This is a genomic window from Streptomyces sp. NPDC046303, assembly GCF_055588085.1.
This window is the reverse complement of sequence record NZ_JBVJFA010000005.1, coordinates 1-57671: the sequence shown is the minus strand read 5'-3', so window position 1 is coordinate 57671 and position 57671 is coordinate 1. Positions and strand designations below refer to the sequence as shown.

The window sequence follows — 57671 nt, the reverse complement described above, 5'->3', positions numbered from 1 at the left end:
AGGTCATGTACGCCTGGCGTTCCTTCGAGGCGTACCCGATCATCACGCAGATCTCGGGTGCGACCTCGGTGCAGGTGCCGCTGACCGACGGCGATGTGCACGACCTGGACGCGATGGCAGAGGCGATCACCGAGCGGACCCGGCTGATCTTCGTCTGCAACCCCAACAACCCCACCGGCACCGCCGTGCGCCGCGCCGAGCTGGAGCGCTTCCTGGACCGGGTGCCCTCGGACGTCCTGGTGGTGCTGGACGAGGCCTACCGCGAGTTCGTGCGCGACACCGACGTACCGGACGGCATCGAGCTGTACCGGGACCGCCCGAACGTCTGCGTGCTGCGGACGTTCTCCAAGGCGTACGGGCTCGCCGGCCTGCGCGTGGGCTTCGCGGTGGCGCACGAGCCGGTGGCCGCTGCACTGCGCAAGACGGCGGTGCCCTTCGGCGTCAGCCAGCTCGCCCAGGACGCGGCGGTGGCCTCGCTGCGCGCCGAGGACGAGCTGATGGGCCGCGTCGGGGCGCTGGTGTGCGAGCGCAAGCGGGTCCACGAGACGCTGCTGGCGCAGGGCTGGACCGTGCCGGACACGCAGGCGAATTTCGTGTGGATGCGGCTGGGGGAGCGGACCGCGGACTTCGCGGCGGCCTGCGAGAAGGCCGGTGTGGTGGTCCGGCCCTTCGCGGGCGAGGGCCTGCGGGTCACGATCGGTGAGACCGAGGCGAACGACCTCTTCCTGCACACGGCAGAGGCCTTCTTCAAAGAGCTGTAGGCCTGGTCAGGCCAGTTCCACGCGAATGGGATCGCCCTCGCGGATGGTCGACAGCAGGCGGGGGTCGCCGTCGAACGAGCCGAGCACGTTGCACGGGCTCGCCAGGCGGCTCTCGCCTGCGCGCGATATGGGAGTGGGGCCGTAGGGCAGGGCGAGCGCGTCGCCCTCGGTCCAGAAGGCGACCGTGCCGGGCTCGACGACCTGCTGGGCGTCGTGCTCGAGGGCCACGGAGACACCGGTGTCGAAGTAGACCTCCTCACCCCAGGTGTTCGCGGAGGCGGAGATCGGAAGGGCCTCGGTCAGCGCCTTGCTGGTCGGGGTCTCCTCGAGGGTGGCGGTGAGCTGGCCCGCAGGCCAGGAGATTCGAATCTTCATGCAACGCATTCAACAATCTGTTGAATTTCTTGGCTAGAGGGGACCCCGCCTGAAAGCTCCGATCGGCGGTGCGCGATAATGCTTGTGAATGTGAACGCGTTCACAAGCGTGTCCCGCTTCCTCCTGAATTGAGTGGGACACACCAGGCAGTGCGGCTGTGACCACGGCGACCCGAAGGAGACGACGACGTGGACCTAGCGTTGGCGCCAGAGACACTGGCGCGATGGCAGTTCGGTATCACCACCGTCTACCACTTCCTCTTTGTCCCGCTGACGATCTCGCTCGCCGCGCTCACGGCCGGCCTGCAGACCGCGTGGGTGCGCACCGAGAAGGAGAAGTACCTCAGGGCCACGAAGTTCTGGGGAAAGCTCTTCTTGATCAATATCGCGATGGGTGTCGTCACCGGCATCGTCCAGGAGTTCCAGTTCGGCATGAACTGGTCCGACTACTCGCGGTTCGTCGGTGACGTCTTCGGGGCGCCGCTCGCTTTCGAAGCGCTGATCGCCTTCTTCTTCGAGTCGACCTTCATCGGTCTGTGGATCTTCGGCTGGGACAAGCTGCCGAAGAAGATCCACCTGGCCTGCATCTGGATGGTGTCCATCGGCACCGTCCTGTCCGCCTACTTCATCCTCGCGGCCAACTCGTGGATGCAGCACCCGGTCGGATACCGCATCAACGAGGAGCGCGGCCGGGCCGAGCTCACCGATTTCTGGCTGGTGCTCACCCAGAACACGGCGCTCACCCAGTTCTTCCACACCATCACGGCCGCGTTCCTGGTCGGCGGCGCGTTCATGGTCGGCATCGCCGCCTTCCACCTGGCCCGCAAGAAGCACATTCCGGTGATGCGGACCTCGCTGCGGCTCGGCCTGGTCACGCTGATCATCGCCGGACTGGGCACCGCCATCAGCGGCGACCTGCTCGGCAAGGTCATGTTCAAGCAGCAGCCGATGAAGATGGCCGCTGCCGAGGCGCTCTGGGACGGCGAGGCGCCGGCACCCTTCTCGATCTTCGCCTACGGCGATGTCGACAAGGGCCACAACAAGGTCGCCATAGAGATTCCCGGCCTGCTGTCCTTCCTGGCCAATGACGACTTCACCTCCTTCGTCCCGGGCATCAACGACGTCAACAAGGCCGAGCAGGAGAAGTTCGGCCCCGGTGACTACCGGCCGAACATCCCCGTCGCCTACTGGGGCTTCCGCTGGATGATCGGCTTCGGCATGGCCTCGCTGAGCATCGGGGTGCTCGGTCTGTGGCTGACCCGCAGGAAGTTCATGCTGCCGCCGGGGCTGCGGACCTCGGAGGACGAGGTCCCCCACCTGGTCCTCTTCCGGCAGGCACTGAGCCCCAAGTGGGGACGGCTCTACTGGATCGTCGCGCTGTGGACCATGGGCTTCCCGCTCATCGCCAGCTCCTGGGGCTGGATCTTCACCGAGATGGGCCGCCAGCCCTGGGTGGTCTACGGAGTCCTGCGCACCCGGGACGCCGTCTCGCCGGGCGTTTCCCAGGGCGAGGTCCTCACGTCCATGATCGGCTTCACGCTCCTGTACGCGGTGCTCGCCGTGATCGAGGTCAAGCTGCTCGTGAAGTACGTGAAGCTCGGGCCCCCCGAGCTCACCGAGGCCGACCTCAACCCGCCCACCAAGATCGGCGGGGACGACAAGAACCCCGACCGGCCGATGGCCTTCTCGTACTGAGGCTGAGGAGACCACACGATGCAACTCCACGACGTCTGGTTCGTACTCATCGCCGTTCTGTGGATCGGCTACTTCTTCCTGGAGGGCTTCGACTTCGGAGTCGGCGTACTGACCAAGCTGCTCGCCCGCGACCGCACCGAGAAGCGGGTCCTGATCAATACGATCGGGCCCGTCTGGGACGGCAACGAGGTCTGGCTGCTCACCGCGGGCGGTGCGACCTTCGCCGCGTTCCCCGACTGGTACGCCACCCTCTTCTCCGGGTTCTACCTGCCGCTGCTGCTCATCCTGGTCTGCCTGATCATCCGGGGGGTGGCGTTCGAGTACCGGCACAAGCGCCCCGAGGACGCCTGGCAGACCAACTGGGAACACGCGATCTTCTGGACCTCGCTGATCCCCGCGTTCCTGTGGGGCGTGGCCTTCGCCAACATCGTCCGCGGTGTGAAGATCGATCAGAACAAGGAGTACGTCGGCACCTTCCTCGACCTCCTCAACGGCTACTCGCTCCTCGGCGGCCTGGTCACCCTCTCCCTGTTCACCTTCCACGGCGCGGTCTTCACCTCGCTCAAGACGGTCGGTGACATCCGCGACCGCTCCCGCAGGCTCGCGAACCGGCTGGGTGTGGCCACCACGGCACTGGCCCTGGTCTTCCTGACCTGGACCCAGTTCACGCGCGGCGACGCCAAGAGCCTCGTCGCCATGGCCGTCGCGGTGCTCGCACTGCTCGGGGCCCTCGGCTTCACCCGGGCGGGCCGCGAGGGCTGGGCCTTCGCCCTGTCCGGGGTCACCATCGCGGCGGCCGTCGCGATGCTCTTCCTGACGCTGTTCCCGAACGTCATGCCGTCCTCGCTCGACGATGCCTGGAGCCTCACGGTCACCAACGCCTCGTCCAGCCCGTACACCCTGAAGATCATGACCTGGTGCGCCGGAGTGGCCACGCCGCTGGTCCTGCTCTACCAGGGCTGGACGTACTGGGTGTTCCGCAAGCGGATCGGTACGCAGCACATCGTCGACGCGCACTGAGTCCGGACGCCGGCGGCCCCGCCGCCCTGACCCTCCTGCCTGACCGGCCGACCCTGCCTGGGGGATGTTTCACGTGAAACCGATCGACCCGCGCCTGCTTCGGTACGCCCGTTCCACCCGCCTGTTCCTGGGCGCGGTGGTGGCCCTGGGACTTGCCGGGGCAGGGCTGGTCGTCGGTCAGGCCATGCTGATCGCCGAGATCGTGGTCGGCGCCTTCGAGGAGGGGAGGGACGGGGCCGCGCTCCGGACGCCGCTGCTGCTGCTCGCGGCGGTGGCCCTGGGCCGCGGCCTGATCGCCTGGCTCACGGAACTGGCCGCCCACCGGGCCGGCGCGGCGGTCAAGTCGGAACTGCGCGGCCGGCTGCTGGACCGGGCCGCGGACCTGGGACCCGGCTGGCTGAACGGCCGGCGGACCGGGTCACTGGTCGCCCTGGCCACCCGGGGCGTGGACGCGCTCGACGACTACTTCTCCCGCTACCTGCCCCAGCTCGGCCTCGCGGTGGTGGTGCCGGTGGCGGTGCTGGCCCGGATCGTCACCGAGGACTGGGTCTCGGCGGCCATCATCGTCGTCACCCTGCCCCTGATCCCGCTGTTCATGGTCCTCATCGGCATGGCCACCCAGTCCCGGATGGACCGCCAGTGGCGGCTGCTGTCCCGCCTGTCGGGGCACTTCCTCGATGTGGTGGCCGGACTTCCGACCCTGAAGGTCTTCGGACGGGCCAAGGCCCAGGCCGAGTCGATCCGGAAGATCACCGACGACTACCGGCGCGCGACGATGCGGACCCTGCGCATCGCGTTCCTCTCCTCCTTCGCGCTGGAACTCCTGGCGACCCTGTCGGTGGCGCTGGTGGCGGTGACCATCGGAATGCGGCTTGTCCACGGTGAGCTCGACCTCTACACCGGGCTGGTCATCCTGATCCTGGCTCCCGAGGCGTACCTGCCGCTGCGGCAGGTCGGCGCGCAGTACCACGCGGCCGCCGAGGGGCTGGCGGCCGCCGAGGAGATCTTCGAAGTCCTCGAGACCCCTGCCGCGCGGCCGTCCGGCGGGGCCGCCCTGGCGAGCGGCACTCCCCTGCGCATCGAGATCGACGGAGTCGCCGTCCGCTACGAGGGCCGGGGCGAGGACTCGCCCGGGCCGGTCTCGCTGACCATCGAACCGGGGGAGTGCGTGGCCCTCACCGGCCCGAGCGGAGCCGGGAAGTCCACACTGCTCCAGGTGCTGCTGGGGTTCGTGGCCCCGACCGCGGGACAGGTGCGGATCGCCGGGGCGGACCTCGCCGAACTGTCGCCGGAACAGTGGCGGCAGCGAGTCGCGTGGGTGCCGCAGCGCCCGCACCTCTTCGCCGGGACCATCGGCGAGAACGTCCGGCTGGCCCGCCCCGAGGCCTGCGCTGCGGACGTGGTCCGGGCCCTGCGGGACGCGGGAGCCTGGGAGTTCGTGGCCGCGCTGCCCGGCGGGATCGAAACCACCCTCGGCGAGGGGGGCGTGGGACTGTCCGCCGGGCAGCGGCAGCGGCTGGCGCTCGCCCGGGCGTTCCTGGCGGACCGGCCCGTGCTGCTGCTCGACGAGCCGACCGCGGCGCTGGACGGCGAGACCGAGGCCGCGGTGGCGGACGCGGTCCGGCGGCTGGCCGTGGGCCGGACCGTCCTGCTGGTCGTGCACCGGCCCGCGCTGCTCGCCGTCGCCGACCGCGTGGTCCCCATCGCCACGGCGGGAGCGGCCGCCGCGCCGCTCCCCCGGCCTGCCGCCGCCCGGGCCGGAGCTCCCGGCCCGTCGGCACCCGACGCCGGGGAGTGGATCCTCGGCGCCGCGGCCGAACGGGCGCGCGCCGTCGGCGGGACCGACTCGGGCGGGAGTGATCCGCTGAGCCGCGTACGGGCCGTGGCCAGGGCGTGGCAGGGCCGTTTCCGGCTCGGCCTGCTGCTCGGAGCGCTGGCCGTGGGGTGCAGCGTGGGGCTGATGGCCGTGTCCGGCTGGCTGATCTCGCGGGCCTCCGAGCAGCCTCCCGTGCTCCATCTGATGGTGGCCGTGACCGCCACCCGGGCCTTCGGAATGGGCCGGGCCGTCTTCCGCTACGCCGAGCGGCTCGTTTCGCACGACGCCGTCCTGCGGATGCTCGCCGATCTGCGGGTCTCCGTGTACCGCAGGCTGGAACGCATCGCCCCCGCCGGACTGCGCGAGCACCGGCGCGGCGACCTGCTGACCCGCCTGGTCGCCGATGCGGACGCGCTCCAGGACTACTGGCTGCGCTGGCTGCTGCCGGTCGGAACCGCGGTGCTCGTCGGCACCGGCTCGGTCGCCTTCACCACCTGGCTGCTGCCGGAGGCGGGAGCCGCGCTCGCCGTCGGACTGCTCGCCGCCGGCATCGGCGTTCCGCTCGTCAGCGGGGCCTGCGCGCGGCGTGCGGAGCGCAGGCTCGCGCCCGCCCGGGGCGAACTCGCCACCCGGGTGGCCGATCTGCTCACGGGCACCGCGGAACTGACCGTCGCCGGGGCGCTGGAGGACCGCAAGGGCCGGGCGAGGGAGAGCGACGGCGTGCTGACGCGGATCGCCGCGCGCGGAGCGGCCGCGGCCGGGCTGGGCGGCGGGCTGTCCGCCCTCGTGTGCGGGCTGACCGTCGTGGCCGCTGCGGCCGCGGCCGCGAACGCGGTGCACGACGGACGGTTGTCGGCAGTGGCCATGGCCGTCGCCGTACTGACACCCCTCGCCGCCTTCGAAGCGGTCAACGGCCTTCCGCTCGCGGTCCAGTACCGCCAGCGGGTGCGCCGCAGCGCCGAGCGGGTCTACGAGGTCATCGACGCACCGGCGCCGGTCGCCGAGCCGCAGCAGGCCGCCGAGGCCCCCGGCTCGCCCTTCCCGCTGCGGCTGACGGGGCTCGCCGCCCGGCACCCCGGCCAGGAGCGGGACGCGCTGCGGGGCGTGGACCTGACCTTGGAAGCCGGTCGGCGCATCGCCGTCGTCGGCCCCTCGGGCTCCGGCAAGACCACGCTCGCGCAGGTCCTGCTGCGTTTCCTGGACCCGCGCGAAGGCACGTACACCGTGGGCGGGACCGACGTGTGCGCGCTCGACGGCGACGACGTCCGCGCATTCGTGGGGCTCTGCGCCCAGGACGCGCACCTCTTCGACAGCTCGGTACGGGAGAACCTGCGGCTGGCCCGTACCGGCGCGAGTGAGCAGGAGCTGCGGGAAGCGCTGGCCGCGGCGCGGCTCCTGGAGTGGGCCGACGGACTCCCGGACGGGCTCGACACGCTGGTCGGCGAGCACGGTGAGCGGATCTCCGGCGGCCAGCGCCAGCGCCTGGCCCTGGCCCGGGCGCTGCTCGCGGACTTCCCGGTACTGGTGCTGGACGAGCCGGCCGAGCATCTGGACCTGGTCACGGCGGACGCGCTGACCGCGGACCTGCTGGCGGCGACCGAGGGCCGTACCACCGTGCTGATCACACACCGGCTGGCCGGGCTGGAGGCGGTCGACGAGGTGCTGGTGCTCGACGGCGGAGAGGTCGTACAGCGCGGTCCGTACGCCGAGCTGGCCGCCGCCGAGGGGCCGCTGCGGCGCCTGCTGGACCGGGAACGGGAAGCCGACGGGACGGTGGCCGGGTGTGTCCGTGCCGACTTTCCCCACGCTGCGCTTTCCTCACCAATCGGGCCTAACTAGGCTCAAGGGCATGTCAGTGCAGGAGTCCCAGGAACCGCCGGAACCATCACCGGGAACGCCGGACCCTCTGGAGGCCGCGACCCAGGCCACCAGGAGTCTGCACGGCCTGTCCACCGAGCTCACGGCCCGCGTACCGCAGCTGCTGGAGGCCATGAGGTCGGTCGGTACCGGGCTCGAACTGCACTCCACGCTGGACCGGATCTGCGAGACCGCCGCCGAGCTCGCGGACGCCCGCTACGCGGCGATCGGCGTCGTCGACATGGAGGGCCGCGGACTTTCGGACTTCGTGACGTTCGGCATCAGCTCCGAGCTGGCCCGGAAGATCGGTCACCGGCCGGACGGGAAGCGGGGCCTGCTGGGAGCGCTGATCTCGCATCCCGACACGGTCCGGCTCGAGGATCTGACGCAGGATCCGCGCTCCGCGGGCTTCCCGTCCCACCACCCGACCATGAAGACGTTCCTCGGTGTCCCGATCCGGGTCCAGGGCGAGATCTTCGGCAATCTCTACCTTGCCGAGAAGAACGGCGGCGGCCCGTTCAACGACTACGACGTCCACATGGTCCGGGTACTGGCCACCGAGGCGGGCATCGCCATCGGCAACGCCCGGCTGTACGAGGCTGCCACCCAGCGAGAGCGCTGGATCGACGGCTCGGTGGCCGTCACCACGGCCCTGCTGTCCGGCGGGGACGCCGACGACGCCCTCGCCGTGGTGGCCGAGCAGGCCCGCCGCCTGGCCGACTCTTCCGCCGGGATCGTCATGCTGCCGGCCGAGGAGGGCGGGATGGAGATCGTCGCCGTCTCCGCAGAGAACCCGGCCACCTCGCTCGGCGTGGTGATTCCCGCCGAGAGCCCGGTCGTGCACAGGCTGCTCCAGGGCGAGCCGGTCTTCGTGGACGACGCGGCGTCCGACCCGCGCATGGTCAGCAAGATGACCAGCCAGTACGGGCCCTGCATGATGCTCCCCCTGCACAGCGGCGGCCGGGTGCTGGGGGCCCTGGTCACCCCGCGGGCCCGCGGCAAGCGTCCGTTCAGCGAGGCCGAGCGGACACTGGCCACGCAGTTCGCCTCACAGGCCGCGCTGGCGCTGATGATGGCGGAGGCGCAGCGCGACCGGGAACGGCTCGCCGTCTTCGAGGACCGCGACCGGATCGCCCGGGACCTGCACGACCTGGTCATCCAGCGGCTGTTCGCCACCGGGATGATGCTGGAGGGCGCCCAGCGCCGGTCCATCGTCCCGGAGGTCCGCGACGGGGTCGGCAAGGCCGTGGACGAGCTGGACGTGACGATCCAGGAGATCCGTACGGCGATCTTCGCCCTCCAGCAGGGCCCGGCCGAGGCTCCCTCGGGGCTGCGCACCCGGGTGCTCCGGGAGATCAACATGGCGGCGGTGCCGCTCGGCTTCAAGCCCGCGCACCGCTTCCTCGGCCCGATCGACGCGGTCGTCGGCGAACTGGTCGGCAAGAACCTGATCGCCGCGCTGCGCGAGGCCCTGTCCAACGCGTTCCGCCACGCCGACGCCTCCCGCATCGAGGTGGTCGTGGACTCCACGGTCACGCTGGCCGACGGACGCCCGGGCGTCCGGCTCGAGGTCGCCGACGACGGGGTGGGAATCCCCGCGGGCGGCCGGCGCAGCGGGCTGCGGAATCTGCGCCGGCGGGCCGAGTCCCTGGGTGGCACGAGCTCGTACGGCCCGGGTATCGGAGAGGAAGGCGGCGGGACCACCCTGGTGTGGGAGGCCCCGCTCTAGCACCCGTGCTGCGGGCCTCGGGGGGTGGAGTCCGTGTGCTGCCGCTGAGCGATCAGGTCGGCCACGATGCGCTCGATGACGACGGCGACCCCGTCGTCGTTGTTGGCGGTGGTACGGCCGGACGCGGCCGCGATCACGTCCGGGTGGGCGTTGCCCATGGCGTAGGAGGTGCCTGCCCAGCTGAGCATCTCCACGTCGTTCGGCATGTCTCCGAAGGCGACGACCTCGGCGGGGGAAATGCCCCGCTCGGCGCAGCACAGCGCCAGGGTGCTCGCCTTGGAGACGCCGTGTCCGCTGACCTCCAGGAGGGCGGTGGGGCTCGAGCGGGTGATGGAGGCGTACTCGCCGGCGGCCGAGCGGGCCAGGGCGAGGAACTCGTCGGGGGCCAGTTCGGCGTGGTGCGCGAGCAGCTTGAGTACGGGCGCGCTGCTCGCGTCCGCGTCCTCGGCGAGCAGTTTCTCGGCGATGGCCACGTGGGCGCCGGGGTCCTTGAAGAACGGCGGGTACGCCGGCTCGTAGTTGATGCCGGTGGTCAGCTCGACCGCGAAGGAGGTGCCGGGTGCCGCGCTGCGCAGGGCGTTCACGACCGCCAGGGCGGCAGCTCGGGGAAGCGCTCTGACCTGTACGAATTCCCGCCCGGCGTGCAGATCGACGACCGCCGCGCCGTTCGCGCAGATCGCGAGGCCGTGACCGTGGACGTGGTCGCTGACCACGTCCATCCAGCGGGCGGGCCGGCCGGTGACGAAGAAGACCTCGATCCCGGCCTCCTCGGCGGCGGCGAGAGCGGCGACGGTGCGCAGGGAGACGGACTTGTCGTCGCGCAGCAGAGTGCCGTCGAGGTCGGTGGCGATGAGGCGGGGGGTGGGGGTTGGCCCATCCGGGCGCTGGGGAGCCGAGGTCACCGCCCCATCTTCGCCCATCGCCCGCGACGGCCCTGACCACGGTGGGGCCGTCGCGCTCAGCCACCGCCGATGTTTCACGTGAAACATCGCTTCGGCGGCGTGTTTCACGTGAAACATCGGCACGGCCGTAGGCTCGAATGCATGAGTCTGCGTCTGAGCACGGTGATCCTTCCGGTACGTCGATGGCACGAAGGGGGGCGCGACCAGTGGCTCCGGGCCGAGCAGCTCGGCTTCCACACCGCGTACACCTACGACCACCTGTCCTGGCGGACCTTCCGCGACGGGCCCTGGTTCGGAGCGTTGCCCACCCTGACCGCGGCAGCCGGGGCCACCGAGCGGCTGCGCCTGGGCACGCTGGTCACCTCCCCGAATTTCCGCCACCCCGTGACCCTCGCCAAGGAGCTCATCACCCTGGACGACGTCTCCGGCGGGCGTCTCACCCTCGGTATCGGCGCGGGCGGCAATGGCTTCGACGCGACCGCACTGGGCCAGGAGCCGTGGAGCCCGCGCGAGCGGGCGGACCGGTTCGCGGAGTTCGTACCCCTGTTGGACACGCTGCTGACCGAGGGTGCGGTGAGCTCCCAGGGCGCCTTCTACTCCGCGGAGGAGGCCCGCAACTTCCCAGGCTGCGTGCAACGGCCGCGTCTGCCGTTCGCGGTTGCCGCCACGGGCCCGCGCGGTCTGCGGCTCGCCGCACGGCACGGGCAGGCGTGGGTGACCACGGGTGACCCGAAGCTCTTCGCGGACGGCACTCCGGAGCAGTCGGTGGAAGCCATCCGCGGCCAGATCGAGAAGCTCGGCAAGGCCTGCGCGGACATCGGGAGGGACTCCGCGGCGATGGAGAAGATCCTGCTGACCGGCTTCACGCCCGAAGCCAACACGGTGCTCGAGTCGGTGGACGCCTTCGTCGACTTCGCGGGCCGTCACCTCGAGCTGGGCTTCACCGAGCTGGTGATCCACGCGCCGATCCCGGACTCCGACTTCGCCGCGGACGAGTCCATCTTCGAAAAGATCGCCATGGAGGCGATGACCCAACTGAACGGCTGATCCTCCGCTCCCCGGTCGCCGCCGCCTCACCCGGCGGAAGGCGGTGACGACCGGCGGCGACGGCGGAGGCCGGCTCAGCCGGTCAGCTGCGTGAGCAGGCGCTCGGCCGAGGGCAGGAGCCAGTCGGGCACCGTGCTTTCGGGCAGCGCCTTCACCTCGTCGATCAGCGCGGCGACCCGTGAGGCCCCCGCGTCCGCCCGGCCCCGCTCGTGCTCGGTCCAGGCAGCGTTGTTCAGGCACTGGAACCGGTCCTGCACATGGTCCGGGCCGAGCTCCGCGTAGGCCGAGGCGGCCCGGTCCCAGAGGTCGATCTCCTCCAGCCGCAGCGCGTCGATCTCCGCCTCGTTCAGCGGCTCCAGCGCGTCCTCGCCCCCGTCCTCGGCCCCGTCTGCGTCCTCCTCTTCGTCTTCCTCTTCGTCGAATCGGTCCGTGGCCGCGCTGACGCGCCGGTCGAGGAGCTGGGCCAGCTGGTGCCAGGTCTGGGCCAGTTCGGACCGCAGGTGCGCAGCTCCGGGATCCGCCGCCAGGGCGGCCTCCAGCGCTCCGGCCGCCTCGTCCATCAAGGCCCTTCCCCGCTTCACGGCCGCGTCGGTCACCGCCTCGCGCAGCCCCAGCCAGGCCAGAGAGCGCAAGACCCGCGCCTCGGAGACCGGGGCCTCCCCCGTCAGACGGTGCAGCACCAGGGCCCGCTCGTAGGCCGCGACCGCCTCCGCGGTCAGCCCCGCGTCGGACAGGGTGTCGGCCGCCGACTGGGCGAGACCGGCCTGCGGCCGCGGATCCTCCCAGCCCCTGGCCGTCTCGGCCGCCAACAGGAACTGCTCCGCCGCCGGCCGGAGCTCGTTCAGCCGCCGCAGCAGATCCCCAAGGAACTCCCGGGCGGACACAGCCTGCTCCTCGCCGTGCTCCAGCAGATCCGGCAGGGCCGACTGGAGCACCTCCGCGGCCTCGGCGAGCCGCCCGTCCTGCGCGTACGCCCGGGCCAGAACCAGCCGGACCTGCGCCCCGCCGTCGGCGGTGAGACCGGCCTGGTCGAACCAGTGGGCTCCCGCCAGCGCGTGTCCCGCTGCCTGCGCCGCCTCGCCCCGCCGCAGCAGGATGTCCGCGAGGGTCAGCCGAACGACGCCCTGCGTCTCGGCATCGGTCACCTCGGCGGCATGTTCCAGCGCGGAACGCGCCGCCCGCTCCGCCTCCTCGGCCCGGTCCAGCTGCGTCAGTACCCCGGCCCGCAGCACCAGCGCGTCGACCGCCTGCCACGGCCGGCCCGCCGCGACCGCCCGTACCGCGGCAGCATCCAGCAGGGCCACGGCCCGCTCCGGGTCGCCCTGCGACAGCGCGACCCGCCCCAGCATCTCCTCGGCCTCCGCCGCGAGATCCGCCGCCGCGCCCTCGTAGGCGGCGACGAAAGCCGTCAGCTCGGCCGCCAGCTCCACATGGCCGTGCCCGTGCTCCTCGGCCCCGGTGGCCTCGACCGAGCGCAGGTAGGACTCCACCCGGATCGCCGCCAGTTCCGCGAGCGCGATCCGGCGGGTCCGCAGCGGCTCGGCGGCGTCCAGCGACTCCGCGGCCCGTACGGCCACCTCGAGCAGCCTCCTGATCTCGGCGGGCGCGGCCCCGGACTGCGCGGCCACGCTCGCCAGCCGCAGGTCGGCCAGCGCCGCCCGTTCCGCCCGCCCCAGCGCCCGGTAGCCGTCGCGCACCGCCGTCAGCAGCTCGGGCGCTTCCACGGCACCCCGCTTCGCCGCGGCCAGCGCCTCCTGGTCCGCCAGGTCGGCCGAGACCAGCGGATCGGGCTCCGGCTCCGCGTCCACCCGTACGGCCACCTCGGCCCACAGGGCGTCGGCGCCCGGATGGCCGAAGTCACGTGCCTGGCGGGCACGCTCCACCAGCTCGGCGAACCCGGCGGGAGCCTGAGCTGCCGGTGCGGACGCGGCGGGAGCGGCAGGGCCCTCGGGCTGTACGAGCGGCGCACTGCGCACCCCGAGCGGCAGGTGGCCGACGAGCGGCTCCCGTCCGATCCGCGCCAGGAACCGGTCGGAAACCCGGGTGGTGCCGTTGCGCAGGTCGAACTGCCGGGCGATGCCGAGCGCGCCGGCCCGCAACACCTCGTACAGCTCGGAGACGGTGTGCGGTGTGCCGCCGTAGGGGACGGCCGGGCTCTGCCCGTGCCCCAGCTCGCCCAGCCGGCGCAGCAGCACGAGGATGCCGCCGTGGAAGGCCAGCTGGTCGTCGGCATTGGCGAGCGGGCCGACGTGGGAGGCGTGCTCGGCCAGGATCTCCAGGCCGCGCGACTCGTTCCCGGTCAGCGCGCAGAACTCGATGTGCTTGGCGACCGACGGCAGCAGGCTGTCGTTGCCGCGGGCCAGGCGGTAGCCGCGCAGGTGGTTCGCACGGGCCTCGTCGGTCCGGCCGAGCCGCAGCAGCGGCAGCAGGGAGGTGGCCAGCACCCGGTGCGGCTCCTCGGCGCAGGTCCTCTCACCCGCCAGCACCGGCGCCCAGATCTCCAGGGCCTGGCCGTCGTGCCCGCGCAGGGCGGCGTACTGGCCCTGACCGCCCAGCTCACAGGCGCGGCAGTCGCTCATGTCGTCGCGCTCGGCCCCCAGCCAGCGCTCGAAGGCCCGCTCCGCCCGCCCGTCGTCGCCGATCGCGTCGGCGAGCCACAGCTCGGCCTCACGTACGGGACGCTCGCTGTAGCCCGCGATCCTGTATCGCCGCTCCATCTCGTCCAGCCAGCCGGTGGCCGACTCCAGGGGAACCCCGGGGGAGTCGGAGATGGCCGAGGCCACCCATTTGAACTGCCAGAACAGCGAGTGCGTGTCCCATCCCGAGAAGGCACCGGGATCCTTGTCGTACTCCTGGAGCAGCCGGGCGAAGGGCACCAGCAGCTTCGAGGACTCGGAGCTCCACACGTAGGCGTTGATCAGGTTGTCCAGGGCCTCCCGGAACAGCGGGCGGTCCCCGCTCGCCTCGGCGGCCGCGACCAAGGCCTCGGCGTGCGCGTTGCGGGCGGCGCCGCCCGGGGCCTCACGGTTCTCCGCCAGCCCCTGCTCGATCTCCTGACGGGTCGGCCTCGTCACTTCTGGTCCTCCTGGGCCTCGGTGGAGTGGGTCGCCCATTCCAGGAGCCCGAGGAAGGCCCGGTTGAGCAGGGTGGAGTCGGTGGGACGCAGCGGCCGCTGGGACATCAGCAGGGCCTGTCCGTAGAGCGATTCGACAGCGGTGCCGGTCAGCGCCTGGTCGGGGAGCGCGGAGATCCGGCGGATGAGCGGGTTGTTGTGGTTGAGGACCAGGCGGGCGCGGGGTGCGGAGCCGCGCAGCGAGCCCAGGATGCCGCTCCACAGGGAGTCGGCGCTCTCCAGTGCGGCGGTCCGGTCCCGTTCCTGCCGTGCCTGGCGGTCGTCGAGGTAGAGCGCGGGGACGGAGACGGGCTGGAAGGCGCGCAGCACGACGTCGCAGCCCTGCGGCTCCAGGCGGGTGCGTGCGGTGGAGAGGAAGGGGGCGAGCGCCAGTTCGGCGGAGGTGGGCACCGGGTCGAGGCGGTCGGTGACCGCTCCGGCGTCCAGCTCGCTGACCTTCAGCCCGGGCCGTACGGCAGGCAGCAGGGCCAGCAGGTCCGCGTCGTAGGTGTAGCCGGCGTTGATGACGCCGAGGCCGTGGGCCGCGGCGATCGGTGCGATCTGGCGGAACTCCTCGACGGTGCGGGTGAAGTGGAGTTCGGTGTGGGCGGCAGCGAACTGTTCGAGGCTCATCGGTCCGGCGCTGGTCTCGAACGGCAGCCAGGGCAGCATCAGGCCGAGCAGCTCGGGGTCGTGCCGGGCCATGGACTTCACCCCGAGGTGGTGGACGCCCAGGAAGGCGGCCAGCCGTTCCGGGTCGCTCGCGGCGAGCTCGGCGAGCCAGCCGCGGACGCGGGCGCCGAGTGCCTCCCGCACGGCGGCCAGGGTCTCGTCGTCGTACAGGTTCTCGCGGGAGGCGGTGGGCCGCAGCGTGTCCGTGTCGAGGACGGCGCGGACGAAGAAGGCCCACTCGGGCAGCAGGTTGTCGGCCCGGTCGGTCAGCAGCATGCCCTTGAGGTGGACGCGGTGTCCGGCCCGGTGGGCGGGGCTGGTCGGCTCGGGCAGGACGTAGGCGACCCCGCGTACTCCGGCGACCGGCAGGTCGAGGTCGATGCTGTCGAGCGGGGTGAAGCCGAAGAGCTCCGCGCAGTGCCCGGCGAGGGCCACGCGCCGGGCGGCGGGCGTGGGGAAGGGCCGGTCCCAGACGGCGGGACGGTCGGTGACCGAACGCGGCTCGCCGCCCGTGTCGTCGTCGAAGGTGATGTCGTGGGGCAGCAGGGAGCCGTAGTCGCGGGCCAGTTGCTCGACCTTGGCCGGGACGGTCCACTCCTCGGCGCCCGGGCGGGTCTCCAGGACGACGGTGGTACCGGGCTCCGCGCGTGCCTCGTGGGGCAGTTCGCGCACGGTGTACGAACCGTCGTCCGTGGCCAGCCATTCGACGGGCAGGGCCTGGAGGTCCCGGGCGGAGCGGGTGACGACGCGGATCTGGCGGGCCACGACGAAGCAGGCGAGCAGACCGATGCCGAACTGGCCGAGGAACTCCCGCCGCGCTGCTTCCAGTCCGTGGCGGCCGCCGCGCTTGGAACTGCGGCCGATGGTGGCGAGCAGGGAGTGGGCCTCGGCGGCGGTCAGGCCGATGCCGCTGTCCTCGATGGTCACGCGGCCGCCGGAGGCGGTCAGCCGGATACGGATCTCGGCCTGCGGGTCGAGGGCCTGACGGGCGGTGACGGCGTCCACGGCGTTCTGCAGGAGCTCGCGCACGTAGACGCGCGGGCTGGAGTAGAGGTGGTGGGAGAGCAGGTCGACCAGGCCGCGCAGATCGACTTGGAAGGTATGGGGTGTGGACGTCATGGGGCGTCACCTCGCGTACGTACAGGATGGTTCGGCGATCGCGAGGTCCCCCCCTCACGGATCCCGGAGTGGGCAACAGATTAGGGGGATGGTCCGACAATCTCTGCGTGAATTCCCGTCGGGAGGCGCGCCCGGTGCGCCCTACTGGAAGCGCAGGAACTGCGGTGGTACGGCGTCCACCAGCCACACCCCATTGGCGCTGATCCGGAAGACGTGCCCGGCGGAGCGCATCGCTCCCGCGTCCACGCTGAGCACCACGGGACGGCCGCGTCGTGCGCCGACCCGGGTCGCGGTCTCCCGGTCGGGAGACAGGTGCACGTGGTGCCGGGCCATCGGACGCAGGCCCTCGGCGCGGATCGCGTCCAGGGCGGCGGCGACGGTGCCGTGGAAGAGGTACGCGGGCGGTTCGGCTTCCGGGAGATCCAGGTCCACGGCCACCGTGTGGCCCTGACTGGCCCGGATCCGGGTGCCGTCGACGGCGAACCGCTGCTTGTCGTTGGCGGCCACCACGTGGTCGAGCTCGGCGCGGCTGAAGGCGAAACCGTGGGCGGCGGCCGCGCGCAGCAGGTCGTCGATCTCCACCCAGCCGTGCGGGTCGAGCACCAGTCCGATCCGTTCCGGCTGATGCCGCAGGTGTTTCGAGACGTATTTGGACACCTTCACGGTGCGTCTGTCGTCCATGGCACCAGCGTGCCCGGTCGGGCGGTCCTCCGGCAGGGATTTTCGGGGCGGCGGCGCTCGTGGACGCCCTCTATCGTTCTTCCAAGATACGGAATACATTTTCCGCTGCCACTTCCGTCCAGGGGGAGAAACCATGTCAGCCCATACCTCTCTGCCACGCCGTGCGGCTGCCGAACTGATCGGCACGGCCGGCCTGCTCGTGGTCGTGATCGGCTCCGGAATCCAGGCCGCCGAGCTGAGCCGCGACACCGGTGTCGCCCTCATCGCCAACTCGATCGCCTCCGCCATCGGACTGGGCCTGATCATCACGCTCTTCGGGCCGCTGTCCGGCGCCCACCTCAACCCGGTGGTCACCCTCACCTCCTGGTGGTCCCGGCGCTTCGGCCGGGAAGGCCTCACCGGCCGTGAGGCGCTGGCCTACGTCGCTGCCCAGACGGCCGGGGCGATCGGCGGGGCGGTCCTCGCGGAAGCCATGTTCGGCCGGACCCCCGGCACCTTCGCCACCCAGGTCCGCGACGGCGGGCACCTGCTCATCGGCGAGGTCGTCGCCACCGCCGGACTCGTCCTCGTCATCCAGGGCCTGGGCCGCATCGGGCGTCCGAGGCTCATCCCGGCCGCCGTCGCCGCCTACATCGCCGCGGCGATCTGGTTCACCTCCTCCGGCTCCTTCGCCAATCCGGCCGGCACCATCGGGCGCAGCTTCAGCGACTCCTTCACCGGCATTGCGCCGCAGTCGCTTCCCGGGTTCGTCGCGGCCCAGCTGGTCGGCGGGATCCTCGGCCTGACCCTGGCCGGCCTGCTGTACGGAACCTCCCGGTCCGCGAAGGCCCTGCCGGTGGAGACCCTGACAGAGCCTGGGCCGGTGGACGGGGCGACCCCCACCAAGGCCGCGTACGAGACCATCGGCTGAGCTCTCAGCCCTGTTGCCCACAGGAAAGCAGCACTTGTCCACAGCCGTTTGGGCGGGTTTTGACGGCAAACGCGTGATCCGCCCTGTGGACTACCGGCCGGGCTCGGCACGGCGCGCCAGATCGTTCATCGTCCGGGCCTGGAGCTCCCGCTCCGTCGCGGCCCGGACGAACTCCGCCACGTGCTCGGCGCCGACGAGATCCTGTACCGCCCGCACCGTCCCGGCCGGGAGCGCCACCGGAGCGGGACCCGACGGCTGGAGCGGCCCGCCCGCCCCCAGGTGCCGCTGCAGATGCCGGGTCGCGAACAGCCGCATCGCCCGCGCCAGCTCCGCGTCCACGGTCTGCTGGGCCAGCGGCCGCAGCCGCCGCACCATCGTCGCCGCCTCCGCCGCGTCCGTATCGGTCGGCGGCACCTGCCCGAGGTAGCGCGCGAAGACGTGCTCGGTGGTGAACTCCAGGAACCGCGAGGCGATGTGCTCCACCTGCCCGCGCAGTTCCCGCAGGTGACCGGTGATCGCCGACAGCGGCACGCCGGCCGCGTACAGCTCGGCGGCCACCGCCAGCTCCTGCGGCGAGGGCACCAGGAACTGGTCCGGGCGCCCGGGAATCCGCTCGAGCACTCCCAGTTCGCAGGCCTCGTCCACCGCCTCGTCGTCGGGCCTGCCGCCGAAGCGCTCGTCCAGCTCCGCACGGCTGATGCGGGCCGCCTCCTCGTCGGTCCACGGCCCGTGCACCTCGGCGACCAGACCGAGGACACCGCCCAGCCCGCGTCCGGCGTCCCAGGCCTCCAGCAGCTCCTTGATGGAGGCCAGGGTGTAGCCGCGGTCGAGCAGGTCCGCGATCTGGCGCAGCCGCGCCAGATGCGTGTCCCGGTAGACGTTGGACCGGCCCCGCCGCTCCGGCTTCGGCAGCAGACCCCGGTCCTGGTACGCGCGGATCGTGCGCACCGTCGCCCCGCTGTGGTGTGCCAGATCCTCGATCCGGTACTCGGCTACTGCCTGATCGGACAATCCCGGCTCCCTACGACATCGCGGCTCGGCCGACCGCGCCCGCCGCGGCCCGGGCGGCGGGTGACGCCGCGAGGCACTCGACCGCCCTGCGCGGCGAGGCCTCCTGCGAGGGATGGTACGACCGCAGGAAGGAGCGGGGTATGGCCGTGCCGAGCTCTCTGCGCGGGGGCAGCAGGCCCCTGGCGACGGCCCGGTTGGGCCCGCGGAGCGCCGCGGTCACAGCCTGGGCTCCAGTTTCGCCAGGCGCCGCAGGGTGCGCGGGGCGAAGCGGGACATCCACAGGGCACCCCTGGACTCGGGAGTCACCGGCACCACGGCCTCGTTGCGCACCACGGCCCGCAGGATCGCGTCGGCGACCTTCTCCGGCGGGAAGTTGCGCAGCCCGTACAGCCGTGAGGAGCGTTCCTGACGGCGCTTCTCCTCGGCCTCGTCCACGCCGGCGAAGCGCGAGGTGGCGGTGATGTTGGTGTTGACGATGCCCGGGCAGATGGCGGAGACGCCGATCGACTGCGAGGCCAGTTCCGCGCGCAGGCACTCCGACAGCATCAGTACCGCCGCCTTGGACGTGCTGTAGGCGGGCAGGGTCCTGGAGGGCAGGTAGGCGGCGGCGGAGGCGGTGTTGACGATGTGCCCGCCCTGGCCGCGCTCGGCCATCTGCTTTCCGAAGATCCGGCAACCGTGGATGACGCCCCACAGGTTGACGTCGAGGACCTTCTTCCAGTCTTCGGTGCTCGTGTCGAGGAAGGCCCCGGACAGGCCGATCCCGGCGTTGTTGACCAGGACGTCCACGATTCCGTACTCCTCGGCCACCTTCGCCGCGAGCTTCTCCATGGCCTGCTCGTCGCTGACGTCCGCGCACTCGCCCCAGGCCTCCGGGGCGCCGACCAGGCGGGCCATGTCCGCCGTACGCGCCGCACCCTCGGCATCCCGGTCCACGGCCACCACCCGCGCCCCGGCCTCGGCGAACGCGAAGGCGGTGGCCCGGCCGATGCCGCTGGCGGCGCCGGTGACCAGGACCAGCTGGCCGCTGAAGCGGTCGGCGTACTTCCCCGGAGCCTTCTGCTCCGGTGCCCGCGTGGCGGGCTCTTCCCGTGCCGTGACGAACTCGGTGATCCACGCGGCCAGCTGGTCGGGCCGGGTCCTCGGCACCCAGTGCTTGGCGGGCAGCGTGCGGCGCACCAGATCCGGGGCCCACCGCTCCAGGTCGTCGTAGAGCCGCTCGGACAGGAAGGCGTCGCCGGTCGGGGTGATCAGCTGCACCGGCGCGTGGGCGTACGCGTCCGGACGCGGACGGCGCAGCCGCGGGCGCACGTTGTCACGGTAGAGCCAGGCTCCGTGCGCCGCGTCCGAGGGCAGCGAGGCCGTCGGATACGAGCCGGCCGGTACCTTCTCCACCCGCTCGAGGATCGCCGGCCAGCGCCTGCCGAGCGGCCCGCGCCAGGCGAGCTCCGGCAGCACGGGCGTGTGCAGCATGTACACGTACCAGGACTTGGCGCCCTGGCCCAGCAGCTGCGCCGCCCGGCGCGGGGTGGGCCGGGTCATCCGCTTCTTGATCCAGTGCCCGAAGTGGTCGAGGGAGGGGCCCGACATAGAGGTGAAGGAGGCGATACGGCCCTCGGTACGGGAGACCGTGGCGAACTCCCAGCCCTGTACCGAGCCCCAGTCGTGGCCGATCAGGTGGACCGGCCGGTCCGGGCTGACCGCGTCGGCCACCGCGAGGAAGTCGTCGGTCAGCTTCTCCAGGGTGAAGCCGCCGCGCAGCGGTTGCGGCGCGGTCGAGCGCCCGTGGCCGCGTACGTCGTAGAGCACCACGTGGAAGCGGGCGGCCAGCCGCTCGGCGACCTCCGACCAGACCTCCTTGCTGTCCGGATACCCGTGCACCAGGATCACCGTGGGCTGGGCGGCGTCGCCGAGTTCGGCCACGCACAGCTCCACCCCGCCGGTGCTCACCCAGCGCTCGCGCGCGCCCGCCGGTCCTGCCGCAGCCGTCCCGTTCATCCCGCTCATGCCGCCTTCTCCTCAGCCCAGCGCCGCACGTGCGGCAGATCGTCGTCCAGCCAGAACGCGCTCTCCTCGGGGTCCCGGGAGTCGGTGACGACCAGGATCTCCTCGAACTTCGCACCGGTGCCCCGGAAGCCCAGGTGCGGCTCCACCGCCCACAGGCCGGGCTGCGGCGGGTGGTCGGAGAAACGGTACGGACTCCACAGCGGGGACCAGCCCTCACGGTGCCCGTGCAGGGCGTCGGACGCCAGCCCCTTCAGGGACTGGGTGCCGAACCCGAACGCCGTCGGCGACCAGCGCCGCTCCTTGACCCGGTCGATCTTGTGCGCGATCACACCGAAGGGGTAGGCGCGGTGCCGGTTGGCGTACCCCTGCCGGGTCATGAGCCGCTCGACGTTCTCGTAGATCTCTCGCAGGGAGCGGCGCTCCCGCACCTGCTCCAGGATCAGGGTGCGGTGGGCCTGCAGATCGGACATGAGCCGGTCCTGCACCGGATTGAGTCCGAGGCTGCCCGAGTAGCCGATGTCCGCCGCATAGCCCTTGTAGACCGGCGCCATGTCGAGGATGAACGGCATCCCCGGCTCCAGCTTCCGGTTCGTCGGGAAGAACTGCAGCGGGATGCGGAAGTTCGCGAAGGCGGTGCGGTCCCCGAACCAGGCGAAGGGGAGGTGGAACCAGTCGCGCACGCCGCGCTCGCGCAGCCACTCCCGCTGCATTCGCGCGGCCTCGCGCTCGGTCATCCCGGGCCGCAGTTGCGCGGCGACGGTCTCCGCGCACTCGTAGGAGAGGCGCTGCACTTCCCTGAACCCGCGAAAATCGTCCCCTGCCATGGTGAGCACCCGTCTCGGTCGCCGTACGTACCCGTAAGTTGACACTGATGAATGTGACAATGACCGGAGATCACGTCAAGGGCCGTGCACAGACTGTGGACAAAGTTGTCCGGTCCCCATCAGCCTCCCGTACGGGCATGTACGCCTGAAGGCTGAGACGGGAGCCAGCTCAAGGTCTGACGATTCGCGCGGGCTCCGCCACTAACGTCGAAGCCGTGACTGTCATCGCGACCGAAAGCCTGAGCAAGCGGTACCCCCGAGTGACCGCCCTCGACCGGCTCTCCCTGGACATCGGGCCTGGTGTGACCGGCCTCGTGGGTGCCAATGGAGCCGGCAAGTCCACGCTGATCAAAATCCTGCTGGGACTGTCCCCCGCCACCGAGGGCAGCGCCGCCGTGCTCGGCCTCGACGTCACCACGCATGGCAGCGCCATCCGTGAACGCGTCGGCTACATGCCCGAGCACGACTGTCTGCCACCCGACGTCTCGGCCACCGAGTTCGTCGTCCACATGGCCCGCATGTCCGGGCTCCCCCCGACCGCTGCCCGGGAGCGCACCGCCGACACCCTGCGTCACGTGGGGCTCTACGAGGAGCGCTACCGCCCCATCGGCGGCTACTCCACGGGCATGAAGCAGCGCGTCAAGCTGGCCCAGGCGCTCGTCCACGACCCCCAGCTGGTCCTCCTCGACGAGCCCACCAACGGGCTCGACCCGGTCGGCCGCGACGAGATGCTCGGCCTGATCCGCCGCGTCTACACCGACTTCGGCATCTCCGTCCTGGTCACCTCCCACCTCCTCGGCGAGCTGGAGCGGACCTGCGACCACGTCGTGGTCGTCGACGGCGGCAAACTGCTGCGCTCCAGCTCCACCAGCGACTTCACCCAGATCACCACGACCCTCGCGGTCGAGGTCACCGACTCCGACGCGCACCCGGACGGCACCGCCGCCCTGCGCAAGGCGCTCACCGAGGCGGGCCTCGGCCTGCACGCGGCCGAGGAGCAGGGCCTGCCCGGCGCCGGCCACATCCTCCTGGTCGAGGCCACGGGCGAGGACACGTACGACACCGTCCGCGACACCGTCGCCGACCTCGGCCTCGGCCTGGTCCGCATGGAGCAGCGCCGCCACCACATCGCGGAGGTCTTCCGCGACACCGAACAGCCCGCGCAGCCCATCCAGCAGAAGGGAGCCGGTTCCGATGGCGCCTGACACCTCGACCCAGATCCACAACATCGGCTACCGGTCCTACGACGGCCCCCGCCTCGGCCGCGGCTACGCCCGCACGTCGCTGTTCTCGCAGTCCCTGCGCGGCGCCTACGGACTCGGCCGCTCCGCCAAGTCCAAGGTGCTGCCGATGATCCTCTTCGCGGTGATGTGCGTCCCCGCGCTGATCATCGTCGCGGTGGCCATCAACATCCCCGGCTCCACCGAACTGCCGATCAAGTACACGACGTACGCCCTGACCACCCAGGTGGTCATCGGTCTCTACCTGGCCTCCCAGGCACCCCAGTCGGTTTCCCGGGACCTGCGCTTCAAGACCGTTCCGCTCTACTTCTCGCGGCCCATCGAGCGGGTCGACTACGTGGCGGGCAAGTTCGCGGCCATGGCCTCGGCCCTGTTCATCCTCACCGCCACCCCGCTGCTGATCATGTGGATCGGCTCGCTGCTGGCGAAGTTCGACTTCGCTGACCAGACCAAGGGATTCGGGCAGGGACTCGTGTCGGTACTGCTGCTGTCGCTGCTGTTCGCGGGCCTGGGCCTCGTCATGGCCGCCCTCACCCCCCGCCGCGGGTTCGGCGTCGCGGCCATCATCGCCGTGCTCCTGATCCCGTACGGCGCGGTGACCGCCGTCCAGGGGATCGCCCACAGCACCGGGAACACCGGAGCCATCGAGTGGATGGGCCTGTTCTCCCCCATCACCCTGATCGACGGGGTCCAGACGGCCTTCCTCGGCGCCACCACCGCCTTCCCCGGCGGTGAAGGCCCCTCGGCCGGCACCGGCATCGTCTACCTGCTCGTCATCCTCGGCCTCATCGCCGGCTCCTACGCCGCCCTGATGGCCCGCTACCGGAAGGCCGGGCTGTGACCATCATCGACATCGACCACACCTCCCGCTGGTTCGGGAACGTCGTCGCCGTCAACGACGTGACCATGCGCATCGGTCCCGGCGTCACCGGCCTCCTCGGCCCCAACGGCGCCGGCAAATCCACCCTCATCAACATGATGGGCGGCTTCCTGGCCCCCTCCACGGGCACCGTCACCCTCGACGGCACGCCGATCTGGTGCAACGAACAGGTCTACAAGCAGATCGGCGTCGTGCCCGAGCGCGAGGCCATGTACGACTTCCTCACAGGCCGCGAGTTCGTCGTCGCCAACGCCGAGCTGCACGGCCTCGGTGACGCCGACGCCCAGCGGGCGCTGGCCACGGTGGAGATGGAGTACGCCCAGGACCGGAAGATCTCCACGTACTCCAAGGGCATGCGCCAGCGCGTGAAGATGGCCTCCGCCCTGGTCCACGACCCGTCCGTACTGCTCCTCGACGAGCCGTTCAACGGCATGGACCCGCGCCAGCGCATGCAGCTGATGGACCTGCTGCGCCGCATGGGCGCCGACGGGCGCACCGTCCTGTTCTCCTCCCACATCCTGGAGGAGGTCGAGCAGCTCGCCTCCCACATCGAGGTGGTCGTCGCCGGCCGGCACGCCGCCTCGGGCGACTTCCGCAAGATCCGCCGCCTGATGACGGACCGCCCGCACCGCTACCTCGTCCGCTCCTCCGACGACCGGGCCCTCGCCGCGGCCCTGATCGCCGACCCGTCCACGGCCGGTATCGAGGTCGACCTGAAGGAAGGCGCCCTGCGCATCCAGGCCGTCGACTTCGGGCGCTTCACCGAGCTGCTGCCGCGGGTCGCCCGCGCGCACGGCATCCGGCTGCTGACGGTCTCGCCTTCCGACGAGTCCCTCGAGTCGGTCTTCTCCTACCTCGTCGCGGCCTGAAGGAGCTGGCACCCATGTACGACCCCACCGTCGCCCGGCTCACCTACCGGGCCCTGCTCGGCCGCCGCAGGGCACTGATCCTGTTCCTGCTGCCCGCCCTGCTGATCCTGATCGCGATCGCCGTCCGCGCCCTCACGGGTGTGGACGACAAGGTCGCCGCCGACCTGCTCGGCGGTTTCGCCCTCGCGACGATGGTCCCGCTGATCGGTGTCATCGCCGGCACGGGAGCCATCGGCCCCGAGATCGACGACGGATCGATCGTCTACCTGCTCTCCAAGCCGGTGAAGCGGCCGACGATCATCATGACCAAGCTGATCGTGGCGATCGCCGTCACCATGGCCTTCTCCGCGATCCCCACCTTGATCGCCGGCTTCATCCTCAATGGCAACGGACAGCAGATCGCCGTCGCCTACACCATCGCGGCCCTCGTGGCCTCGATCGCCTACAGCGCGCTGTTCCTGCTCCTGGGCACCGTCAGCCGGCACGCGGTCGTCTTCGGCCTGGTGTACGCCCTGATCTGGGAATCGCTCTTCGGCAGCCTGGTCTCCGGCGCCAAGACCCTCAGCGTCCAGCAGTGGTCCCTGTCCCTGGCCGAGAAGGTCGCGGGCGAGGGATACGTCGATGCCACCGTCGGCCTGCCCACCGCCGCGGTCCTGCTCGCCGTGGTCACGGTCGGCGCCACCGCCTACGCGGGCCAGAAGCTGCGCCGCCTCACCCTGGCGGGCGAGGAGTAAGTCCTGCCGCACCGCCCGAAGCTGTGCCCCGCCCGGCTCACCGGCCAGGCGGGGCACAGCTTCGCGCGTCATCATCGGTGCATGATCGAGCGCACCGTGCCCGAGCCGTCCAGGCCCGTGTGGTCCTGGATACGCTCCTCGCCCGGTACGCACATCTGGCTGCTGATCATCGCGATCACCAGCATCATCGTGGTGATCGCGCCCGACCGGGTCGATCACCTCCTGCTCCACCGCAACAGCAGCAACATCCACCAGCTGGTCAAGCACCCCGTCCGGGCGCTCCTCAGCAGCGCCTTCTGGATCGAGAACCCGGCTTCACTCGCCCTCTACGCCGTGCTCTTCGAGGTGTTTCACGCCCCCGTCGAACGCTGGCTCGGCACCCTGCGCTGGCTGCTGGTCGTCGCGACCGCCCACATCGTCGCCACACTGGTCAGCCAAAAGGTCCTCTTGATGGCCATCGAAGACCACCGCGCCCCGCGCAGCATGACCCATGTCGTCGACATCGGCGTCAGTTACGGACTCGCGGCCGCCGTCGGAGTCCTCACCTACCGGCTCCCCGGCCCCTGGCGCTGGTTCTACCTCGCCGGCGCCGCCGCCTTTTTCGGGCTCCCCCTCGTCACCGGTGGGACCTTCACCGACCTCGGCCACGCCATCGCGCTCTGCGTCGGACTGCTCGCCTGGCCGCTCACCCGTCACGCTGGGTCCAGCGGGGAAGAAACGCGACCCCTGTTTCACGTGAAACGTGAGTAGCCGGCCTCCGCTTTCGTCGCACCGGCGCTGGCTCCTGGTCCACGCTGACGCACGGAAATTCGCTGGTACGGGGCTTCCGGCGGAGGCAGAGTGAGTCGTGCGGGGAGCAACAAAAGGTCCGGGGCAGCCACTTCGAGCGCGCCCTCCGGCGCGGGCAGCCCCGGACCTCTCGTACGTCGTCGGGCTAGGGGGTGTCTGACGGAGGTCCGTGGCGTCGCGATGCCCGGCACGCACTCTCGCCGCACCGGCCGAAAGCCCACGTACGTCCAGTACGCGGGCATCCGGCCGGCACGCCGAGAGCACGCACCGGACACCGCTCCTTCACCACGGACCTCCGTCAGACACCCCCTAGGCGGCGCCCAGCAGACGCTCCAACACCACCGCAATGCCGTCCTCCTGGTGGGAGGTCGTCACCTCGTCGGCCACCGCCTTGAGCTCCGGGTGCGCGTTGGCCATGGCCACACCGTGCGCAGCCCAGCCGAACATCTGGATGTCGTTCGGCATGTCGCCGAAGGCGATCGTCTCCGCGGCCTTCACGCCGAGCCGGCGCGCGGCCAGCGAAAGGCCGGTGGCCTTGGTCAGGCCCAGCGGCAGGATCTCCACTATCCCGGGACCGGCCATCACGATGTCGACCAGGCTGCCCGCGGTCACCCGCGCCACCTTGACGAGCGTGTCGTCGTCCAGCTCGGGATGCTGGATGTACAGCTTGTTCAGCGGGGCCGTCCACACCGCGGCGGTGTCCTCCAGGTATATGGCCGGCAGGCCTTCCTGTACCTGGTAGCCGGGCCCGAACAGGACGTCGCCGTCCACGCCGTCGCGGCTGGCCGCCAGGGCCAGCGGACCGATTTCGGCCTCGATCTTCGACAGGGCCAGACCGGCGAGCTGCCGGTCCAGCGTCACCGACGTCAGCAGCCGGTGCGCGCCCGCGTCGTAGACCTGCGCCCCCTGCCCGCACACGGCGATCCCCTGATAGCCGAGGTCGTCCAGCACGTGCCGGGTCCAGGGCACGGCACGGCCGGTGACCACGATGTGTGCCGCGCCCGCCGCGGTGGCCGCGGCGAGCGCTTCACGGGTGCGTTCCGAGACGGTGTCGTCGCCACGCAGCAGCGTGCCGTCGAGATCGGTCGCGACGAGCTTGTACGGGAACGGGGCCGCGCTCACTTGGTGATCGGCTCCAGGACCTCGCGGCCGCCGAGGTACGGACGGAGCACCTGGGGCACGCGCACCGAACCGTCGGCCTGCTGGTGGTTCTCGAGGATCGCGACGATCGTGCGCGGTACGGCGCACAGCGTGCCGTTCAGCGTGGACAGCGGCTGCGTCTTCTTGCCGTCGCGGTAGCGGATCGACAGGCGGCGGGCCTGGAAGCTGTCGCAATTGGAGGCGGAGGTGAGCTCGCGGTACTTGCCCTGGGTCGGGATCCAGGCCTCGCAGTCGAACTTGCGCGAGGCGGAGGCGCCCAGGTCACCGGTGGCGACGTCGATCACCTGGAACGGCAGCTCCAGGCTGGTCAGCCACTGCTTCTCCCATTCCAGGAGGCGCTGGTGCTCGGCCTCGGCCTCTTCCGGAGCGACGTACGAGAACATCTCGACCTTGTCGAACTGGTGGACGCGGAAGATGCCGCGCGTGTCCTTGCCGTACGTGCCGGCCTCGCGGCGGAAGCACGGCGAGAAGCCGGCGTACCGCAGCGGCAGCTTGTCCGCGTCGATGATCTCGTCCATGTGGTACGCGGCGAGCGGGACCTCGGAGGTGCCGACCAGGTAGTAGTCGTCCTTCTCCAGGTGGTACACGTTCTCCGCGGCCTGGCCGAGGAAGCCGGTGCCCTCCATGGCGCGCGGGCGGACCAGCGCGGGGGTCAGCATCGGGATGAAGCCGGCCTCGGTGGCCTGGGCGATGGCCGCGTTGACCAGCGCCAGCTCGAGCAGCGCGCCCACACCGGTCAGGTAGTAGAAGCGCGAGCCCGACACCTTGGCGCCGCGCTCGACGTCGATGGCGCCCAGCGACTCGCCGAGCTCCAGGTGGTCCTTGGGCTCGAAGCCCTCGGCGGCGAAGTCGCGGATGGTGCCGTGCGTCTCCAGGACGGTGAAGTCCTCCTCGCCGCCGACCGGGACGTCCTCGTGGACGATGTTGCCGAGCTGGAGCAGGAGCCGCTTGGCGGCTTCGTCCGCCTCGTTCTGCTCGCTCTCGGCCGCCTTGACGTCCTGCTTGAGCTGCTCGGCTTTCTTCAGGAGTTCCGCCCGCTCCTCCGGAGAGGCCTTCGGGATGAGCTTGCCGAGCGACTTCTGCTCATTGCGCAGTTCGTCGAAGCGCATGCCGGAGGACCTGCGGCGCTCGTCGGCGGAGAGCAGTGCGTCGACGAGTTCGACGTCCTCTCCACGAGCGCGCTGCGAGGCGCGGACACGGTCAGGGTCTTCACGGAGCAGCCGGAGGTCAATCACCCCTCCAGGCTACCGGGCTGGGGTTCCTGGGATCACACCGATATCACGCTGCGTGTCGCTATGTCCCAATTGCCGCGAATGGATAAATCCCGGCTGCTGGCCGGAAGTGATCCCTTCTCGGAGGGTCGATAAAAGCGGGCCCATTCCCTGAAAAGGGGCAGAAGGGCAGTCGGTGTCCGGTGCCTGAGCAGGGCTTGGCGGCTTCTTTGTCCACAGGAAATGCCCGCACTCAGAGCTTATCCACAGGCTGTGTGCTGCATCTGTGGACACGGAAATAGATCATTCCCGATCACCGGCGGCTCGGGGCGAATCAGGGTTCAAACCACCCTCACACACTCATTCGGGTGGGAACCACTCGCCCCAAAGAGTTGATCCGCGATACGGGGGTGACGCCGTTCACCTTCCGCTCCCCAGCGCGAAACCCGAGCCATGGGACCGATATGTCGACGTTGTCGTGCCGCTCTGTCGACTTGTCCCCAGGTCCCCATCTGCGCCTGTGGATAACTCTGTGGACAGTGGACGAAGCCTCAGGCCCGGCCGTCGAGGCAGCGCGTCAGCCAGTCGGAGGCGGCCGTGAAGTCACCGTCGGAGGTCCCCGGCCGCGGAGCCCGCACGTCACCCTGAGCGACACCGGCACGCGGATATGACCCGAGGAAGCGGACTTGGGGGCAGGTCCGCTTGAGGCCCATGAGGGCCTCGCTGACGCGCCGGTCGGAGATGTGGCCCTCGGCATCGACCGCGAAGCAGTAGTTGCCGATGCCTTCGCCCGTCGGCCGGGACTGGATCAGCATCAGGTTGACCCCGCGCACGGCGAACTCCTGGAGGAGCTCCAGCAGCGCACCGGGGTGGTCGTCGCCGAGCCACAGCACGACGGAGGTCTTGTCGGCGCCGGTCGGGGCGGCGGGCCGGGCCGGGCGCCCGACCAGAACGAACCGGGTCTCGGCGTTCTCCGCGTCGTGGATCTCGGTGACCAGAGGGACCAGCCCGTAGGTGGCGGCCGCGAACGCGCCGGCGAAGGCCGCGTCAAAGCGTCCCTCCTGGACCAGCCGGGCGCCGTCGGCGTTCGAGGCGGCCGACTCCCACACCGCGTCGGGCAGGTTCGCCCGCAGCCAGTTCCGCACCTGCGGCTGGGCCACCGGGTGCCCGGTGACCGTCTTGACGTCCGAAAGGGACGTGCCGGGGCGCACCAGGAGCGCGAAGGCGATGGGCAGCAGCACCTCGCGGTAGATCATCAGCGGTTCGCCGGACGCCAGCTCGTCGAGGGTGGCGGTGACCCCCCCCTCCACAGAGTTCTCGATCGGCACGAGGGCGGCAGCGGCCTCGCCGTTGCGCACGGCGTCCAGGGCGGCAGGGACCGACACCATCGGGACGAGCTCCCGGGTGGCTGCTTCCGGCAGTGTGCGCAGGGCGGCTTCGGTGAAAGTGCCCTCGGGACCGAGATACGTGAAGCGGGTGGCCGACATGCGGTCAGCCTAATGCCGGGGTGCTGCCCGCCGGGGCGCAGTTCACCCTTCGAGCAGCCGCTGCCCCACGTACTCACCGGTGCGCGGACCGGGCGGAACCGCGTAGAGACCGCTGGACTCGTGCCGGATGAAGACGGACAGTGCGTCACCGCGGTCGAGCTTGCGCTGGACGGGGACGAACCCGCGCAGCGGATCGGCCTGCCAGCAGACGAACAGCAGTCCCGCGTCGGGTGTACCGTCCGCGCCGATCCCGTCGTGGAAGGAGAAGGGACGGCGCAGCATGGCGGCTCCGCCGTTCTGCTCGGGGGCGGAGATCCGGGCGTGGGCGTTGGCCGGGATGACGGGCCTGCCGTCGGCGCCGATCTTGTCGAGGGCCATCTCGGTGGTCTCGCCGCCGCCCGTCAGCGGGGCGCCCGTGGCCTTGGTACGGCCGATGACCTGCTCCTGCTGGGTGAGGGACTGCTTGTCCCAGTCGTCGAGGAGCATCCGGATGCGCCGGACGACGGCGTACGAGCCCCCCGCCATCCAGGCGTGCTCGGCCGGCCCGGGGCCGGCCGCGGGCACGAAGATCCGCTTGTCGAAGTCGGGCTCCGAGGGCTTGGGGTTCCCGGTGCCGTCGATCTGGCCCATGAGGTTGCGGGCGGTCCTCGGGGAGGCGGTGGCTCCGGGCGAGCGGTTGAAGCCGTTCATCTGCCAGCGGACGCGAGCGGCGTCCCCGGCGTCCTTCTGGAGGGCGCGCAGGGCGTGGAACGCGACGAGTCCGTCGTCCGCGCCGATCTGGATCCACAGGTCGCCGTTGCTGCGCTGGGCGTCGAGCCGGTCGGAGGAGAAGTCCGGCAGTGGGTCGAGGGCGGCGGGGCGGCGGGCGGTGAGGCCGGTGCGCTCGAAGAAGGAGTGGCCGAAGCCGAAGGTGACGGTCAGGGAGGACGGGCCGGCGTCGAGGGCGATGCCGGTGTCGCCGCTCGAGGTGGTCTCGCCCGCCATCAGCCGGCGGGCGGTCTCGGACCAGCGCCGCAGCAGTGCGGCGGCTTCCGTGCGGCCCGCTCCCGCGGCGAGGTCGAAGGCGACGAGGTGCCCCTTGGCCTGCAAGGGCGTGGTGATCCCGGCCTGGTGGTCGCCGTGGAAGGCCACCTCGGTGGCGCCGAGGGCGGACAGGCGGGCATTGGCGTCGGAGGCGGAACCGCTCCCGGAGTCGGCGAGCGCGGAGTGCGCGAGGGCTCCGCCGGCCGCGCCCAGCGCGAGTCCGGCGGCGCCTGCGGCCCCGACGGTGCCCAGCAGGCGTCGTCGGGAGATCTCGATGTCGGGGTTGGTCTGGGTCACGCGGGTCAGCCGATCTTCACGGTCTTCTGGACGGTTGTCTGGTCGATGTCGGAGGTGCGGACGGTCACGTCGATGCGCCATTCGCCGGTGAGTGGCAGTTGGACACCGGACGCCGTCCAGTGCCCGGCTCCGGCACGTTCGGGCAGGAGGGGCAGGGGGCCGATGTCTTTCGCCGGGAGGGTGAAGGACACCTTGACCTCGGGGAGGTCGAGGGGAGTGCCGTCGCCGGAGTCGGCCCAGAGGTGCAGGGTGTTGGCGCCGACCCGCCCGGGGTCGAGCTCGAGCCGCACGTTCCCCTTGCCGTTCCGGCCGCCGGTGTCGAAGGGCAGGGTGATCTTCACGGCGCGGTCGGGAACGGCCGTGGCGGTGGAGCCGCGGGAGGCCTCCCGCTCCACGGTGCGGCCGGGCTCGGTGCTCGTGAGCACCGTGGTGACGGCGAGCAGGGCCACGGCGACACCGGCCTCGGCGAGGACGGAGCGGCGCAGTCCCGCGCGGTCCGGGTCCGCGTCGCGGACCCGCTTCTCGCGTGCGTTCTCGAGGGCGGCGCGCTGCCGGGCGAGCTGGGCGGCGCGCCGCGGGTCGGCTGCGGCGGCCTCTGTTTCACGTGAAACATCGACTGCGGCCGCGGCCGTTTCACGTGAAACATCGGCGACCGCCGCAGGGGCGTCGGCGAGCCGTGCGGTCCATTTCCGGGACAGGTACGCGATGCCCACGAGGACGGCGACCAGGCCGACCTTCAAGAGCAGCAGCCGCCCGTACGAGGTCCCGGTCAGCGCGGACCAGCTGCCGAGCTGGCGCCAGGACTGGTAGACGCCGGTGACCGCGAGCACCAGGACACTGGCGAAGGCGACCCGGGAGAACCGCCGGACGGCCGTCCGCTCGATCTCGGGGACCTTGTACAGGGCGATGAGCAGCGCTGCGAGCCCGCCGAGCCAGGTGGCCACGGCCAGCAGGTGCAGGATGTCGGCGGGCATGGCGATGCCGGGCTGGATGCCCGTGGAGGCGTGCTCGGACAGGGCCCAGGTCGCGGCGATACCGGCGGACACCACGGCGCCGCCGATGCCGAGGCCGAAGGTGAGGTCGTTGGTGTCCCCGGCGTGGGCGTCCCCGGTCTCCGCCGTGCCGTCCTGCGCGGTAGCGGAGCCCAGCCGGCGTGCGTAGACGCCGAAGAGGACCGCGATGAAGAGGGCAGCGGCACCGAGCAGGAGCAACCGGGATACCAGCGAGGCCCCGGTCTTGGTCTCCAGGACGGTCTTCAGACCCTCCAGGTCGAAGACGTCGGCGAACCGCCCGGACCCCGTGTACGGGGCGCGGAGCACGAGCATGGCGAGCGTGGCGGCCGTCAGCGTCACCCAGGCCCGCACGACGAGCTTCTGGAGCGGCCGCTCGGCCGCTCCCCGACGCCAGCACAGCAGGATGAAGGCCGCGCCGCCGACGAGGACGGCGAAGCCGGCGTAGGCGGCGTACCGCGCGATCCCGTACGCGATCCCGACGGGCCCACCACCCGCCTGACCGGTGGGCAGGGCGACATCGGTGGCCGAGGGCGCGCCGATGGAGAAGGTGAAGGCGCCGGAGATCGGGTGGCTGTCGGCGGAGACGGCCTGCCAGGCAACGGTGTACGTGCCGTTGGGCAGGCCGGCGTGCAGTGCGGTGCCGTAGCGGATGATGTTCCCGCTGCACATGTCGCGCAGTTCACCGGTGTCCACGCGCTTGCCCTGGGGGTCCAGCACGCGGATGGAGTCGTCGCCCAGGGCGACCTGCTCCGAGAAGGAGAGCGAGACCTGGGCGGGGGCCGTGGCGACCACCGCCCCGTCCGCGGGGTCGCTCGCGGTGAGTGCGGCGTGTGCCGAGGCCGGGGAGGCCGCGGTGAACAGGCTTGCCAGCAGGGCCGCGAGGACCAGCACGAGGCGCGGCAGCAGCGCCGCGGTCCGGGCGTGAACCGTGGATGGGGCGGGGGCGGTGGCCGTCATGGCGTGTCGCTTCCTCGGTCCGTCAGTGGGCGTTGCCGTCGGTGGACGGGGCCTGCGCGGTGTACGTCCGTTCCTTCACGTCGAGTTCGACCTTGACCGGGTCGGCCTTCTCGAAGTGCAGCTCGATGGTGACCTTGTCGCCGACCTTCGGGGTGCTCTTGAGCCCCATGAACATGATGTGGTCGCCGCCGCGCGCCAGCTTGAGCTCGCCGTTGGCGGGCACGTCCAGGGACTGGACCTGCTGCATCTTCTGGTTCTTGGTCTCGTGGATCTGCAGATCGTCGGAGAGGGGGGAGGTGACGCCGGTGAGCTTGTCGGCGGTCTCGGAGTCGTTCTTGATGATCATGAACGCGCCGGCCATCTTGTCGTTGACCGGTTGGGGCATGAAGGCCCCGCTGACCGTCGGGGAGGGCTTGGACGCCTCGTCCTTGGACCCGGAACAGCCGGATATGGCGAGCGCTGCCGTCAGGGAGAGGGCGGCGGCGAGGGTGCGGGTGGTGCGGGCGTTCACGGGTTCTCTCCCTTGATGATCTTCGGCAGGTCCTTGGTGTAGTCGTCGACGGTGGTGCCCTCGCCGTAGAGGACGTAGCCCTCTTCGGTCTTGGGTGAGAACGCGATGACCTGGGCGCCGTGCATGGAGACGACCGTGCCGTCGGCCTCCTTCTGGGCGGCCTCGATGCCGATGCCGAGCGAGCGGGCGGCGGCCTGGATGGTGGCGAAGTCTCCGGTGAGTCCGGTGAAGGCCGGGTCCTGGCCCTTGAGCCACGCGCCGAGGACGTCGGGAGTGTCACGCTCGGGGTCGGTGGTGACGAAGACGACCTGGAGGTTGTCCTGGTCGGCCTTGGGGAGTGCCTTCTTGGCGACGGCGATGTTGCTCATCGTCAGCGGGCACACGTCGGGGCAGTGGGTGTAGCCGAAGTAGATGAGCGTCGGCTTGCCCTTGGTCTGCTCGCGCAGGTTCCACGGCTTGCCCGTGGTGTCGGTGAGGACCAGCTCCGGCTTGGTGAACGGGCGGTCCAGTACGGTGGCGGCCTTGGTCTTGCTCTGGCCGCCCGAGATCTGAGTGACCGAGCCGGCCTTGGCGGACTCGCCGCCGCAGGCGGTCAGGGTGAGTGCGGCCGCCGCGAGGAGTGCGGCGACCGTCACGCGTGTGGTGCGCATGGAGAGGTGTCCCTGGGTTCGGGGATGTGACGGATATTCGGGAACGGGGGCGCGAAGGAGCGCGGCCGGTCAGGCGGAGCGGCGGCGGGAGGCGACGCCGAAGGCGACACCGCCCAGCCCGACGACGATGCCGGCGATGCCGAGGGCACGCGCGGTCGTGTCGGAGCCGTGCTGGGCGTCGGCCTGGTCGTGGCCGTGCTGCGCGTCCTTGCCGTTCTTGTCGGCGTTCTTGTCGCTGGCATCGTGGTGGTCGGCGCCCTTGGCGGCGGTCAGCTTCAGGACGGGCGCGGGGTTCTGCGGTTCCGCGGCGCCTTCCTTGGCCTCTTCGATCCAGCGGACGACCTCGCCGTTGTCGTAGGTCTGGATGGACTTGAAGACCATCTGGTCCACGGTCTCGGGCAGCTTGCCCACGGAGAGCGGGAACTGCTGGAACTTGCCGGGCTCGATCTTGCCGCCGGACCAGGTGACCTTGGTGACGGCCTCGTTGATCTGCTTGCCGTGGACGGTGAGCGGCTTGTCGAGCTTGCTCTTCTCGACTGTCACGGTCCAGCCGGGAACGTCCTGCGGCATGACGGACGTGAGGGGCTGGTCGATCGGGAAGTTGACCTCGAGCTGGGTGGTCGAGGCGTTGTCGCGCTCGTTGGGGACCTTGAAGTTGATCGTCGCGTAACCGCCCTTGGCGGCCTCGCCGGGCTGCACGCCGACGTGGGCGGAGGCCGCGCTGGACAGGAGGAGGACGGTACCGGCGGCGAGGGCGGCGGTGAAGGAGACGCGCGTGGTCTTCATGGCAGAAACACTCCACGGAAGCAGTGGTGACGGTGGCTCCGCGCACGGGCGCGCGCGGAGTTCGCGGCACCGGTGTCCCGTCGTGTGTCCCGGGGAGGAGGTGCCGCGTCAGGCTGCGAGGGCGAGCGCCGTGGGCGGCCCGCGCCTGATCACCGTGTGGTGGAGTGCCTCCCGGCCGGTGGCCGCCGCGGGGTCGGCCGCGGTCCGCGGGGCCTGCGGGGTGCCGGCGGGCGCGCTCGGGAGTCCGGCGCCGAGGGCGCGTACGAAGGCCAGCGCGGCGCGCAGCGGGCGTACCGGGGCGGCTTCGGCGGAGAGCCGGGAGAGTTCGACGAGCCGGAAGAGCGCGGCGTCGCCGCGGCCGAGGAGCCAGCCGACGGCCAGTGCCGCGAGCAGGTGGCCCAGCAGCATGGCCGGGCTGAACAGTCCGGTCGCGGGGGCCGCGGCGGCGGCCTGGGCCACGTGGGCGTGCGCCTCGTGGCCCTGTGCGGCGAGCTGTCCGCCCTGAGCCGCCTCCGCGGCCAGGGCCGCCGGGTCCAGGCCGGCGGTCGTCAGGATCTGCCGGGCGTCCGCCGGGCTGAGCGGTACGGAGTTGCCCCCGCACACCAGTCTGGCGGCGAGCTCGGCGAGCGAGGTGTCGGCGGTGGTGGCGGTGGTGGCCGGGGCCCGGGCCGCCGACGCCGCCGCGGCGGTGTGCTGGCCGAGGCCGAACACGGTGTGCAACGCGAGTTGTCCCGTGGCCAATCCGGCGGCGATGCCGGGCAGCGAGCGCCGGCGGCCGGCGAGCGGCGCGGCGACCGCGAAGACGGCGAGGAAGCCGAGACACAGGGACCACCACGGCACCGTGGCGCAGGATGCCAGGGCGTGGCCCGCCGCGGACAGCACGACACAGACCGCGGTGAACACCGCGGCCCGGATGAGCCGGAGGCCGGCTCCGGCGTGCGTCGCGTGGGGGTCAGTCATGGCCGGGCCATCATCGCACTGCCCTCGGGCCCTTCATACGGCAGGTCCGGAAGGTCCCATGAGTCCGTCATGGGACCTGGCGAGGCTGCCCGGCCGACCACCGTGGCGGGCTCCGCCGCTTATACCGGATCCCGGAGCGCCGCATCGGCCGAACGAGGGCAATGGAGCTCTCGAAGGCCCTCCGGGCGCTTACGGGCACGCGTGGGCGGCAATACGTAACCGTATGAGCATCTGGTGGTCTCTCCACTTGAGGCGCGAAGCCGCGAGCGTGCCGCTCGCCAGGCGACTGCTGCTCGGGACGATGGAGACCGCGGGGGTGGACCCGGACATCTCCTACGACCTCTCGGTGGCACTGAGCGAGGCCTGCGCGAACGCGGTGGAGCACGGAGGGTGCGGCGGAATCCCGGACGAGACCGAGGCGTACCACGTCACGGCCTATCTGGACGGGGACCGCTGCCGCATCGAGGTCACGGATTCCGGCCCGGGATTCCCGCCCTCGGCGGTGGCCCGCCGCAGACCCTCGATGGCCGAGCACGGCCGTGGCCTGCACCTGATCGAGGAGCTCGCCGACCACGTCCGATTCCGCAACCGGCCCGGCCGCGGCGCGGTCGTGAGCTTCGACAAGATGCTGAAGTGGCGCGACGACGCGCTGCTGAAGGTGTCGTAGAGGAAGGACCCCACGGGGAAACGCCGATGGGCGGGACCCCTTGCCGGAATCCCGCCCATCGTGGCGCAGGAACTGCGCCGGGGCTGTGCGTCAGCCCTTGAGCCGCGCCATCCAGGCCTCGACCTCGACCGAGGTGCGGGGCAGCCCGGCCGAAAGGTTCCGGTTGCCGTCCTCGGTGACGAGGATGTCGTCCTCGATCCGGACGCCGATACCGCGGTACTCCTCGGGCACGGTCAGGTCGTCGGCCTGGAAGTACAGACCCGGCTCGACGGTGAGGCACATGCCCGGCTCCAGCGTCCCGTCGACGTACGCCTCGGTGCGTGCGGCGGCGCAGTCGTGAACGTCCATGCCGAGCATGTGGCCGGTGCCGTGCAGGGTCCAGCGGCGCTGCAGGCCGAGCTCCAGGACGCGCTCGACCGGGCCCTCGAGCAGACCCCACTCGACGAGCTTCTCGGCCAGGACGTGCTGCGAGGCGTCGTGGAAGTCGCGGAACTTGGCGCCCGGCTTGACCGCGGCGATGCCGGCTTCCTGGGACTCGTACACCGCGTCGTAGATCTTGCGCTGGATGTCGGTGTACGTGCCGTTGATCGGCAGCGTGCGCGTAACGTCGGCGGTGTAGAGGGAGTGGGTCTCGACACCGGCGTCGAGCAGCAGCAGGTCGCCGGAGCGGACGTCTCCGTCGTTGCGGACCCAGTGCAGGGTGCAGGCGTGCGGGCCGGCGGCGCAGATCGAGCCGTAGCCGACGTCGTTGCCCTCGACGCGGGCGCGCAGGAAGAAGGTGCCCTCGATGTAGCGCTCGGAGGTCGCCTCCGCCTTGTCGAGGACCTTCACGACGTCCTCGAAGCCGCGGACGGTGGAGTCGACGGCCTTCTGCAGCTCGCCGATCTCGAACTCGTCCTTCACGGCGCGGGCCTCGGAGAGGTAGACGCGCAGTTCCTCGTCGCGCTCCTTGGTCACCTTGTCGGTGAGGGCGGACTCGATCACGGAGTCGTGGCCGCGCACGCACCGCACCGGGCCCTCGGCCTCGGTGAGGGCATCGGCGAGCTCGCGGACGTCCTTGGCGGGGATGCCCAGGAGCTGCTCGGCCTCGGTGAGGGAGTGCCGCCGGCCGACCCACAGCTCGCCCTGGCCCGAGAGCCAGAACTCGCCGTTCTCGCGGTTGGAGCGCGGCAGCAGGTAGATGGTGGCCGTGTGTCCGGCCTCCCCGGTCGGCTCCAGGACCAGGACGCCGTTCTCGGTCTGGTCGCCGGTGAGGTACGCGTACTCGGTCGAGGCGCGGAAGGGGTACTCGGTGTCGTTCGAGCGGGTCTTCAGGCGGCCCGCCGGGACGACCAGGCGCTCGCCGGGGAAGCGCGCGGACAGCGCGGCGCGGCGGGCGGCGGTGTGCTCGGCCTGGGCGATGGGCTCCAGCCCGTGCAGTTCGGTGTCGGCCCAGCCGGTGCGCATGCTCTCGGCGAGCTCGTCGCTGACGCCCGGGTACAGACCGTTCTTGCGCTGCTTGTGCGTCTTCTTGGGCTGCTCTTCTTCCGGGGTCTCCGGGGTGAGCTCGTCAGCCACGTCATTCTCCTCAGCTACGACGACAGGCACGGACCGGGGTGGGGCCCTTGCCCATCGTATGTGCGAGCCCCCGGCAGCCCGTGTGCTTTATCGCACAAACAGCCGTTTTCGTGGCATTGGTCGCAGGTCACAGTCGCTGCTCGTAGCTGAGTAGCTCGTAGCTCGTAGCTCGCGGCTCACTCGAAGCGGGCGGCGAGCAGGACAATGTCCTCGGGCAGGTCGGCCGGTTCTCCCTGGGGCAGCACGGTCCGCAGGATGTGCTCACAGAGGGCGGCCGGGTCTTCCCGGGCGGTACGGGGCACCGTGGCGGCCGCCGCGTGCAGCCGGGCGTAGGCCCGGTCCATCGGGTCGCCGGTGCGGCGCAGCAGCCCGTCCGTGTACAGCAGCACCGTTTCTCCCGGTGCGGGCTCGATCTCCACGCTCGGCGCCTCCCAGCAGGACAGCATCCCCAGCGGCGCGGAGAGCGAGGTCTCCACGTACTCGGTGCGGCGCTCGCCGATGAGCAGCGGCGGGGCGTGCCCGGCGCCGGCCAGGATGATCTTCCGCTCGGCGGGCTCGCAGTAGGCGAAGAGAGCGGTGGCCGAGCGCGCCGGCTCGGTCAGGCGCAGCAGCAGCTCCAGATCGGACAGGACGGCGACCGGGTCTTCGCCCTCCATCACGGCGTAGGCTCGCAGCGAGGCGCGGAGCCGGCCCATCGCGGCGACGGCGCTGGGCCCCGAACCGGTCACGGAGCCGACGGCCAGTCCCAGGGCGCCCTCGGGCAGGGGGAGGGCGTCGTACCAGTCGCCCCCGCCGCGCGGTCCCGTGTGGTGGCGGGCGGCGAGCTGGACCCCGGGGACCCGGGGGAGGCGGCTGGGCAGCAGTTCCTCGGTGAGGGTGGCCAGGCGCGCGCGGGAGCGCTCCACTTCCAGCATCCGGGCGAGGTGCTCGGCGGCGTGCCGTACGTACAGTCCGACGAGGTCGCGCTGGCGGTCGTTGGGTTCGGCCTGCTCGTCGTAGAGCCAGACCGCGGCGCCGAGCCGGCCGGTGGCCTCGGCGGTGAGCGGGAGCGCGTAGCTGGCGGCGTAGCCGAGGCGGGCGGCCACTTCGCGGTGGCGGGGGTCGACGGGGGCGCCGAGGCCTCCGGCGCCGGGAGGCTCGCCCGGTTCGGGGAGCACCTCCGAGCCCCCGTGGGCGTCGGGGAGCCCGTCGAGGATGCGGCCGTAGGAGGTGGCGCTGCGCGGCACGGTCTCGATGTGGCCGAGGTCGGCGTGGCCGAGTCCGAGGCCGATCGTGCTCGTGGGGCCGAGTCCGTCGGAGGGCTCCATGACGACCAGGCCGCGGCGGGCGCCGACGAGGGCGGCACCGGCGCGCAGGAGCTCGTGGAGGGAGGAGTCGAGACCGTGGGCGCGGGCCAGGCGCTCGGTGAGTTCATGGAGGGTGGTGAGGTCCGAGACCATGCCCGCGAGCCGGTCCTGGATCAGACCGCCCGGTCCGGGCGCCGGGGACGGGGCATGGGTGGTCCGGGTGGGCGCGGGCGCCACAGTGTGCGGTGGCGTCGTAACCGTGGGATCGATTCCAGCCACTTTCGGCAGATGCGGGGCGCTCATGGCGTCCGCCTTTCCACCTGGTGCGATTCGCCATATAGCATCGCAAACCCCCAGATCGTGCTGCGCCGCCATCAAGGAATCCACATCTACACGCACACACGGATCCATGTCCAGCATTGCCCAGGTGGGAATCCTGGTGTCCGTGGGACGGCAACTCACTGTCCAGCCAAGGCTAGAACTTGGCCGGAAAAAGTCGGCGGCAGGTGGTTTTTGCGATCGACTGGGCGGGCTCTACAAGGGGCCCGGGTACGTAATCGGTAGTGTCCGGGGCCAGTTGGCGCGGTCCCGGACTCGCTCCGCACGACCTCGGCGCTGCTGCGGTGCGCCGTGCGGCCTGCCCCGAAGGGGGCCGGGGAACCGTCCGGAGCGGGCCGCCGTCCTTAGCGGCGGCAGCCGGTGCGGCTTGCGTTCCATAAGAAAACTGCACGAACCGTGTGAACCTGCCTTATGGCGGACAGTGACGCGAAACCTGTACGTGTGGTGAGACACCGCTTACATGGTGTGATGTGGCCCTCGGCGTTCAACGGAAAGGAACGAGCGCTCATGCGCGAGATCCTCGGAAGGCGTCTCCAGCGGCTCCGCGATCGCTTTCAATCCCTGCGCCCCACCCCGCGACAGACCGGCGCCGCGCCGGCTCTCCTCGACGCGGCGCTCACCTGCGCCACCACCTGGCAGTGGCCCGTGCTGCCCGGCGTCGGCCGGTCCGCCACGGACGGCTCGCGCTGCGCCTGCCCCGACCCCGACTGTGTCGTCCCCGGCGCACACCCCTTCGACCCGGGGCTGCTCGCGGCCACCACCGATCCCCGGATGGTGACCTGGTGGTGGACCAACCGGCCCACAGCACCTGTCCTCATGGCCACCGGCGGCACCGCTCCGTGTGCGGTGAGCCTCCCGGCCGGCGCGGCCGCGCGGGCCCTCGTACGGCTGGACGCGCAAGGCATGCGCCTCGGGCCGGTCGTGGCCACGCCCACCCGGTGGTCGCTGCTGGTGGCGCCGTACTCGCTGGAGCGGCTCGGCGAACTCCTTTACGCCAAGGACCACGTGCCGTCCTCGCTGCGGTTCCACGGCGAGGGTGGCTATCTCCTGCTGCCGCCGTCCGCCGCCTCCAGCGGCGGCCAGGTCCGGTGGGAGCGGGAGCCGTACGCGCGGCCGGCAACGCCGCCGGGCGCGCCGGAACTCTGGCTCCCGCAGGTGGAGGCGGTCGTGGACGCGCTGGTCGAGGCGAGCAGCGGTGCGCCCGGCGGTGGCAGCAGGCTCGCTTACTGACCTGCCCGGTTCGGCTGATCGAAGGTGCTCCGGCGCTCGTGCGGATCACTCGTACGGGTGCCAGCGGGACGAGTTTCCAAGGGAATTGGGCGCGGGGATCTCCGTGCCCCATTCCCGCATCGCTATCTTCGGCGAATGAATCTCCGCCTGATCGGTATCGGCGCCGGTGTGCTGATCATCTTGTCGCTCCCGCTCGCAGGAGCGATCGCCGGGCCGGATTTCGCCGGTCAGGATGACGGAAAAAACGGTGGCCTGTTCTCGACGCTCGGGCTTTCGGACTCTTCGCGTACCTCCCCCACGGCCCCCGTGCGTTCGGCGGCACCGCCGCCGGCGGTCGGTCCCGAGCGGCCCGGGCCGGTCGAGCAGCCCCGTACGGATTCCCGGTGCGGCCCCGAGCTGTCCTCGCCCCATGGCGTGGAGGCGCAGACGTGCATTCTGGTGGGTGAGGGCCGGACGTGGGGCCGGAGTTACTACCGGAACACCAGTGGACGCCCACTGGACGCCGTGCTGACGGTGATGGGGCCGGCCGGGCGTACGGTGCAGATCCATTGCGCCGTCGGACCGGGCGATGAGCCGGGACTGTGCGAGACGCCCAAAGAGGACTCGGCCGGAGAGCCGGACAGCTACTCGGCTGTAGCGGAATTTGCAGTTCCGGATGATGAAGGACAGCTGCTCCTGCGGTCCGGGAGCAACTCACCGGAACCGCGTGACGGTTGAGTACCGCCGGAATTTGAAGGGCCCGGTCGCTGGCGACGGGGGATGCACCAGCGACCGGGCTACAAGAACGGTAACAAGAGATCGCCTGTACGCAAATTCGATCTCTGATATTCAGACACCGATTTGCAGACGGTTAGCGGGAGTTGTGACTCCTGTCACCGGACCGGCGCGAGGGCGCAGGTCAGCTGAGGGTCACCTGGCGGTTGGTGAGCCCGCCGCGCGCCCGGCGCTCCTCCGGGGTCAGCGGTGCGTCCGAGGCCAGAGCCGTGGCCAGCCGCTCCGCGAACTCCGCAGCGGGCTTCTCCACATCGTCCGCGGTGACCCCGGTGGGCAGGTCCCAGACGGGGACCATCAGGCCGTGCGCGCGGAAGGAGCCGACGAGCTTGGTCCCCTCGCCGAGCGAGGACGTGCCGGCCGCGTGCAGCCGCGCGAGGGCGTCGATCAGCTTCTCCTCGGGGTGCGGCATGACCCAGCGCAGGTGGTTCTTCTCCGGGGTCTCGCACCAGTAGGCCGCGTCCACGCCCGTCAGCTTGACGGTGGGAATGGCGGCCGCGTTGGCCCGCTCCAGGGAGGCGGCGATCTCCGGGGAGGCGCTCTGGGCGCCCTCCGATTCCGGAATCCAGAATTCGAAGCCGCTGTGCACAACCGGCTCGAAAACGCCGTCGGTGTCCAGGAGATCCTGAAGTCGCGGACCCTCGGCCGGAACCCGGCGCGCCGCAATCGGAGTACCAGGATCCGCTACGAGTGCACGCTCCAGGGTGTCGGCCATGTCGCGGGCGAGGTCCCCGGTGGTGGAGTCGTTCTGCAGGCCGAGGAGGACGGAGCCGTCCTCGCGGCGCAGGGCCGGCCACGCCATGGGGAGCACGGTGACCAGCGTGACGGAGGGGACGCCCTCGGGCAGGCCGCCCTTGAGGGACAGCGGAACGGTGGCCGCCGGGACGAGCTCGCGCAGCGCGACCCAGTCGCACTCGCCCGGCAGGCCCTCGAAGGGCCGCCGTACGTGCTCGGTGACGGCGTGCGCGGCGGCCGCCCCGTGGCAGGCCTTGTAGCGGCGCCCGGATCCGCAGGGGCAGGGCTCGCGTGCGCCCACCACCGGGATTTCACCGTTGTTGAGCTGCGGCTTTGCAGTCTTGGCTGCGGGGCGCTTCTTGGCCATCGTGCGTGTCTCCCGGTTGCGGCGGTACGGCGTCGTGTCTGGGCGCGAGCCTAGCCGTTCGTACCGCCGGAACCGGTGGGGTGCGGCCGGGAGCACGGTCGGCGTGCGCTCCCGGACGGCCGCCTGAGCGATGCCCGGTACTGCTGTGGTGCTGTTCGTCGTTCGTCGTTCGTTGTTCTCGTTGGTTGTTCTTGTTCGTGGTGCTTGTCGGCCGTCGGGGAGCCGCGTTCACGGATCCAGGTCGTCGAAGGCCGTACTGAAGTCGATCGCCGGGGGCGCAACGCGCGTAGCGAAATCCTCGTGCCGGGTCCCACAGGCAACGATCACCCACACGGTGACCTCACCTGCCGCTCCATCCCGGACACCCCAGTCCTGGGCCAGCGCGCTGATGATGTTCAGCCCGCGGCCGCCCCGTGCGGTCACCGAAGGCGTGGCCGGGACCGGGCGGGTGGGTCCGCCCCCGTCCGTGACCTCGACCGTCAGTCGCCCCGCTTTGTCGACGCGCCATGCGGCGCGTATCTCCCCGTCCCCGACTTCCCGAGCTGCCAGTGGCCTGCCGTGTCGACAAGCGTTGCTGAGCAGTTCGGAAAGGATCAGTACGGCATCGTCCACGACCGATTCGGACACCCCGCTGATGCGCAGTTGCTCACGCATCCGGTGTCTCGCCTCGCCCACACCCGCAGGACCATGGCGTACATCCATGCACGACGACGTGGGCACTTCCTGTGCCACCACCAACGCCACCCCCGGAACCTCCTTAGCCCCACGCATGGTCTGGATGCCCCAATGGCCTGGACCGGAAACCGCCGAACCGGAGCCCTCTGACGCATTCGTGCCGTCCGGATGCGGAGCGGATGCGCCGGGGCACACCCTGTTACCGGCGGGGTGGGAGGTGCTGGTGGGCAAATGGGGACGTCAGCGGCCCAGTTGGGACAGAACCTGACGTGGCCTGTTCGTGATGATCGCTTCTACGCCCAAATCAGCGCACAGCTGAACGTCTTCGGGAGCGTTCACTGTCCAGACGTGTACGGAATGGCCCGCGCTCTGGAGCCTGCGGATGAAACCGGGGTGGTTGCGCACGATCCGCATGCCGGGGCCGGCGATCTTCACTCCGGCGGGCAGCCGGCCGTCGCGCATCCGGGGTGAGATGAACTGCATCAGATACACGGTGGGGATGGTCGGGGCCGCCGCGCGCACCCGGTGCAGGGAGCGGGCGGAGAAGCTCATGACCCGCACGGGGTGCGGTCCCTCGGCGGCGGGGGCGTCCAGGCCGAACCGCTTGAGCAGGAAGAGGAGGCGCTCCTCCACCTGTCCGGCCCAGCGCGTCGGGTGCTTCGTCTCGATCGCGAGCTGCACCGGCCGTCCGGCGTCGGAGACCAGCTCCAGCAGGCGTTCCAGGGTGAGGACGGAGGTGCGCTCGGGGTCCGCGTCCCAGTCGGGGGACTCCTCGCGGTCCCTCCAGGAGCCGAAGTCGAGGGCGGCGAGATCGGCCAGCTCCAGGGCGGAGACGGCGCCGCGGCCGTTGGAGGTGCGGTTCACCCGGCGGTCGTGGACCAGGACCAGATGTCCGTCGGCGGTCAGCCGGACATCGCATTCGAGGGCGTCGGCGCCGTCCTCGATCGCTTTGCGGTAGGCGGCCAGGGTGTGCTCGGGGGCATCCTCCGAGGCGCCGCGGTGGGCGACGACCTGGATGGTGCGCGGCGTTGCGTGGGTCACTGGGTCATGGTGCCACCGACGGGACGACCGGTGCCGGGGCCAGGTCCTGCGGATGCGTCCGAAATGCCGGATATAAAGAATGGCAGGAGATGCACAGGTCCGGCTTACAGTGCTCTGACGGGCCATGGGAAAGGCTTTGCCCAGGAACTTGTACGGCACGTCGAACGTTCAGTCGGCCCGAGACGCCAGAAGATTTCTGAAGCCGTGTGTGACGAGGAGAGAGCGCTGTGAGCACCGAGAACGAGGGCACCGCGGCCCCTACACCCCCCGCGGCCCCGTCCGTACCCCCTGCTCCGGCCTCCGAGACGCAGGCGGCCGGAGCGGCCTCCGCCGCTGCCGAGCCGGTGACCCAGCAGCTGCCGCACACGGCGGCGCCGGGCACCGAGCCGACCCAGCCGATCCCGTCCGCGCCGGAACCCCCGGCGGCAGCCCCGGCTCCGGCTCCTCCGGCTGCGGCTGCGGCTCCGGCTCCGGCCCCCGCGTACGGACAGGCCCCCGCGCCGGCCCCCGCGTACGGTCAGACCCCCGCGCCGGCCCAGGCCCCTGCCGCCCACGGAGCCGAGGGCTGGCCGCCCCCGCCGCCCACGGTGCCCGCGTACGGTGCGGGCGGCGGTCACGGCGGCGGCGCCTGGGGAGCCCCGTACGGTGCGGACGGCACCCCGCCCGCCAAGCCGAAGGGCAGGGGCGGCCTGATCGCGGGCGTGCTCGTGGCAGCGCTGCTGGCAGGCGGCATCGGCGGTGGCGTCGGTTACTGGGCCGCCGACCGGAGCAAGGACGCCGCCGGCTCGACCACGATCAGCGCGGGCAACACCCCGAAGGACCTCAAGCGCGACGCCGGCTCCATCGCGGGTCTCGCCGCGGCCGCGCTGCCCAGCGTGGTCACCATCGAGGCCTCGGCGGGCGACGGTGAGGGCGGCACCGGCACCGGGTTCGTCTACGACCAGCAGGGCCACATCCTCACCAACAACCACGTGGTGGCCTCCGCCGCTAACGGCGGCAAGCTGTCCGCCACGTTCTCCGACGGCAAGAAGTACGAGGCCGAGGTGGTGGGCCGGGCCCAGGGCTACGACGTCGCCGTCCTGAAGCTGAAGAACCCGCCCGCCGGGCTCAAGCCGCTGCCCCTCGGCGACTCCGAGAAGGTCGCGGTCGGCGACGCCACCATCGCGATCGGCGCCCCCTTCGGCCTGTCCAACACGGTCACCACCGGCATCGTGAGCGCCAAGAACCGGCCGGTCGCCTCCGGTGACGGCTCCGGCGGCAAGAACTCGTACATGAGCGCGCTCCAGACGGACGCCTCGATCAACCCGGGCAACTCCGGTGGCCCCCTCCTCGACGGGCGCGGCGCCGTCATTGGCATCAACTCCGCGATCCAGTCGGCGGGCAACGGCGGCTTCGGCGGCGGCCAGGCCGGTTCGATCGGCCTCGGCTTCGCCATCCCGATCAACCAGGCCAAGAACGTCGCCGAGTCGCTGATCAAGACGGGCAAGCCCGTGTACCCGGTGATCTCGGTCTCCGTCGACCTCCAGTCCAAGGTCGAGGGCGCCAAGATCTCCGAGCAGGGCGCGCCCGCCAACGACCTGGTCGACCCGAACGGCCCGGCGGGCAAGGCGGGCCTCAAGCCCGGCGACATCATCACCGAGTTCGGCGGCAAGCCGGTCGACAGCGGCCCGACCCTCATCAGCATGATCTGGACGTACAAGCCCGGCGACACGGTGAAGCTGACGTACCTGCGCGACGGCAAGCCGACCACGGTCGACATCACCCTCGGCTCGCGGGTCGGAGACAAGTAACGGGCGCACGAAGCGCGTCACTGGCTTGATGGGGAGGGGCCGTGGGCGGGATTCCGCCTACGGCCCCTCCCAACGTCCGCTTATGCTTCACGAGTGTTCGATTCCCGGCACATTCGGACGTTCCACGCCGTGGTCGCCTCGGGCTCCTACTCGGCGGCGGCCCGCGTGCTGGGCTACACCCAGCCCGCCATCACCCAGCAGATGAAGGCGCTCGAACGCGCCGTCGGAACCCCGCTGTTCACCCGTGTGGGCCGAAAGATGCAGCTCACCGAGGCCGGTGAGTCGCTGTCGCGGCATGCGGAGACCATCCTCGGCAGCCTCTCCGCCGCCGAGGCCCAGCTCAAGGCGTACGCCCGCCTGCGCACCGGACGGGTCCGGCTGTGCGGCTTTCCCAGCGCCAACGTCTCCCTCGTTCCGGAGGCCTTGAGCAGCCTGGCCAAGGAGCACCCCGGCGTACAGGTGGAGCTGCTGGAGGGGGAGCCTCCGGAGTCGCTGCGCCGACTGGAGCGCGGGGAGTGCGACATCACGCTGGCCTTCACCTATCCCGGACTGCACGAGGAGGTCCCGGACGAGGTCGCCGAGGTCAGACTGCTCGAGGACCAGCTGACCGTGCTGCTCCCGACCGGCCACCCTCTGGCCCGTCGCCGGGCCGTCCACCTGGCCGACCTCGCCGAGGAGCAGTGGATCGCGGGCTGCCCGCGCTGCCGGGCGAACCTGCTGCACGAGTGCGCGGAACTGGGCTTCGTGCCCGACATCCGGTTCGCCACCGACGACAACCTGGTCGTGCAGAGCCTGGTCGGGCAGGGGCTGGGCGTGGCCATGATGCCCGCGCTGGTGCTTCCCTCCCTCTCGCTGAACCGCGTCTGCGGACGGGCGCTCCAGCCCGCTGCCCGCCGCCACATCGCCGCCTACGTCTACCGCGACCACCTGCGCGTCCCGGCGACGGCCGTGGTGCTCGACGCGCTGAAGAGCGCGGCCGCGAACCGGGTCGGCTGCTGACCAACCCATAAGCAGCGCTTGGGCTTTCGGGTCATAACTGTCGTTGGACGTGATGGAACGGCAGCAGGACGCTGCCGGTATGACCACCACGACGCCGGCCCGAACGACCACGAGGATGGCCGCCCTCGTCAGTGAGATCCGCACGGTCGTGGCCCGGGGGCTGGCCCCGGACCTCACCGCCTACCTGGTCGGGGAACGCCTCGCCCCGCATCTGGGCGCACCCGACCTGCTGACCCCGGCGCAGCAGGAGGGCGACCCGGAACGGTACCGGCAGCACGTCCTGCACGCGGAGTCCGACGGCAGCTTCTCGGTGGTGGCCCTGGTCTGGCTGCCCGGCCAGGAGACCTGCATCCACGACCACGTGTCGTGGTGCGTGGCCGGAGTGCACCAGGGCGAGGAGAGCGAACGCCGCTACCGGCTCTCGCCCGGACCGGACGCGGCCCGGTTGGTCGCCACCGAGGACGTGGTCAACGGCCAGGGTGAGGTCTGCGGCTTCGCCCCGCCCGGCGACATCCACAAGGTGCGCAACTCCTGTCGTACGAAGGCGATATCCGTGCACGTGTACGGGGCCGACGTCTCCCGGCTGGGTACCAGCATCCGCCGCGTCTACACGCTCCCCGTCGACTGATGGCGCTCCTCCACCGCCCCCAGAGTGCGGCGGTCCGGCATGTTTCACGTGAAACATCCACCGTTTGGCCGGGGTTGGGGGCGGCCGCGGCCGGTGCGCTCGCGGCCTGGTGCATCCACCGGGTGGTGCCCGCCGTCCCCATGCTGACCGCGGCGGTGGTCCTGGGCATCGCCGTGGCACACCTTCCCGGTCTGCGGACCTACGTACGCGGAACCGCCCGTCCGGGCCTCTCGCTGGCAGGGCGGCGGCTGATGCGGATCGGCATCGTCCTGCTGGGCCTCGGCCTGGGACTGGACCAGGTCCTCCGGCTCGGCTGGGGGACGGTGGCCATGGTGGCCGGGGTGGTCGCGGCCACCTTCTTCGGGACCCTCTGGCTGGGGCGACGCCTCGGACTCCCGGGCGACCAGCCGTTGTTGATCGCCACTGGATACTCGATCTGCGGGGCCTCGGCGATCGGCGCGGTGAGCGAGGTGTCCGGAAGCGACGAGGAGGACGTGGCCGCCTCGGTGGCGCTGGTGACCCTGTGCGGGACGCTTGCGATCGCGGTGCTTCCCCTCCTGCAAGGACCTCTGGGCCTCTCCGACCTCGCCTTCGGGCGGTGGGTCGGCGCGAGCGTCCATGACGTCGGCCAGGTCGTGGCCACCGCGCAGACCGCGGGCCCGGGGGCTCTCGGCGAAGCGGTGCTGGTGAAGCTGATGCGGGTGGCGCTGCTCGCTCCGCTGGTGGCGGCCGTCGCCTTCTCCGTACGGGCCCGGCGACGCGGGGTGCGCACGGCATCGGGCCGCCGGCCCGCCCCGGTGCCGCTGTTCGTGGCCGGGTTCCTGGCCGCGGCGGCCCTGCGCGCCACCGGAGCCCTGCCGGACACGGCACTGGAATGGGCGCACACCGCTCAGGAGGCCCTGCTCGCCGCGGCCCTGTTCGGCCTGGGCAGCGCGGTGCACCTGCCGACCCTGTCCCGGACCGGCGGGCGGGCCGCGGTGCTCGGGCTGGGGGCCTGGGTGGTGGTCGCGGGGGTCTCGTACGCGGGTGTGCTGCTCACCGCATGAGCGTGCGAGGGGAGGGAGTTGGCCATTTCCTGGCCGGAACCGACCGAACGTTCCGACTGCCGCTGACAATGATGCGCGGCCGTGCCACTCTGCCCGGCAAGCGCCCGGCACGTCCCGGCAGCGCACACCGCCCGGCACGTACCGCCGGCGCACACCGCATACGGCACACCGCACCGCCGATCCGCACCGACCGTTCTTCACCCCCACCCTGCCCTGGTCCGGCCGACAGGACCCGACCGGGCACGGCAGAAGGAGTCATGCGTGAATCGTCATCGCATCGCAGCGTCCGTCCTCTTGTCGGCGGGCGCCCTGATCGCCGGGGTACTGACCGCGGCCTCCCCCTCGGCCGCGGCGGACACCTCCGCGTCCTTCCGGCAGCAGCACACCCAGGGCTTCTGGACCGCCGAGCGGATGCGGGGAGCCACCCCGCTCGACGTCACGGCGGTCCCGGGCGCCGCCCGTACGCCGGTCGCCACCTCGGCCGCCCCCACCCGCATCGCCCCGACGCCTGCCTCCGCGTCCCCCACCGCCTTCCCGCAGCCGGGCGGGGCCTGGACGGGCGGCGGAGCGGTCGTGAAGACCTCCGGCCGGGTCTTCTTCACCATGGGGAACCGGACCGCCTCCTGCTCGGGCGACTCGGTCACCAGCGCCAACGGCAGCACGGTCATGACGGCGGGCCACTGTGTGAAGTACCAGGGCGCCTGGCACACCAACTGGGTCTTCGTCCCCGCCTACAACAACGGCAACGCGCCCTACGGCCAGTGGCCGGCCACCAAGACCTTCGCCACCGACCAGTGGGCGGCCAGCGAGGACATGAACATGGACGTCGGCCTCGCCGTCGTCGCCCCGCTGAACGGGCAGACCCTGAGCCAGGTCGTCGGCGCCCAGGGCATCCTCTTCAACGGCGGCTACAACAAGAGGATGTACTCCTTCGGCTTCCCCGCGGCGGCCCCGTACGACGGCACGAAGCTCGTCTACTGCAGCGGCAACAGCGGCAAGGACTTCCTGCTCACGAAGGACCACAGCCTGGCCTGCAACATGACGGGCGGCTCCAGCGGCGGCCCCTGGTTCCAGGACTTCAACGAGACCACCGGCCTCGGCACCCAGGTCTCGGTGAACAGCTTCGGCTACACCTTCCTGCCGAACCGGATGTACGGCCCGTACTTCGGCAACGAGGCGAAGGCGGCCTACGACAAGGCCCAGACCGCCTGACCCTCAGCGGCCCCGCCATCCCCACCTGGCCGGTACTCTGTACCGGCCAGGTGGGTTGCCCGAGCGGCCTAAGGGAACGGTCTTGAAAACCGTCGTGGCGCGAGTCACCGTGGGTTCAAATCCCACACCCACCGCTTCCAGGTCAGAGAAGTAGCAGGTCAGAGGGCGGGTACCCGATCAGGGTGCCCGCCCTCTCTGCTCATCCTGTCTCACCTTGATGCACCCGTATCCCGCTGTTGACCAGCGCGTATGGGCCATCTGTGGGCCAGGATCATGGCGCTAGACCTGCGCACTCCTGGCGTCGCGCCGCCGAGCCACGTAGCGGAACAGGGCCCAGATCGCCGCGGCGTTGACCAGGGCGCCGACCAAGACCGAGGCGTAGAAGCCGAAGCCGTCCAACATGTCGAGCTTGGGGTCCACGGACGTGTCCGGTACCCAGTCTGCGGGGAGCGGGTCCGACTCCGAGGGGTAGTCCGTGGGCAGCTTCGTGGGCGGCTCGGAGCCGTACTGCGGATGGGGATCCATGGGCGTGTCCGAGTCCAGGGCGTCCGGTGCGGGTACGAAGAACGTCAGCAGCCAGAGGCTGACCGGCGCCGTGGCCAGGATCGGCCAGGCTCCGAAGATCCCGATGTCCCCGATCCGGCTGCCGACCGCGACGTAGACCAGCATCGCGACCACCAGGGCTAGGTACGCGCCGGGCACCCACATCTCAGCCTTCGACCAGCGCCGCACCATGACGTTCCCCGTTCCGTTCCGCTTCGTTCGACCTGCACCCAGTCTCGAAGCTGCCGGGGACCGCCACCTGAGTACGCCTACTCATCCTGCTCGGCCCTGCGTACCTGGTCAGAGCTATGCACGGCAAGCACGCCATGGACACCGCGCAACGTATCCCGCCATGTCCGGCACACAGCGCCGGAGGATTCCGCGACTAGCCGCCGTTGAGGCCCCGCTCGATCAGTTCGTTCGCCCGCGACTGCTGGCCCCTGAGGATCTTGGCGTAGAACCGGAACAGGACCGTCAGGCTGTGCCCGGCTCGGCGGGCCACTTCCACCGGGTCGACCCCCAAGTTGATCCACAGGGACACCCCGGCATGTCTGAGCGAGTACGGCACGTCGGCCAGCGGGGAGTCTGCCTCCTCCGGATACAGGGCCGTCAGCCTGGCGGTGTCCCAGAGTTCGCAGTACTCCGTGGACCGCACGCGGCCGCCTCGGGCTGCACGGAACAGCCGGCCATCAGCGGCCACCCCGAACTGCTCGATGTGCTCCCGCAACATCGTGGTGAGGACCGGCGGGATTGGCACCGATCGGGTCGCTCGTCGGGCGCGGTGCTTCAGGCCGCGCTGGTCGAAGGACTGCCCGTCATCAGTCCACCCGGAGCCGACCTCGGGGCGGCTACCGCCGAGAACGAGTTCGCCCCATCCCGTCTCCGGCAGCCAGCAGTCGGACTTGTGCAGCGCGGCTATCTCGGAAGGCCTCATCGCCGCGTAGTACAGGCAGCCGAAGAACCCGGCCATCTGCTCCCCACGTGTGCCGAGTTGTCGTACCGCCGCGATCAGCTCGGCCGCCTGCTGTGGATTCGGGACGTAGCGGAAGTCGACCTCGTCGTCCTTGGCCGGCGCGCTCCAATCGACGAGGCCAAGCGGGCTGGCGGGCAGAATCCCGCGCTCCACGGAGTACCGCAACGCGTTGCTGAGGACCATGCGCTTGCGGCTCACCGTGTTGTCGGGCCTTGGACCAGAACAAGGACAAGGGGGAGCTGTCATCCCGTCTGCCGTCGACCCAGGCAAGCCATGGAGACCACGCTTCGCGGGCCGAGGTCGTTCGCAGCAAGGCGGACGCGTGCCGGCAGCGCCCAGGCAGACTCGGCCTCGGCTGTCTCACTGTCCGGCTTTTGACGTAGTGGCAGCCTACTCATGCCATGAAATTGGAACCCGATTGGAAAACCCTGAGGGTCAAATCGCTGGGAGGTGACTCTTCTGGTGCAGGCGGGCCTTCCTGTAAAGATAAAACGGATCAGCACCTACGCCATCAAATTGCCACCGATAGAATATTCCCACATATCCAATTGAAAGCGAACTAGAGAAAGCCGTCAGTCGACCCAGGCTGGGGCTGACGTATCCCAACCCTTGCCCCATGGAAAGCATAGACACGCCATCCAGTTTGCGTTGCACCTTCCATGCATCGCGATCCTTAAAGGTGACCATTTGGACGCTATCTAGAACCTTTCCGCCATCAAGGAACGTGCCGAACTCTGGAGGGACTTCGAAACCATCCGCCTCCATCCGGCAGCCCATTTGTTTCACAACATAGCGAGCCAGGTTAACGACCGAGGAGGGCCAATCGCCCCCGTAGACGGCAGCCATATCGATGAATCGCGACGAGTGGAGTCGGTCGCCGGCTTCCCACACATACTCGGCGAATCGATCGTAGGCGAGATCAAACCTTTGACTGCGAGCGTTGTTGCAGTTGGCGCAAAGATTTGAAGCAAACTTCACTCTGGATGATTTACGTAGAGATCGAATCGATTCCAGCTTTTCCCCGTCACCCCACAGCAAGCCTGCGCCGTCGGCATTGAGTCGACGCAGGTCGCTGTGCTTAAATTTGTGCTCTGAAGTGTCGGCGACATTTCCGCACCACCAGCAATCGCCTGTTCGATTGGTGCGGTACGGATCGAGTTCTCGACCTTGCATGAACTCGGCATCCATGCGTCCCCCTCCCAAGTGGTCGACTCCTGTGAGTGACTTGCTGGATACAGGCTCACTGGCCCTACCTCACTCGTCAAGCACTTAACGTATGCCCGGCCTTCCATGCGGGCCGACCTGCCACGTGGGGAGGCCTCAGAGGGACCGCGTTGCTGTTCAAGGCTCGCGCTGGCGGAGAGCGCTACCTGCAACAAGGCCCTGACTAACTGCCATTAGAGATCCGTCGTCGAAAGTTCGTGTGGGTGGCCAGACCGCGGAGGCGTCGTGGGCCGGCCAGATCCGGAGGAGCCAGTCTGGATATTCCCCAGTTACTTGCACACTCTTCTCCCAGAATTCTGGCGGGATCATCAATGTCACTAGGGCCAATTTCCCGATGCCGGCGGCCCAGTTCATTCCGGAGTAGGTCACGCCAGGCTGGCTGGGTAGTTTGAGGTCCAGAGGGACGGTGTAGATCTTGTAGGTCCGCAAGTGTGTGGAGGTGTCTACATCAGCAAATCGGCCTATCCAGCAATGGGTGCCTGGTGGTGGAGTTCCTCGGTCACGCAGCCAGCGGCAGGAATCTTCGAGTGGCTGGGGAAGTATGTTGCTGGCGCGCGCGAAGACCGACGCTGTCTTACAACTCCAAAGCGTTAGGAGCTCTTGGTCGGAAGCTGAAATATTCGAGACTTCGCCCCGCATCAAAGCTGAAATCACCTGCATTGATGCGACCTCTAGATTGCTCATCCAGCCGTTATTGCATGAGGAGCATGCGATCTTGGGTTTATAGTCCATTGAAGTGGCGGAGTATTCAAACTTGGTTCGCCCCTCGTGCTTGTGGTTGAACGCTCCAACTCCAGGGAGTACCTTACTCATCCAGGTTGGGAGTGCATGCTCGCGCGTAAGAGGGCCACTCTGACTTTTGCAAAATAGGCACGATCTTCTGCTCACTGGTCTTCCCTATCCTCAAGCCTTAGCTGAAGAAGCCGCTGCGGGAGTGGTCCGCTAGAGCAAGAGCCCCCACTGGTCGCGCCAGCTGTCCACATGCTCCGGCTTTATGACCGTGTTTCTTGAGTCAGGGTTACGGGGCCGTACGCCCCCAACCTGTTCCAAGAACTGCATGTGGCGGGCGACTACTCCAGCGCGGAGCTGGTCGCCGTCCGCAACGAAAAAGTGGTGACCCTCCACAGTGATCTGGACGAGGATGACTCGGCTGCACGTGAGGGCCGCGAACTTGTCGATGTCCGCGATCATCCACGCTCCTTTGGTCGCCACCATCACCTGAGCATCGTGCTCGCCAACCTCGATGTAGGTCTGGGCTCCCTTCAGCTTGGCTGGTATGCCCCGCAAGAGTGCCTCAGCGACCGCGAGATGGCGGCCGGCCTGATGGGTCTGGGAATGGGTACGCGCGGCAGCTGACATGTAGGCAGGATGACGCAACACGTGACTGGCTGAGAAGAGTGGAGCCGAGCAGGTTCCTTCGGCGAGAGGTGAGGACCATGGCGCGATGCCTAGGCGCCGCAGGTGGATGCCGCTGCGGGTATGGTGACATCTCCATCTGACCTTAATGCCGGTGAACGCCGACGGCAGCCACTAGTCAGGCAGAGGTGTCCGGTCCTGAAACTGATGGATGCTGGGAGGGTCCTCGGCGAGCCTACAGAGCAGTGGTCGGCAGAGACTCGTGGTGATGCCAGATGAGGTAGCGGTCTTCCCGGCGCAACTCGGCAGAGCCCCATTCGATGCGCATCACTCCGCGCTCCATGGCACAGGCGTAGGCGACCAGGACCAGGCGGATGTCCTCGGGGAGCAGCGCTAGATCCGGATGAGCTTCCGGATGTTCGAGTTCCTCCATGCCCAGGTCGAATGCCTGCTGTATGGGTTCCGGGCCGTGCCGCCGGATCAGATCCGCGCGGAAACCCGTCGCGCGGCGCAGGCGGGCAGCGGTGACTGGGACGTCCTTCTTCGCGTAGCGGATCGGGTAGACCACGCGATCCGCGAGGACCACCACCGTGCGCCCTTGCAAGCGCACTGGGGTCGCGTCGGCAACGGTGCCTAAGCCGGCGGCGAGTTCCTCGTACTGCGCCGCGTACAGCCCGTGCCCGTACGCTTCCAGCGTCTGAGTGTGGACTCCCTCGTGGCCGTTGCGCGCCCTCTCGTGGGCCCGTAGAAGGCACGCCGGGATGATGTCCACCAGATCGTCGGCCACGTTCCCAAAGGTCGCACGCGCCCATGCAGTAGCTGACCCCATGGCACCGCCCTCCCCCTCATGGCGCCGAAGCGCCGAGCAGCATCAAGAGAAACCGTGCGGCCGTGGGCGCGAATCACGCAAGAGGGCGACTGCTGCGTGCGGGGCCGACGGCGCTGGCATGGGGCTTCATGGAGCCAGGTCCCGCCCTTCACATACGCGCAGGCTGACCATGCGCAACGAGAGGCACGACCAGTGGCTGTTGGACGACGAGGTGGAGCTCTTCATCCAGTGCCTCCACCGATACGCCATCCACGATCTCGACCAGTGGGACCTGTTGCGGGTGAGCCATGAGAAGGCCCCTACGTCACCCCCATTGCGAAATCAGCCCCGGAGAGGGGCCCATCTGTCTACCGGCGACCCTGAGGGCTGAAGCGTGGAGCGCTCTCGCGCCCTAGGCGTGCCCGGTTGGGCGGCTATGGGGGGAGTGGTGGGGGAACAGCGGTCGGGGTAGTGGGTACACGCAGATCAGCCTCTTGCCCGGTCAGAGTGGATGCGGGTACACGATCATCCAAAACCGTCCACTGAGCACCACTCCAGCTCTTGACGCCGAGGTTCAGAGCAGGCGGGGACTCGGTTGTGCGGGCAATTCCCTTGCGATGCGACAGGACGTCATAGATCCTGAGCGGTTCGCATCTACAGCCCGTCCTCGCTCCGGGCTGGTTGGAGGGTGTCTGTGTCACCAGTCCGCTTCCCGGACCTGTACCGTGCCTGCTCCGCCCTGGCGGCCAGGATCATCAACGAGCTGTCCAAGGGCGGGAAGCCGCCGCAGATTGCCGACATCGTCGACAGGATGAAATGGCGCCGGATCGCTCAGGACATGTTCATCTCGACAACCGTCAAGCTGTGGATGTTTCCAGTCCTTCTGTACAGAGACCTCGAGAACCTCGAAGAAATGCGCCAGCTGCGCGCCGTCGTCCAGAAGGATCCCGTCCTGGCATCCCGTATTGACACCCTGGTTGGAACCGCCTTCGGCGCGACGCGGCGGGAACTCACTGAGCTGATCCGCTCCCTGATTCAAGATCTGGTGCTGGCCAACGGCTCCTGGGAATTCGAACAGGAGACCTTCGACGCCGCCTACAAGCGCCTTGAGGCCGTCCTGGCCATTGACACCGTCACTCTTACTGACATCGCCCCTCTCCTAGGGTTCGACGGGGACCAGAGCATCGAAGGCCAGCAGATAGTCGCAGGCGTCGTGCTACGCAGGATGACCGACGTTGAGATTTCCCGCGCAGTGCAAAGCGCGGCCATCCCCATCGACCAGTACCTCACAACCGAGGTGCTCCGGGTGTCCCGATTCAACCAATGGGCTTTGACCGCCGAGCACACCCACCCGCTGCGGACAGGCGAAACTGACCCCACCCCGCCACCTGCTGCTCCGCCGCTCCCGATTTACACGGATGCGATTCCCGCGTTGCTTGCCGCGATCCGGCTAGTCTGCGGCGGCTCGACCACGACGAGTTACGGCATGCGTACCGATTCGCTCGGACAAGGCTTTTCCACAGTGCTCACCCCAATCGGACCAACCGACCTGTCTCGTCCGACGGTCCTGGCCGGCCAGGAGACGCTCAACCGGGTCCGCACCACGTACCAGCACCTCACCCACCCGGCTGTCATCGCAGACCGTCCACTGTCCACCGCGATGCGCCAGGTCGTCCTTGCTGGCTCCCGAGGCCTGGTCGAGGACAGACTCCTTAATCTGATCACCGCGGCGGAGGCGCTGTTCATTACCCGCCTCGGCCGCAGAAGCCGCACGGGTGAGAAAGTCGGCTTCCTCGCGTCTGGCGCCTCGGGAAGGCTGGCCGGAGACCCCGCACTCGGCACGCCGACGAAGGAGAACATCGAAGCGCTGATCCGCGCGGCCTACCGGTGGCGCAACGCGGAAGTACACGGTGGCCAGCACCGCAACGCCCCCTTCCGGCGGCTCGACGGTACGACCACCAATGACCTGGCCTCCGTTGCCGAGGACCTTGACGGCATGATGCGTCGTGCCCTACTCCTGGCCTTGAAAGACGCCAGCCAGGCCCCCGGCCGCGGACGGCGCAATGCGACACCGTCGGCCGTGCCTCCCCGTGGCAGCAGGGCAAAGCGGATCGGGAAGAGGGGACCCAGCCCCAGTGCGTGAGCGCCTGGCCTGCGGGAGTTGCGAACGGATTTGCGCGACGTCCGGCCTCGTGCCTGTGGGCGCCAGGGCTTGATGAGGAACTAGACGAGTAAGTCCGAAGTCTTCGTCAGTGGTCGTAGGCGATGAGTGATCGTGTGATGGCTGTGCCGTTGGCCCGGTTGTGCCAGATCGCTGC

General features: G+C 70.3%; 47 protein-coding genes, 1 tRNA gene and 2 pseudogenes (1 of these 50 running past the window's edge). 23 read left to right on the top strand and 27 right to left on the bottom strand.

The features are described from left to right. A protein-coding gene (gene hisC / locus ACZ6I1_RS06850; RefSeq protein ID WP_469283951.1) for a histidinol-phosphate transaminase crosses the window boundary here: on the top strand, positions 1-761 show its 3' portion. 319 nt of this gene lie to the left of the window's left edge; 761 of the gene's 1080 nt are visible here — the last part of the coding sequence; its start codon lies beyond the left edge, outside the window; it ends in the stop codon at positions 759-761. A gap of 6 nt (positions 762-767) precedes the next feature. Here the strand turns inward: hisC and ACZ6I1_RS06845 are convergent, their stop codons facing one another. After that, positions 768-1136, bottom strand: a complete 369-nt coding sequence (locus ACZ6I1_RS06845) for a cyclophilin-like fold protein (protein ID WP_469283949.1) — start codon at positions 1134-1136, stop codon at positions 768-770. 188 nt (positions 1137-1324) lie between these two features. Here ACZ6I1_RS06845 and ACZ6I1_RS06840 point away from each other — a divergent pair, with 188 nt between their 5' ends. The 4 genes from ACZ6I1_RS06840 (at position 1325) to ACZ6I1_RS06825 (ending at position 9252) form a co-directional block, all read left to right on the top strand. Further along, positions 1325-2830 carry a cytochrome ubiquinol oxidase subunit I gene (locus ACZ6I1_RS06840; RefSeq protein ID WP_469283946.1) on the top strand — a complete coding sequence of 502 codons (1506 nt, stop codon included), beginning with the start codon at positions 1325-1327 and terminating at the stop codon, positions 2828-2830. Between the two features lie 18 nt (positions 2831-2848). Next, on the top strand, positions 2849-3850 hold the full coding sequence (gene cydB, locus ACZ6I1_RS06835; protein ID WP_469283944.1) for a cytochrome d ubiquinol oxidase subunit II: 1002 nt from the start codon (positions 2849-2851) through the stop codon (positions 3848-3850). Between the two features lie 73 nt (positions 3851-3923). Further along, the gene (gene cydD, locus ACZ6I1_RS06830; RefSeq protein ID WP_469283942.1) at positions 3924-7505 is read left to right on the top strand and encodes a thiol reductant ABC exporter subunit CydD; all 3582 of its coding nucleotides are present in this window, start codon (positions 3924-3926) and stop codon (positions 7503-7505) included. 10 nt (positions 7506-7515) lie between these two features. Then, positions 7516-9252, top strand: a complete 1737-nt coding sequence (locus ACZ6I1_RS06825) for a sensor histidine kinase (protein ID WP_469283940.1) — start codon at positions 7516-7518, stop codon at positions 9250-9252. Here the strand turns inward: ACZ6I1_RS06825 and ACZ6I1_RS06820 are convergent. Next, on the bottom strand, positions 9249-10172 hold the full coding sequence (locus ACZ6I1_RS06820; RefSeq protein WP_469283938.1) for a Cof-type HAD-IIB family hydrolase: 924 nt from the start codon (positions 10170-10172) through the stop codon (positions 9249-9251). The two genes, ACZ6I1_RS06825 and ACZ6I1_RS06820, sit on opposite strands and share 4 nt — an antisense overlap. Positions 10173-10295: 123 nt before the next feature. Here ACZ6I1_RS06820 and ACZ6I1_RS06815 point away from each other — a divergent pair, with 123 nt between their 5' ends. Further along, entirely contained in the window at positions 10296-11201 is a 906-nt protein-coding gene (locus ACZ6I1_RS06815) for an LLM class flavin-dependent oxidoreductase (RefSeq protein ID WP_469283937.1), read from the top strand. Positions 11202-11275: 74 nt separating this feature from the next. Here the strand turns inward: ACZ6I1_RS06815 and ACZ6I1_RS06810 are convergent, their stop codons facing one another. From ACZ6I1_RS06810 to ACZ6I1_RS06800, 3 genes are all read right to left on the bottom strand, one after another. Further along, a complete protein-coding gene (locus tag ACZ6I1_RS06810) occupies positions 11276-14275 on the bottom strand; it encodes a tetratricopeptide repeat protein (protein ID WP_469283935.1) in 3000 nt (999 codons plus the stop codon). Beyond that, complete coding sequence (locus tag ACZ6I1_RS06805) at positions 14272-16104, bottom strand: HSP90 family protein (protein WP_469283933.1); 1833 nt, start codon at positions 16102-16104, stop codon at positions 14272-14274. Before ACZ6I1_RS06805 ends, ACZ6I1_RS06810 begins: the two co-directional genes overlap by 4 nt. Positions 16105-16245: 141 nt before the next feature. Next, complete coding sequence (locus ACZ6I1_RS06800; RefSeq protein ID WP_469283931.1) at positions 16246-16785, bottom strand: RNA 2'-phosphotransferase; 540 nt, start codon at positions 16783-16785, stop codon at positions 16246-16248. Between the two features lie 133 nt (positions 16786-16918). On the opposite strand from ACZ6I1_RS06800, the gene ACZ6I1_RS06795 reads away from it, so the two are divergent. After that, positions 16919-17695, top strand: coding sequence for an aquaporin (locus tag ACZ6I1_RS06795; RefSeq protein ID WP_469283929.1), 777 nt, complete (start codon positions 16919-16921; stop codon positions 17693-17695). A gap of 90 nt (positions 17696-17785) precedes the next feature. Here ACZ6I1_RS06795 and ACZ6I1_RS06790 read toward each other — a convergent pair whose 3' ends face one another. The 4 genes and pseudogenes from ACZ6I1_RS06790 to ACZ6I1_RS06775 all read right to left on the bottom strand — a co-directional run bounded on the left by ACZ6I1_RS06790 (position 17786) and on the right by ACZ6I1_RS06775 (position 21537). Continuing rightward, positions 17786-18706, bottom strand: a complete 921-nt coding sequence (locus ACZ6I1_RS06790; protein WP_469283928.1) for a MerR family transcriptional regulator — start codon at positions 18704-18706, stop codon at positions 17786-17788. A gap of 10 nt (positions 18707-18716) precedes the next feature. Further along, a pseudogene (locus ACZ6I1_RS06785) lies at positions 18717-18914 on the bottom strand (metal-dependent hydrolase); the annotation flags it as partial. 8 nt (positions 18915-18922) lie between these two features. After that, on the bottom strand, positions 18923-20713 hold the full coding sequence (locus ACZ6I1_RS06780; RefSeq protein ID WP_469283927.1) for an SDR family oxidoreductase: 1791 nt from the start codon (positions 20711-20713) through the stop codon (positions 18923-18925). Further along, positions 20710-21537, bottom strand: a complete 828-nt coding sequence (locus ACZ6I1_RS06775) for a M24 family metallopeptidase (protein ID WP_469283925.1) — start codon at positions 21535-21537, stop codon at positions 20710-20712. Before ACZ6I1_RS06775 ends, ACZ6I1_RS06780 begins: the two co-directional genes overlap by 4 nt. 215 nt (positions 21538-21752) lie before the next feature. Here ACZ6I1_RS06775 and ACZ6I1_RS06770 point away from each other — a divergent pair, with 215 nt between their 5' ends. From ACZ6I1_RS06770 to ACZ6I1_RS06750, 5 genes are all read left to right on the top strand, one after another. After that, positions 21753-22742, top strand: a complete 990-nt coding sequence (locus tag ACZ6I1_RS06770; protein WP_469283923.1) for an ABC transporter ATP-binding protein — start codon at positions 21753-21755, stop codon at positions 22740-22742. Beyond that, positions 22732-23619, top strand: coding sequence for an ABC transporter permease subunit (locus tag ACZ6I1_RS06765; RefSeq protein ID WP_469283920.1), 888 nt, complete (start codon positions 22732-22734; stop codon positions 23617-23619). Before ACZ6I1_RS06770 ends, ACZ6I1_RS06765 begins: the two co-directional genes overlap by 11 nt. Then, complete coding sequence (locus tag ACZ6I1_RS06760) at positions 23616-24527, top strand: ABC transporter ATP-binding protein (protein WP_469283918.1); 912 nt, start codon at positions 23616-23618, stop codon at positions 24525-24527. The genes ACZ6I1_RS06765 and ACZ6I1_RS06760 overlap by 4 nt, the downstream gene beginning before the upstream one ends. A gap of 14 nt (positions 24528-24541) precedes the next feature. Continuing rightward, complete coding sequence (locus tag ACZ6I1_RS06755; protein WP_469283916.1) at positions 24542-25261, top strand: ABC transporter permease subunit; 720 nt, start codon at positions 24542-24544, stop codon at positions 25259-25261. 81 nt (positions 25262-25342) lie between these two features. After that, positions 25343-26011: a rhomboid-like protein gene (locus tag ACZ6I1_RS06750; protein WP_469283914.1), complete on the top strand. Its 669-nt coding sequence runs from the start codon at positions 25343-25345 to the stop codon at positions 26009-26011. A gap of 348 nt (positions 26012-26359) precedes the next feature. Here the strand turns inward: ACZ6I1_RS06750 and ACZ6I1_RS06745 are convergent, their stop codons facing one another. The 9 genes from ACZ6I1_RS06745 to ACZ6I1_RS06705 all read right to left on the bottom strand — a co-directional run bounded on the left by ACZ6I1_RS06745 (position 26360) and on the right by ACZ6I1_RS06705 (position 36106). After that, positions 26360-27172 (bottom strand): HAD family hydrolase, encoded by an 813-nt coding sequence (locus tag ACZ6I1_RS06745; protein WP_469283912.1) that lies wholly within the window; start codon positions 27170-27172, stop codon positions 26360-26362. Then, complete coding sequence (gene serS / locus ACZ6I1_RS06740; RefSeq protein WP_469283910.1) at positions 27169-28446, bottom strand: serine--tRNA ligase; 1278 nt, start codon at positions 28444-28446, stop codon at positions 27169-27171. The genes ACZ6I1_RS06745 and serS overlap by 4 nt, the downstream gene beginning before the upstream one ends. A gap of 527 nt (positions 28447-28973) precedes the next feature. Further along, positions 28974-29909 carry a prephenate dehydratase gene (gene pheA, locus ACZ6I1_RS06735; RefSeq protein WP_469283907.1) on the bottom strand — a complete coding sequence of 312 codons (936 nt, stop codon included), beginning with the start codon at positions 29907-29909 and terminating at the stop codon, positions 28974-28976. Positions 29910-29951: 42 nt separating this feature from the next. Beyond that, entirely contained in the window at positions 29952-31310 is a 1359-nt protein-coding gene (gene efeB, locus ACZ6I1_RS06730; protein WP_469283905.1) for an iron uptake transporter deferrochelatase/peroxidase subunit, read from the bottom strand. Next, positions 31235-33199, bottom strand: a complete 1965-nt coding sequence (locus ACZ6I1_RS06725; RefSeq protein ID WP_469283903.1) for a copper resistance CopC/CopD family protein — start codon at positions 33197-33199, stop codon at positions 31235-31237. The genes efeB and ACZ6I1_RS06725 overlap by 76 nt, the downstream gene beginning before the upstream one ends. 22 nt (positions 33200-33221) lie before the next feature. Next, positions 33222-33710, bottom strand: a complete 489-nt coding sequence (locus ACZ6I1_RS06720; protein WP_469283900.1) for a copper chaperone PCu(A)C — start codon at positions 33708-33710, stop codon at positions 33222-33224. Then, positions 33707-34360 carry an SCO family protein gene (locus ACZ6I1_RS06715; protein ID WP_469283898.1) on the bottom strand — a complete coding sequence of 218 codons (654 nt, stop codon included), beginning with the start codon at positions 34358-34360 and terminating at the stop codon, positions 33707-33709. The genes ACZ6I1_RS06720 and ACZ6I1_RS06715 overlap by 4 nt, the downstream gene beginning before the upstream one ends. A 69-nt stretch (positions 34361-34429) precedes the next feature. After that, the gene (locus ACZ6I1_RS06710) at positions 34430-35146 is read right to left on the bottom strand and encodes a YcnI family copper-binding membrane protein (RefSeq protein ID WP_469283896.1); all 717 of its coding nucleotides are present in this window, start codon (positions 35144-35146) and stop codon (positions 34430-34432) included. Between the two features lie 108 nt (positions 35147-35254). Beyond that, positions 35255-36106: a hypothetical protein gene (locus ACZ6I1_RS06705; protein ID WP_469283894.1), complete on the bottom strand. Its 852-nt coding sequence runs from the start codon at positions 36104-36106 to the stop codon at positions 35255-35257. A 223-nt stretch (positions 36107-36329) separates the two neighbouring features. Between ACZ6I1_RS06705 and ACZ6I1_RS06700 the strand changes: the two genes are divergently transcribed. Beyond that, on the top strand, positions 36330-36773 hold the full coding sequence (locus tag ACZ6I1_RS06700) for an ATP-binding protein (RefSeq protein ID WP_469283891.1): 444 nt from the start codon (positions 36330-36332) through the stop codon (positions 36771-36773). Between the two features lie 90 nt (positions 36774-36863). Here the strand turns inward: ACZ6I1_RS06700 and ACZ6I1_RS06695 are convergent, their stop codons facing one another. Then, positions 36864-38330, bottom strand: coding sequence for an aminopeptidase P family protein (locus ACZ6I1_RS06695; RefSeq protein ID WP_469283888.1), 1467 nt, complete (start codon positions 38328-38330; stop codon positions 36864-36866). A 176-nt stretch (positions 38331-38506) separates the two neighbouring features. Beyond that, positions 38507-40036 carry a PP2C family protein-serine/threonine phosphatase gene (locus ACZ6I1_RS06690; RefSeq protein ID WP_469283886.1) on the bottom strand — a complete coding sequence of 510 codons (1530 nt, stop codon included), beginning with the start codon at positions 40034-40036 and terminating at the stop codon, positions 38507-38509. Positions 40037-40462: 426 nt separating this feature from the next. Here ACZ6I1_RS06690 and ACZ6I1_RS06685 point away from each other — a divergent pair, with 426 nt between their 5' ends. After that, positions 40463-41185 (top strand): bifunctional DNA primase/polymerase, encoded by a 723-nt coding sequence (locus tag ACZ6I1_RS06685; protein ID WP_469283882.1) that lies wholly within the window; start codon positions 40463-40465, stop codon positions 41183-41185. Between the two features lie 135 nt (positions 41186-41320). Beyond that, entirely contained in the window at positions 41321-41902 is a 582-nt protein-coding gene (locus ACZ6I1_RS06680) for a hypothetical protein (protein WP_469283880.1), read from the top strand. Between the two features lie 181 nt (positions 41903-42083). On the opposite strand, the gene ACZ6I1_RS06675 is transcribed toward ACZ6I1_RS06680, so the two are convergent. The 3 genes and pseudogenes from ACZ6I1_RS06675 to ACZ6I1_RS06665 all read right to left on the bottom strand — a co-directional run bounded on the left by ACZ6I1_RS06675 (position 42084) and on the right by ACZ6I1_RS06665 (position 44774). Beyond that, on the bottom strand, positions 42084-43058 hold the full coding sequence (locus tag ACZ6I1_RS06675) for a DUF5926 family protein (protein WP_469283878.1): 975 nt from the start codon (positions 43056-43058) through the stop codon (positions 42084-42086). A 228-nt stretch (positions 43059-43286) separates the two neighbouring features. Then, positions 43287-43888: pseudogene (locus tag ACZ6I1_RS06670) on the bottom strand (ATP-binding protein). A gap of 85 nt (positions 43889-43973) precedes the next feature. Next, the gene (locus ACZ6I1_RS06665) at positions 43974-44774 is read right to left on the bottom strand and encodes a glycerophosphodiester phosphodiesterase (RefSeq protein WP_469283876.1); all 801 of its coding nucleotides are present in this window, start codon (positions 44772-44774) and stop codon (positions 43974-43976) included. 227 nt (positions 44775-45001) lie between these two features. Between ACZ6I1_RS06665 and ACZ6I1_RS06660 the strand changes: the two genes are divergently transcribed. The 6 genes from ACZ6I1_RS06660 (at position 45002) to ACZ6I1_RS06635 (ending at position 50583) form a co-directional block, all read left to right on the top strand. Next, complete coding sequence (locus tag ACZ6I1_RS06660; protein WP_469283874.1) at positions 45002-46564, top strand: S1C family serine protease; 1563 nt, start codon at positions 45002-45004, stop codon at positions 46562-46564. Between the two features lie 93 nt (positions 46565-46657). Beyond that, a complete protein-coding gene (locus ACZ6I1_RS06655) occupies positions 46658-47563 on the top strand; it encodes a LysR family transcriptional regulator (protein WP_469283872.1) in 906 nt (301 codons plus the stop codon). Between the two features lie 79 nt (positions 47564-47642). Further along, positions 47643-48191, top strand: coding sequence for a cysteine dioxygenase family protein (locus tag ACZ6I1_RS06650; RefSeq protein ID WP_469283871.1), 549 nt, complete (start codon positions 47643-47645; stop codon positions 48189-48191). Beyond that, complete coding sequence (locus ACZ6I1_RS06645) at positions 48191-49237, top strand: YeiH family protein (protein ID WP_469283869.1); 1047 nt, start codon at positions 48191-48193, stop codon at positions 49235-49237. The genes ACZ6I1_RS06650 and ACZ6I1_RS06645 overlap by 1 nt, the downstream gene beginning before the upstream one ends. 261 nt (positions 49238-49498) lie before the next feature. After that, a complete protein-coding gene (locus ACZ6I1_RS06640; protein WP_469283867.1) occupies positions 49499-50449 on the top strand; it encodes a trypsin-like serine peptidase in 951 nt (316 codons plus the stop codon). Positions 50450-50498: 49 nt separating this feature from the next. Beyond that, positions 50499-50583: transfer RNA gene (locus tag ACZ6I1_RS06635), tRNA-Ser, on the top strand. Positions 50584-50728: 145 nt separating this feature from the next. Here ACZ6I1_RS06635 and ACZ6I1_RS06630 read toward each other — a convergent pair. The 3 genes from ACZ6I1_RS06630 to ACZ6I1_RS06620 all read right to left on the bottom strand — a co-directional run bounded on the left by ACZ6I1_RS06630 (position 50729) and on the right by ACZ6I1_RS06620 (position 53153). Further along, positions 50729-51184, bottom strand: coding sequence for an SCO4225 family membrane protein (locus tag ACZ6I1_RS06630; protein WP_469283865.1), 456 nt, complete (start codon positions 51182-51184; stop codon positions 50729-50731). 193 nt (positions 51185-51377) lie between these two features. After that, on the bottom strand, positions 51378-52163 hold the full coding sequence (locus tag ACZ6I1_RS06625; RefSeq protein ID WP_469283863.1) for a tyrosine-type recombinase/integrase: 786 nt from the start codon (positions 52161-52163) through the stop codon (positions 51378-51380). Positions 52164-52400: 237 nt separating this feature from the next. Next, a complete protein-coding gene (locus ACZ6I1_RS06620; protein WP_469283862.1) occupies positions 52401-53153 on the bottom strand; it encodes a hypothetical protein in 753 nt (250 codons plus the stop codon). Between the two features lie 1095 nt (positions 53154-54248). On the opposite strand from ACZ6I1_RS06620, the gene ACZ6I1_RS06615 reads away from it, so the two are divergent. Further along, the gene (locus ACZ6I1_RS06615) at positions 54249-54545 is read left to right on the top strand and encodes a hypothetical protein (protein WP_469283860.1); all 297 of its coding nucleotides are present in this window, start codon (positions 54249-54251) and stop codon (positions 54543-54545) included. Between the two features lie 235 nt (positions 54546-54780). On the opposite strand, the gene ACZ6I1_RS06610 is transcribed toward ACZ6I1_RS06615, so the two are convergent. Then, the gene (locus tag ACZ6I1_RS06610) at positions 54781-55374 is read right to left on the bottom strand and encodes a hypothetical protein (protein ID WP_469283858.1); all 594 of its coding nucleotides are present in this window, start codon (positions 55372-55374) and stop codon (positions 54781-54783) included. 673 nt (positions 55375-56047) lie between these two features. Here ACZ6I1_RS06610 and ACZ6I1_RS06605 point away from each other — a divergent pair. Further along, entirely contained in the window at positions 56048-57496 is a 1449-nt protein-coding gene (locus tag ACZ6I1_RS06605; RefSeq protein WP_469283856.1) for a hypothetical protein, read from the top strand. The last annotated feature ends 175 nt before the right edge of the window (positions 57497-57671 follow it).

Excerpts from the sequence above, each read along its gene's own strand:
- ACZ6I1_RS06845 (WP_469283949.1), bottom strand. The coding sequence starts at position 1,136 with ATGAAGATTCGAATCTCCTGGCCTGCGGGCCAGCTCACCGCCACCCTC.
- cydB (WP_469283944.1), top strand. The coding sequence starts at position 2,849 with ATGCAACTCCACGACGTCTGGTTCGTACTCATCGCCGTTCTGTGGATC.
- ACZ6I1_RS06825 (WP_469283940.1), top strand. The coding sequence starts at position 7,516 with ATGTCAGTGCAGGAGTCCCAGGAACCGCCGGAACCATCACCGGGAACG.
- ACZ6I1_RS06820 (WP_469283938.1), bottom strand. The coding sequence starts at position 10,172 with ATGGGCGAAGATGGGGCGGTGACCTCGGCTCCCCAGCGCCCGGATGGG.
- ACZ6I1_RS06815 (WP_469283937.1), top strand. The coding sequence starts at position 10,296 with ATGAGTCTGCGTCTGAGCACGGTGATCCTTCCGGTACGTCGATGGCAC.
- ACZ6I1_RS06805 (WP_469283933.1), bottom strand. The coding sequence starts at position 16,104 with ATGACGTCCACACCCCATACCTTCCAAGTCGATCTGCGCGGCCTGGTC.
- ACZ6I1_RS06800 (WP_469283931.1), bottom strand. The coding sequence starts at position 16,785 with ATGGACGACAGACGCACCGTGAAGGTGTCCAAATACGTCTCGAAACAC.
- ACZ6I1_RS06795 (WP_469283929.1), top strand. The coding sequence starts at position 16,919 with ATGTCAGCCCATACCTCTCTGCCACGCCGTGCGGCTGCCGAACTGATC.
- ACZ6I1_RS06780 (WP_469283927.1), bottom strand. The coding sequence starts at position 20,713 with ATGAGCGGGATGAACGGGACGGCTGCGGCAGGACCGGCGGGCGCGCGC.
- ACZ6I1_RS06775 (WP_469283925.1), bottom strand. The coding sequence starts at position 21,537 with ATGGCAGGGGACGATTTTCGCGGGTTCAGGGAAGTGCAGCGCCTCTCC.
- ACZ6I1_RS06765 (WP_469283920.1), top strand. The coding sequence starts at position 22,732 with ATGGCGCCTGACACCTCGACCCAGATCCACAACATCGGCTACCGGTCC.
- ACZ6I1_RS06755 (WP_469283916.1), top strand. The coding sequence starts at position 24,542 with ATGTACGACCCCACCGTCGCCCGGCTCACCTACCGGGCCCTGCTCGGC.
- ACZ6I1_RS06750 (WP_469283914.1), top strand. The coding sequence starts at position 25,343 with ATGATCGAGCGCACCGTGCCCGAGCCGTCCAGGCCCGTGTGGTCCTGG.
- pheA (WP_469283907.1), bottom strand. The coding sequence starts at position 29,909 with ATGTCGGCCACCCGCTTCACGTATCTCGGTCCCGAGGGCACTTTCACC.
- efeB (WP_469283905.1), bottom strand. The coding sequence starts at position 31,310 with ATGGCGCATCGACGTGACCGTCCGCACCTCCGACATCGACCAGACAAC.
- ACZ6I1_RS06725 (WP_469283903.1), bottom strand. The coding sequence starts at position 33,199 with ATGACGGCCACCGCCCCCGCCCCATCCACGGTTCACGCCCGGACCGCG.
- ACZ6I1_RS06715 (WP_469283898.1), bottom strand. The coding sequence starts at position 34,360 with ATGCGCACCACACGCGTGACGGTCGCCGCACTCCTCGCGGCGGCCGCA.
- ACZ6I1_RS06710 (WP_469283896.1), bottom strand. The coding sequence starts at position 35,146 with ATGAAGACCACGCGCGTCTCCTTCACCGCCGCCCTCGCCGCCGGTACC.
- ACZ6I1_RS06705 (WP_469283894.1), bottom strand. The coding sequence starts at position 36,106 with ATGACTGACCCCCACGCGACGCACGCCGGAGCCGGCCTCCGGCTCATC.
- ACZ6I1_RS06700 (WP_469283891.1), top strand. The coding sequence starts at position 36,330 with ATGAGCATCTGGTGGTCTCTCCACTTGAGGCGCGAAGCCGCGAGCGTG.
- ACZ6I1_RS06690 (WP_469283886.1), bottom strand. The coding sequence starts at position 40,036 with ATGCTGGACATGGATCCGTGTGTGCGTGTAGATGTGGATTCCTTGATG.
- ACZ6I1_RS06685 (WP_469283882.1), top strand. The coding sequence starts at position 40,463 with ATGCGCGAGATCCTCGGAAGGCGTCTCCAGCGGCTCCGCGATCGCTTT.
- ACZ6I1_RS06680 (WP_469283880.1), top strand. The coding sequence starts at position 41,321 with ATGAATCTCCGCCTGATCGGTATCGGCGCCGGTGTGCTGATCATCTTG.
- ACZ6I1_RS06675 (WP_469283878.1), bottom strand. The coding sequence starts at position 43,058 with ATGGCCAAGAAGCGCCCCGCAGCCAAGACTGCAAAGCCGCAGCTCAAC.
- ACZ6I1_RS06650 (WP_469283871.1), top strand. The coding sequence starts at position 47,643 with ATGACCACCACGACGCCGGCCCGAACGACCACGAGGATGGCCGCCCTC.
- ACZ6I1_RS06645 (WP_469283869.1), top strand. The coding sequence starts at position 48,191 with ATGGCGCTCCTCCACCGCCCCCAGAGTGCGGCGGTCCGGCATGTTTCA.
- ACZ6I1_RS06630 (WP_469283865.1), bottom strand. The coding sequence starts at position 51,184 with ATGGTGCGGCGCTGGTCGAAGGCTGAGATGTGGGTGCCCGGCGCGTAC.
- ACZ6I1_RS06620 (WP_469283862.1), bottom strand. The coding sequence starts at position 53,153 with ATGGATGCCGAGTTCATGCAAGGTCGAGAACTCGATCCGTACCGCACC.
- ACZ6I1_RS06610 (WP_469283858.1), bottom strand. The coding sequence starts at position 55,374 with ATGGGGTCAGCTACTGCATGGGCGCGTGCGACCTTTGGGAACGTGGCC.